Raw genomic sequence first — 57,671 nt, forward strand, 5'->3', positions numbered from 1 at the left:
ATGATTGGTGTCAATCTCAAAGCAGCAGCTTAAATTATCATCAGTATTTATACTGATCGCATAACTGTTATGCTCCCGACGGCTGAACCATCCGCCTTTAGCATTCTGATACCTTCCGCTCTAATATTGATGGCTGCATTTCCATCTCGGTCATGGTGAGTACCGCAATTAGGACAAGTCCATTCCCTGATATCTAGCGGCATCTCATCCATCTCGTAAAAACAATTAGAGCAGAGTTTAGAACTAGGGAACCATCTATCAATCTCCACCAACTTTGCGCCTTTGCGTTCTAGCTTGTAGGCTAAAAAATTAGTGAACATTCCCCATCCACAATCAGATATTGATGCAGCCAAATTATGATTGCGAACCATGCCCTTGACATGAAGACTTTCTACTATGACAGCTTGGCTATCGCTGACCAACTTGTAACTAAGTTTATGTAGAAAATCTTGCCGTGAGTTGCTAACTCGTTCGTATACTTTGGCGACAACTTTACGATATTTATTTCTTGATTTACTCCCCTTTTGTTTGCGTGCTAATTTTTGTTGCTTGCGCTTGAGGTTTTTCTGATGCTTGGCAAGATGCTTCGGGTTGTCGTATTTGGAAACTTTCTCACCATCAGTGATAACTGCAAAGTGTTTTAGTCCCAAGTCAACACCATAAATCTTGCCTTCTGAAAAATTGGGCTTTTCTCCATCTACCTCACTCAAGATGGATGCAAAGTATTTACCCGATGAAGTTTGGCTGATGGTGACGGTTTTGATTTTCCCCTCAATTGGTCTGTGTATTTTGGCTGTGACTTCACCGATCTTGCCAGGAAGCCTGACATTACCGTTTACGATTTTGACCTTTTGAGGGTATTGAATCGACTGTCTACCGTGCTTGGATTTGAACCGAGGAAATCTCGCTCTACCTTCAAAAAAGTTTTTATAAGCTGCGGTTAAGTTGAGCGTTGTAGCTTGCAAAACTTGGCTGTAACAATCTGCTAACCACTGGGTATCTTCCGCTTTTTTGAGTTTAGGTAATAAGGAATTGAGTGCTACTTGTCCAAGCCCTTTGCCTGTCTCTTTGTACGTCTCAATAGATATATTCAAGGCATAATTCCACCACCAACGTGAGCAACCAAATGCTTGAGTTAGTAGTGTTTGCTGTTGTTGAGATGGGTATAAGCGGACTTGCACAGCTTTATGTAGCACTTAATATCACCTCCCTGTTATGTTTATCTTACTATAATTTACACATAACAGTAAAGCTAAGCCGGAAATATTTAGGGATTGCTCGGAGATCCATAAAGGATGTACCTCACAATCCCTCGGCTTATATCCCCACCTCACATTCGTATAGGTGGGGATATAAGCCATTTTAGTTAACAACTGAACCGCAGAGGCGATATAGCAGAATTTTGGCAAATCCCCCATTTTCTACGCCCCACATCAAAGGAGTTGATTTAGATATCATACAACGTGCCTATAACCTTTTTCTAGCCAATTATGGACGCCTGGTAAGTGTTGTTAGCAATTCCATGAATGTCCGAGCCGATCCGCGATCGCAAGCATTCCGAGCCTTTCTTAAGCGCACGTCAGCCAAGTTAATCGAACTTCCCTTAGAAATCTTTTGGGGGAGCGATCGCCCGGTCACTGTTGAGAGCTACCTAGTTGTAATAGACAAAAGGTAGATGATTGCTTCCCCACTATACCGTTTGGTTAGTGGGGACAGCACAACTTACCTTTCAACAAATTACTATTAGTATATTTCAAAATAAATATTAAGAATGTAACTTAGACTTCAATACCGAATGTCTGCCCCAATATCTCTGCTAGTTCTATCAATCTTACGACTAAAACTATTACCTTAAAACCCCTCTACTCCCATGAATAATTCCCCACACTTCGCCCCAAATCCTATTGTGGAATACGAGCTGATTACAAACTTTTCCAGACTAAATGATGTTCTCTCGCCTTTAATAAAAGCTCGTGTTATAGCCATAGACACAGAAACCACCGGGCTAGATCCACTTACGGAACGCATCCGACTCATCCAAATAGCTGTTCCCCAACGCCCAGTGATAATTGTCGATCTAGCTGCTTTTGCCGAGCGCGAATTATCGCCTTTAAAAGCACTTCTAAACAGCAGTGCGCTCAAAATATTTCAAAATGGTAAGTTCGACTGGCAGGTACTAGAAATAGCTGGACTTAGACCGTCTGGCCCATTTTTTGATGTCATGCTAGCGAGCCAGGTGTTGCGATCGGGACTCAAGAAAAACCACGATCTACAATCCCTCGCTCTTGAATTTTTAGGAATCAAACTTGACAAGAGCCTACAGTCGAGCAATTTCGGAGGTAAGCTATCAGCTTCTCAGTTAGAATACGCCGCTTTAGATGCTGCTGTCCTGCTGAAAATTAGAGCGCGACTCATCTCAAAACTTCGGAATGCTGGGTTACTAGAAACCGCCCAAATTGAATTTGAAGCGATGCCTGCTGTAGCCCAAATGGAACTAAATGGAATGTTACTGGATGCAGAACAATGGCATTTGGTGGGGGAGGAACTGAAAGCTCAAAAACAGACTACGCTGCTGGAATTAGTAAAAGCCGGTCTTAAACCAGCCCCTAGCGCACAACTTTCGCTATTTCCAGAGATGGTGGAAACCATAAACCCTCGCTCGTCTGTACAAGTTTTAAGTGCTCTTCAGGCTCTCAACATTCCAATCAAGTCAACAACCAAGAGCGAACTTATTCCTCTAGCTGGTCAATACCCGATTATCCAGTTGCTACTTAATTATCGGAAATTAGCATCTTTGTGTTCAAATTTTGCTGAGGCATTGCCCAAACACATTCACCCGATAACGGGGAGGATTCACCCCAGCTATCGGCAATGCGGTGCGCGTTCTGGACGCTTTAGTTGCAATAAGCCAAACTTGCAAAACGTTCCCAGGAATTGTACGGCAAAGGGGATGCGTGCGTGCTTCATTGCCGCTCCCGGATATCAAATTATTAAAGCGGATTACAGCCAAATCGAGCTAAGGATTGTCGCTGAAATATCTGGCGATTGCCGAATGTTAGATGCCTACGCTAAAGGTGAAGATTTGCATACTTTAACGGCTTCTTTGATTACGGGAAAGCCATTAGAGGAGGTAACGGCAGAGGATAGGCGCATAGCTAAATCAGTTAATTTCGGATTAATTTATGGCATGGGTGCTGCCAAACTTCAAGCTTATGCTGAGGAAAAATATGATGTTCTTTTAACCTTGGACGAAGCTAAAGAGTTCAGAAGACGATTTTTCCAAGCTTATTCTGGAATCAAAAGATGGCATGACAGCATCAGGAGAAGGGTGTACGTCAAAGATATCAAGCAAATTCGTACAATTGGCGGACGTAGAAGACGGTGGGCAAAGAAACCCCGGCTTTCTGAGTTGCTTAATCACCCGGTTCAAGGAACTTCGGCTGATATGTTGAAAGTGGCGATCGCTCGTTTGTTCAAAGTCCTACCCAAGACTGGAGCAAAATTAATCGGTGTGGTACATGACGAGATTCTGTTAGAGTGTCCGCAGACTACTTTAAAAAGAACCACTCGCATTCTCAAAAAAGTGATGGTAGAATCTGGAGAAGTATATTTGCAGCAAGTTCCTGTAGAATTGGAAGTAAAAATTGCTTCTTCTTGGGCTTGAATTTAATTAGAATTTAGAAGTTTTACTCGACTTCATCTTCAAGCAAGATAGTGTTGAGAAGATTCAGTTCACTAGATGCCATAAAATAGCGATCGGCGAAAACGGTTTCTAATTGTGCAAATACTCGCCTGCCTGCCACAGCCACCCAAGGGAATGATTCATATTGTGCTATTACAGGCATCACTAAACCTTGAGGTGTTAAGGAGCGTCCTAGTGCATTCCTCCAAATTTCCGCGTCTTCTAATACTTGTTCGCCAATCCCATCCTCTAACTGCTCGCTCCAAAAATGGGGATAATCCAGCGGTAGACCAATTACCATATTTTTGGTTTTGAAAGCCTGAATAGTTGAGTATTCAATGATGCTTTCCTGCTGTTCGCGAATCAATAACTTATGCAATTCTTTTGCCGGACGTTTGAGTTTTGGTGGAAACTTATTTCCTTCATAAATTTGTCGTAGCAATCCTAAAAGATGATTGCTATTTTCCTGAATATCCGTTCGCCATCCCTCAAAGCTGAAGCGTTCCTCGGTTTTGCGATCGCTCCAGTCTTCCATCCAAAACGGTCCGATACAAGTTAGGCTCTCTGGAATCACCAACGCATCGTTTTCCAACGATGGCAATAACCGACTTGAAGGACGAGAAACAGTCTTGATCATCGCTTCTAGGGTTTGATAATCTACATAAGACTTAGCATTTTTATCCGGTGCTAAACCTTGCAATTTGAAACGAGCGAAAATTTTTCTCGTTAGCTGCATTGCCTTACTGACAATTCCTTTAACATCTTTATGGGGACTATCGTACATAAAAACTGTAGCTTCGTGTAAGAAACTACAAACATCTTCCGACATCAAGCTCAATAATTCTGTGTCCCCAACCGAACCAACTGGGACAAAGGCAATTCGCTGCCGCTTCAGTCCGGCATCCCCTTTGATGCGCGTGTAAATTGTAGAACGCAGCATCACGAGCAAAGTCAATAAATCGCTGGCCTGACGCAACCAGACTCTTTGACGATCGATATCTTCTTCTACAACGATAACATCGTTGATGAGCATAACTAACCGTCGATTTTTGTCATCTCCAGAAACTTTCTCTCTAGTTTCGGGATTTGTATATTCTCCCCGACCTCGATAAATCAGTTGTGCAATTTCCATCAAAGCGGCTTCAATATTGAAGCGGGGAATTGCCGCAATAATCCAATCGGTTTTAGGGAAAGAAATTCCTCTCGCCCCTGAAGAAGTCATCAGAAAAACTCGGATCTGATCGCGTCGTGGTTCCTGTACCAGTTCCAAGCGTTGATGCGGTGGCACGCTTTGATCCAAAACTGCTACCTGTTCGTTCTCGCATAGAGCATCTGTTCCCATTGTCAATTTCTCACGCAACTGACGGAGAAATGTTTTATCTTGGGCAAAGAAGATTAGCTGCTCTGCTCCTTGTTTTAACCCGTTTTGGATTTCTTGATAAGCATTCATCAAAAATTTGTCTTGTAGTTGTTCTCTAATCGCTTGTCGGATTCCCTGCTTTCTGCCATCACTGATTAACTCTGGTGTGACAAGTGAAAGGCGAATACTATAGTCAATGTTCAGTTTTGAAGCTGGATAGCTATTTGTCATTACGTGCAGTGTCGGGTATTTTTTGGGACCGACTTTTGTATAAGTACCCGTTACCCGAAATGCAGCTTCACCCTGACTTGCACTAATTAGCACTTTGTCAGGAGCGCGATTCCCTGAATTGAGAAAGTTATTAAGAACAATTTCATTGCTCAACGAGGCATCGGCAACAATCAGAACAACCTTAAAAGGCGATTGAGTTCCTTCAAATGGTTCAATAAATTGTTCGTGTAACCATTCGGCTAACTTATGAACAAAGGGCGCTCCTGCACCATCGCCAGCTAGTTCATCTACCATTACAATAATTGTAGGAATTTGCTTCGCAAAGGTCTGACGTTCATTTTTTCCCAAAGTCGTATGCGCTTTTTTTCTAAACAAATTGCTGAGGGCATCGACTGTGGTTTTTTGATCGAGCAAACGATAGCCTTGAATCGCAGCAGTCATAACCAGACGATTCACCTGCGGATTAGCTTCTAGCAATCGTCGCGCCGCGCCTGCTAGGGTGCGTAAGACACCCGGAGGTTGAGATGATGCCATACTGTCCTCTCGTTCGGAAAGAGAATGTTTATAGCGGGTAGAGGCGACAATATTACAATCAATTTCGTGTTCCTCTTCGGGGGTCAGGAAGATGGTACTGCAATCGGGATAATTGAGTTTTTCAATCCCATCAACAACAACAGCACCATCAATACGGCGATATTCCAATCCATGTTTCTCGATTTGTTGCTTGTACCATTTAGAAGCTGAAGCAATTAAATTAGCATTACTTGTTAGGGTCAATATACCAGTAGCATTACCGTTTTTTCTAGCGAGTTTTGCTGTTACATCTCGATTAATCACCACTCGCGGACTGACGTAAAGAAATAGGAATCCTTCAGACTGTTGAGTGAGAAAGTCTATAACAGCCGTAGTTTTGCCAATTCCCGGATTTCCCTCTAAAGCAATTACATTTATTCTCCCCGATTGGGCAGCATTTAAACCTGCAACGACTGCGGCAGCATGAACTTTGCGTAATGGAATTTGTGCGTTTTGTTGACTCTGTATATCAAGGGCAAGTGCAAACTGGGACTGAGGATTTTCACCAAAAAACTCCTTCAGTTCTGCTGTTTCCTCAATGGCGGCGATCGCATCCTCCCGTAAAATCTCTTGCATCGGGCTATAAAATCCCTCTACGTTCTCCTGAAATAGGAAGTGAATATCTCCTCCCAATTCAGGTAGTTGAGCAATTTGCTTCGCTTGCTGCTTGAAATTAGGAGGTAGCGATCGCACCAACTTATTGAACACTACACGAATTTCTTGCTCTAGTTCGCCGGGGATATCATCGCTCAGTTTGCGAACATTTCGATAGGCTTCCCCCAATGATTTCATCAATCTAGCTCTAGGGTCTGGTTCTGGCTCTCGATCGATGAAATGAGCTGCGAGGCTTTCAAACCCATTAGATGTTACTGCGATCGCTCTGGCACTACAAGTTCCCTTTAAGCGAGCGCGCGATCGCAAAATGTGAATCAGGCGTTCAGTGTAAGATGAGGCCTGACAGAGCTTAAACAAAGGTTTATCAGAACTGCTAAATGCCGATAAATGACTCGCCAATTTGGACGAAAGCGAAAACTCCTCACCTTCTACCTCAGCACAAACCTTAGAAAAAACTCCCCGTGCATCCATATAACGGGCATAGCGATTAATTTCTTGTTGGTGAGACGTTTCAGTTCTAAAGTCTGCCAATTTTGCAGGTGCGTTATACGAGAACTCCAGACAAAGAATAAAGTTGTCAAATTTCTGACGTTTTTTTTCCTTTGAGGTCAGAAATCTTGCATATTTACTCGTTAAATTACCTTCTGTGTTCTCCTCAGTTGATAACCATAAGAGAAAATCGGCTCTAGCAGGTTCTCCTGTGTAAAGTAAACCCTGATCTGGTTTTCCAGGTAGATTGAAAGCCGTTTGGAATGCCTTAGCCGTCTTTTCTTTCTCTTCATCTCTGCCAGATAGTTGCCCTGGAAGTGCCAGAGGACACCAAATTGCTTCCAGCTTTGCTTTACGAACAGGATTGTGCTTGAGGCATTCCCGCATCGCCGTCCAGCCTAAACCATAGCCCATTACTAGCAGATGACGCACCATCGTCCCTGCCCATTCTTTGGCATTTGTATCTGTCAGTTGGAATGTTCTAACCAGTTGATTATAAATATCTGCATTCTTGACCACTTGCCAAGGTTGGAGAACCGGATGATTATCCTGAAGCAATCCTTGATGAATCAGATGCAGTAGCACCCCACGTTTGACGGCAATTTCAAACACCTGACCCCAAATAGATGCCTGACGAAGAAACGATAATTGCATTACTTCCTCCGGTGTAAAACTTGAGAAACATGACTGAGCAAAGCGGGGTAGCTGAGTAAGACTCGTCCTTTTCGACGAGTGTGCAAAACTTCCACTTCTCCAGCCGCTTCAGTAGTGGTAGGTGATATCCAGCTAAATGGGTCTAGTACCGGGATCAGTTGTCCATTTTGCACCCCTCGTTCGGCTTCAATAAAATGCAATCCTCGCAGCACTGAAATTAAACAGGGATGAACGCTAGACTGCTGTTCTGGATTAACTAAATGCTGACGGCTACGTTCAGTCCAGTCAATATTGCTAACCCGTTGGTCAGATACTAGGAAATAAACGCAGAAACCCGACTGAGGACGCTGCGCTTCTTGAATTGCAAAAAGTGTGGCAAATGTATAAACCGGAATCACATCGCGCACGCGAACTTTTTCAACAGACATCAAGAAACTCGTATGGTCTCCAGCCCGTAAAATTTCAAAGGCGGCTTCATTAGAGTTTCGCTTCCGCAATCTCGTAGCTGGAAATACATCCCGCTGCATTGTATAAATCGTCAAATCGGGGAAAGTTTGAAAGACTTCTTCCAGGAATTCTTTATGAGTTAAGGGAGAATTGTAATCTGCTGCCCGATTTGTTCGACGACCGCCATAGGCATGAGACAATAAAATAATATGCTGGCATCCTTTGGCTTTTAGATAACCAATCTCTTCTTGCACCAGTCGTTGTTTTCTCAACCGTTCTGGAGAATCAACTACGTCTGACTGCATTCTATCCATCTTGAGTTCGTAACCTGAAAACGGTTGATTAATAGCTGTAGCAATGTAACTTTGAGTTAGAAAAAGATAGCCCTTTTCATCTTCACTCAAACAATTTATCTCATCGCAGGGACGGGTTGCATAGGAAATTAAACCAATTTTCGGAACTGTTGGGGGAGTCGGTGTACTGATGGCAATGGGAAATGCACTCAACAAAGCGTTAAAAATGCCCAATTTAATATATTTGGAATTTTTACTCTCAAGATTTTGAAGAACAACCCCTTGCATTCGGATAGGAGTGTTTTCACTCAAAATTGCTTCAAGAGCTTGAGCTGCTGCATAAACATAGGAATCACCATTCCCTTCATCACTCTGTTTACCTATTTCTTGTAATCGCAGCATCAAAGTTGTAAACTCAACTGGCTCTAAATCACCAGATTGTTTCAAGCGTTGGATAATCCGCCATAAGCAGCAGTAAACTAGCACTATAAATGCAGTAACTGCTGCTGCATGATACTGTTTACTTTCTTCAGATCCTTTTCGATCTGCTCGTCGCTTCAAAGTTTGAATATCGTATTCAACTTGGATGGCGGCTGGTAATACCCATCCTTTGATTGATTTTGCCGATTCCACAAATTTGTAAACCCATTTACCATCTTCTTGTTGAGAAGAACATGGAACCCAACAAATTTGAAGAATTTTCTTTGGCAATAACCGCTGTACCTGAATTGAATGTGGATTTCCTTTGATTGCTAAATTGTATTCAGAAAGTTGAGCATTCACCTTAACTGAGAATAGAAGCCCCTGCATTTCTGGTCGATCGCGAATTTCAATATATTTAAACCATTCCACCTGTTCGCGAGAACGTTGCTGGGGTCCCACAAGTAAATCTCGAACACCAGATTCTGCCCCTTCTAATCGCGACCACTCGATGATATCTCGGTTCACGCAGATGAATTGTTGGGAGGAACGATGCTGAACTTGAGAAATAATCTTTTGGCTTTTTGTGCGGAGTATGGAAATCAAAGCTGTTGCAATTAATTCCATTGATGAGGCGCGTTTCTCTAAATCCTGTAGCACCTGACTAACAGAAGCCACGCCGCCAGTTTTTAGCGTTTTAAGGAGTTGCTGTACTGAATCAGATAGTGATTCTTTACTTAGCGATGCTTCATCCTCTTTGGGAACAACGACTGCTAAAAATATAAGTTCAGCTAACCGACGACAAGGATGAGGTGAAACTTCATTATCGCCAATTAATTCTGCTCTGATTTGATCGAGTCGCCCTTCAAAAGCAGGTTTGCCCAATTCAGGATTTTGTCCGTTGACTCGAAAGCGATAGCTGACCTCCCGAATCACGCCATAACTGGAACTGGTTGCTGCTTGATTTCTAACTTTTTCCTCAAAAATTTGGGTTTTCCATTCAGCCCAAACCGGAAGACAGGAATAGAAGATTGCTTTGCTCAAGTAATCTAGCAAGTCGAATTCAGCAGCATTACCGAAATGAGCGGTTAGATCGACGGTGTAACTGGTTTCTTTGGCCGATTCAAACAGAGTAAGTACCCGATTGATGTATTCTGCTAATAGTTGATATTCCTGTTTATTAAGCATCTGGGCATTTTCTGCGATCGCTTCCATAATCTGGAAGGTAATTGTTAGGCGAACGCGGGCTAATGCTTCATCATCTAAAAAGTTCAAAAAACGATTGATTTGGCTATCCTCTCTTTCCTGTTCCGCAGCTAGACTATCAAGAGCTGATTCAATGTCATCTTCATCACAGTCACGCTGAACAAGATGCTGGCTGACTGCCTTGCACATTTGTTCAAAATAATCAATAGCCTCAACTCGTTCAATTGCTGATATTACTTTGGCTACAGTTGTGGAAGAATTATCCGGCTTAACATCTGCGGATTGAAATTCTAGGGGGATAAGATTAGCTGTGTTGGCTTGATTTTTGAAAGCAGTACCCGCTGCTTGTGCCAGTCGATCAATTTGCTGAATGGGTTGCTCTAACAGCAGTGAAGATAAAGAGGCTTCTTGGGGTAAAGCAGTATCGATTGCCTGGTCTATCGCAGCGATTAATCGGTCAAGGGCAGCAGGCAACTTCGCTGCATTGCCTTCAGTCAAACAGCCTCCAATGCGAGAGCGAGTGCCGTATGCTGGCATTGGCAAGTTCTGAATAAACCCATCACCTTTAGTTGGATTGAAAGCTTTTTTGAATTCCGGCTGTGAAAATAACCGGTGAAGAACGGCTGAAGTACAAAGTCTCAGGCGGTTGTCTTCTGGCTGGAAAATCAATGCTGGCTTGTATTTGGGGTCTTTCTTGTCAGCATTTTCCGTCAGGTTGTTTGGTGAAAGTGCTTTAGCAATTAGATCTACGAGCGTAGCCAGATCAATAGAAGACTTGGGCGATCGTGCCTGAATTTCGGCACCGCTTTCTTTTGAGTGCATATTAGTTTTGTCTTTTATACCAGTCTTTTGACTGCTTCACCTATTCGAGCTTTACAGTCCGAACCGATGGAACCTATTCACTTAATAACTTAAGAGTAGGCAATCTGTCAACCCAATTCACTCTCACGGTTGTAATGCTTCTCTGAAAAGGCTTTCGCCAGCATGGATGAAAGCGATTGCGGACACATTGTGGCTATCATAGGAAAGTCTTGCTTGCAGTAAATGAGTTAGTTAAGAACTCTATTCCTCGTGGATACTACCCAAACAATTCCTGTAACGGAATAGAAAATCGCGATCGATCCGGCCCACTAGCCGATCTAGCATAACTCGCTTGATTGCGAATCGCTAGAATCTGCTCCTCATCGCGAAGCATCGACGGCGTAAACTGATAGCGCTGATGTCGCAAGTCCTGCAAAGTCACCTTCAATTCATCAGGCTGTTTCCCTTGTAGCCGATCGCGATAGTAAATTTCCTCAGCACATTTTCTCACAGCATTGCCGACTTCAGCGGGCGTACAAAGCCTGTAATCCCTCAACAGAATTCGCCACTCATCATCTGTCCAAGGCGACTCAGAAGCATTACGAAACTCAGGAAAATATTTTTTCAGATGAAGATTGAAAATCTCATACATCGCCCCTTCGTGAGGCAAATCCACAAAGAAAATATCATCAAAGCGACGAATTAATTCCGGTGGCAACATCCCCAAACGGTTAACCGTCGCCACGATATAAATTGGGTATTGATGTTCTTGCATCCAGGTTAAAAGCTTCCCCGATAAGCGCCTGGAAACGCCGCCATCTGCATTGGAATCCCACCCTGCAAAACCTTTATCAAAATCGTCCCAATATAGAATTGTCGGACTTAAAGCCTGAGTCAGTTCCAGCAGTTCGCGCAAAGCTAAATCAGGCCTAGAAGAACCGACGATCGAACCCCAATCAGCCGCCAACAGCGGTACTCCCATCTTCTTAGCCGCAAGTTTAGCACTCAGACTTTTGCCCGTACCCGGCGGCCCCCAGAGAATCATTCCCTTGGGAAATTTGAGTCCGTATTTCTCTGCTTCTGGACTCAACAGAGAAGCCACCTTTGACAGCGACTCGTCTAGCAAGTCTAAACCACCTGCATCCGGCACATCTGCCTCGGCAATAAACTCTAAGCCTCGCCCCCGCAGCTTGTTAACCTTGTGGTCGAGCACCAACCGCGCCATTTCCTCTACAGTCGAAGCAAAAGCTAGCGATCGCTCTAAAATTAACTCGATCTCACCTTGGGGCAACCCCTGGCAAGCTCGAACCACTTCTGCTTGCAATATCTCGTTACTTTTGTCACTAAGCCCAGGATGGCGATCGCAAAATAACTCCACTACCTTTTGCGCTGCAACTCGGGACGGTAATGGAGTCGTCAGTACGGGAATCAAAGGCTGCAAGTTCACCGGCAGTTGTATGTAGTTTTCCAACATCACCCAAAACTGAGGAGCCGCAGACCAAGATGAGTGATAGTAAGCATTTGCCAGTTGAAACCCCAGACGCGAACTCACCTGACCGGATTCGTCAAAATCTAACACTCCCTCAAGAATGTAAATTCCCTCTCTCCTACTCTCTAATAGAAACTGAAGCACGTCAGAATCTGGGTGCAAGTCAGTATTTTGTAAGATGCACTGACCGTCCCAACTCACAATTTCCTGCAAGCAACTGTACCCAGAGTTCCAAAAGAAAACAGGCAAATGCAGTTCCTGCCCCCAATTGTGAAACTGTGCTAAAACTCTGATTCGGTCAGGCGTGTAATACTCCAGCCCGACAATCTTAATGCCTCTTTGGGCCAAAGCGAGCCAGTCATTAATGGTACGCATAAATTCCACGGTAAGAAATATTCAAAGGTACTTTTCTCATTGATAGGCTACGGTCGAGCGTTGCCATCAGCCAATAGTTCTACAGCAGCCAAACCTCCTCTTAATTCTTAGGAATTATTTACCTAATTTCCTCAATATACATAATTATGTATTTCTGCTACTCAAAAAAAGATACACCGAAATATTACAGAAATTTATTTCACAGGAAAAACTATTAATTATTATTAATGATAATAAAAAAAACTAATTATAAATTTGATGAAATTTGAGAGCGCCTAACGGCGCTGTTAGCCGTGAAGTAGTTTAATTAAATCAAACTTTATGGCTACAACAACAGCTAAAAACCATAACTCTCGCCCATCCAATGGAGCGGTGACTTTGAATGGCAAAAGCTATGGTGCTGCTAAGTCAAAGAGCCCAGCGACAGCTACCCAATCGCAGGTCAGTCGCCGTTCGACACTCACTGTAGAAGAGCAAGCAGACGCACTTCTAGACCGCGTGCGAACTACCATCCTGAAAAAATTTGGAGTCAAAATTCAACTGCGCGAAAAACGCCTCCAAACTAAGGTAGGTCACGCTACCAAAGAAAAACTTGGTTTGGATATTGCTGCTCAGTTGAAAAAACGCGGCAAAACGATGAACTGGCAGCGTTGGAATAATGAAGTGTTTCCAGCTTTATTCGGTCAACCTGATGCACTGCGCCACGATATTGAAGTCATTGCTCTTGTGATGGCCAAACTGTACGACGTTTTCGAGGTTGACGCGCAAGAAGCAATTAAAGGTCTTGTCAAATTCAATCAAGAATCGCTTGCTAAACGCAATAGCTATAACAAGCAGGATGAATCCGATGATGAAGATGATGATGACTTAGAAGATGAACTTGATGCTGATGAAGATGAGGAAACAGATGAATCCGAAGAAGACTTGGACGAAGACAGCGAAGATGATTTCGATACCGAGGAAGAAGATGAGGAAGATGATGCTGATGAAGATGAGGACGAAGACGAAGATTTAGAATAATTTTTCACCCTCGCTCAAATTTTACAGCTTCCTTCACCGTCGCTCGTGTTGAATATGTAAAACTCTGCTCTACCTAAAAACGGTAGAGTAGAGTTTTTTATTTTATTCATATTATGAGTATTTTAATCAAACTTAAGCTTTCAGGGAAATATTTAAAGTATTAATTACTTTCAACTTAATTAATCTTAAACACACTTATTAATATTTTATGTGAAAGTTAAGCCCAATAATTAAACTTAAAGAGGCAGCGATTGCTGCTGTGTATATGAACAAACTTGAATTCAGGAAAATTGAGAAATGAGAGTCACTGAAAAAGTTCAAAAGACTAATGCAACCCATACCGCTAAAGCTCATAAGACTCAGATAAAAGCCCTCGACAAGTGCATTAGTTACAACGATAAACTTCGCCTAATGGTACTAGAAGTTTTGAGAGAAGAATCAGGTCGAGAACTGGCAAGCGTTGCTCGCTTTAACGGCGGCCAATTTGATTGGGAGACACATAATGCCCAATTTCGCGCTGACTACAGCGAGACACCTTTAAAGGAATTGATGCGTGCTGGTCGCATCCTATACGGATTGACCGATATGGATGCAATCCGCGATCGCCGCGCCAAGCATCGGGGCATTCGCAATCAACGGCTCGCCCGTCAGAGCAGCGGAGTCGCTTCAAGCTCGCAAAGTGTGCATGAAGAAGTGGATGTTGCTGACGACGACATCGATGATTTGGATTGAGCCACTTGAGCAACTAAGAATGTCAAAAATAGCCTGTTAATGGCTGCTTCCCCACTCCTCATTTATTCTAGGAGTGGGGAAGCTTATAACACAGCCCAAGCGGAAAACTCAGAGTCTTTAGAACTGAGATGAAAGCGGGACGCGGTTTTAACCGCCGTGAATCTTTCTTAGTTCTTAATGTATATTCCCTGAGATGGATGCTATAGTATTAGCCGGGAGGTAAGGAAACCGAGTGCTAACAAACTACGTCTATAAACTACGCCCAAATCAAACCCAAGACATAAAAATGTCCGCTTGGCTTGATATGCTGCGAAGTCAGTACAACTGGAGCTTAAATGACCGAATAAATCAGTACAATCAGCAGTTTATTCAAGGGGATTACTGCGATCTTAGAACTCAATCCAAAGCTTGTGCCTTAACCTGCTTTGTGAGCAAAAATGGTGCAACAGGCAACCCATGGAAAGACTCAAAAGTAGATAAGGAAGGTAAGATAAGAAACCCGCGTAGAAGTGCCGGAGATATTCAGATAACTGCGTTACCTGAATTGAAGGTTTCTCGCCCTTGGTACGCGGGTATAGATTCGACGGTTCTGCAACAGAACGTTAAACGCCTCGACACAGCCTATAAGAATTTCTTTGACGGTCGAGGCTTTCCCAGTTTCAAAAACCGCAGTAATTTTAAGTCCTTTACTTACACAATGGGTGTGAAAATCCAAGGCAATAAAATTTACTTACCTAAGCTGGGATGGATGCGCTTTCATAATTCGCGTTCCATTCCCAACGGTTTTACCATCAAAGCTTGTACGGTAAGAAAGCGTCAGAATGGTTGGTATATTTCTGTCAGAATCGAAGACTCAACTATTCCTGAGCACACACCCAAAACTATCGGGGACAAACCCAAAGTTTTAGGTATTGATTTAGGGCTTACTAAACTGGTTCATCTCTCCGATGGCTACCAAATAGACAACCCTAAGTTTTCCACCAATAAGAAAGCTAAACGTACTCTGAAGATTAGACAGAGACGGGTTATCCGTAAAGTTAAAGGCGGTAAGAACCGCAAGAAAGCAGCCATTAGAGTCGGTAAGTTCCACCAAAAGATTAGCGACAAGCGCGAAGCCTATCAATGGAAGGTTGCCCACAAAATTGCATCTCGCAAAGTGGATATCATAGCTATTGAAGACTTGAATATTTCTGGGATAATGCGTCGCTGTAAAGCGAAAACCGATGAGAAAAATGGAAGATTTCTGAAAAATGGTCAATCCAGAAAGAAAGGTTTAAATAGAGCCATCTCTGATGCGAGTTGGGGTAATTTGGGGTTGAAAGTCGTGTATCTAGCTGCGAAGCAGGGCAAGACAGTAGTTAAAGTTAATCCTAAATATTCCAGCCAAGAATGCCGGAACTGTGGACACACTGAAAAAGCCAACAGAGAAAATGAAAAATTCATTTGTAATCAGTGCGGCTATCACGAACACGCCGATATCGGTGCGGCAAAAACCATCAGGGATAGAGCTTTGTCAATAGTACGCGGGGACTCCGCGAAACTTGGCGCATCGTCGCCTAAACGCCCAAAAGATATCAGTACGCTCAAATCGAGCAAACGTGCTGAGTTTGGGAACCCTAGCAATAGGGATATTAAGAACGCAATTTCTTAAGAATCTCAGCGGCTTCAGCCCTGAGAGTGTCAATGCCACCCACCCACCCTTTGATTGAGAGCTATTTTACTTTGTAAAAACCGTATTTGACCTGGATGCGGATTTTAGAGGGCTAAAAAAGGAGGAAAAAAGAGGAAAAAACAGCACATTTATTACTCATTACACCTCCTATTTCCTACTTTTAGCCTCATTTTAAGTATAAATGCTTATCATTTTTTGTAAAGAATTGTTGTTTTTGGCGTGATTTTTTGTGTTTTAGACCCTTCTAAATCCTCCTCAATCCTCGTAATTAGTGCGCTAGTCGCATAGCAAGCCATGTCAAATAGACGTTATAGGGGGGTAAAATTGAGCACTCTTTACAAATTAAGGGTTTTTGCTAGACTGCGATGAGAACTGTGGGAAGTTGGAGTTAGCGATCGCACACGACAACAGCCAAGGCGAGAAAGTTGTGGGGCAGTTTGGACTTCGACAGAACTGTGCGATTGCCAGTTGCCCCTGAAGCTGGGAGTAAGCCAGTTGGTGCTCACGACGACATTGGGTACTCAAAGCGGAGCATTGCACTGCAAACCAGTTGGTGCAGTTCGGCCGGAAGCTAAAATCAAACCAAAGAGGAAGGGAAGATAAAGAGAGAGCAGAATAAAATCCCCTCTCCCTGTGTTCTCCCCTTCCGCGCCATTGCAGTGCAAACGAATTGATGTAGGTGAGGCAGACGAACATCGGCTAAAACAAAACCTTTTTGGAAGCCCTCATTCCTTCAAATGAATGAGCATAGATTCGCACTAAAACAAGATTTATCCCTGTTTGAGCGATGAAAAAAGTAAATCTTCTGGCTTACAATTACAGTAAAGAAACAATGGCAAGCTATACAAACTGGAATCGGGCGTTAGTATCTTACTTTACCAGTGGCGTGTCGCGCGGTACTAAAGTCTATCTGAGTGTTGACGACGATGTACTTGATCGCATTGGTCTAGAATTCGGAAAAGATGCGATCGCCAACAACAGTCGGGATGACTTTCTGATTGCCGTAAGAAAAGAAGTTATTGTTGAGGGACGAGTTGATTTGTGCCATTTACAAGGAGTCAGTTCTGACGGTTTACCCAAAAGTATTGCCTTTCTGAGTGCCACAGTCCTAGCGGCCTATCAGATGGCTGAGGAAGAAAAAATATCAGAACTAAACTACTTCCGGCGATTGCAAGAAATTTTTGGTCTGTCCGACGCTCGTCGTCCACCGGGCATGGAATCTGGTTCCGCTGCTGAAGAACCGCTATGGAAAGAATGGAATCTTTGGCTAAGGCAACAGGGATTCTTACCTTCAGCAGTTCGAGGTCGCGGTGGTCCAACTACCTATATAAATTATCCAATTTCGCAATCTCTTCTGCGCCACGCTGATAAAAACCGACTTCTAGATATATTTAACGAAAAGCAATGGACAGCCCAATGGGATGCCCAAACTTTATTTACTCATGTCCGCCGCGAGACACCAAGGCTTTGCCAACACTTAAAAGAGTTACTGACGGGCAACAGGCAGCGGTATGAAGCCGTTGCCGAAGCAATTCACGAAGTTTACGAACAATGGCAAAATGAGGGGAAACCAGTAACACTAAAACAAGGAGTACGCACCTGGAGCCGCTACCTTTTTGCTGGTTTATATCGCACTGAAGATCCATTCTTGGGCCAGATTGATTACTATCTCTACCCGAAACAGCTAAAAGGGCGACCAGTAGAATCGGTACAAGTTCAGTACAGAGATAACGTTCACCAGCTTCGGGACGAACGCGCTGGATGGTATTTCCCTCTAAAAGATCCAATAAATATGAATGAATTGGATCGCGGTGCAAGATACCAAATTAGTTGTTCTACAGACCTGGATTCCCTAATTTTGCCCGAGCGTAACTTTTGGATATTAATTCCCGATCCCGATAACCCAGATTCAGGAGCCTATGCTTCTTGGGGAACGCCATCCCTCGGTACGCCATTTATCCTACTCTACAAAAAAGAACTGCTCTCAGATATTCAACGGTTGCAAGATGAGCAGTTATTGAAATGGCAGGGTGGAGCACAACCAGTATTTAAAAATTCAACCTGGTTTGAAATTCACACGTGCATGGTTGTTTCCCAAGCTTGGGATGCAGTCTTTATCAAAAGTCAAGAACTTAAAGATGCTTTGCAACCCAGTGTCCGTTTATCTATCAGCTTTTCAGGTGGTTTGCGTGTACCCCAATTGGGTGCATGGCTAGAGGGACATAGCCCTCTAGTAACTATCTTTGGTTTCCATCCCACAGTTGAGTTACAAGTAACTCGATTATCGGATGATTCCCAAATTTGGGAAAAGTTACAGCAAAGTACAAATATTCCCATTGTAGTTAACTTTCCTAGTGTAGGTGACTATCTCATAAAAGCTACTTGTGGAGGTGAATCTAGCGAGCGCTTTGTCAGAATAGTTGATTGGAGTAGCCTGTCAATAGAAGAACCATCAAGTTGCGAAGTGATGCCGATCGGTTCAAGTCATAATATTTGTGGCAGCGTCCTTCAGTCATTGGCTCAATAAAGTTAAATAAATTCAAAAGTAAAATGACCAAAATTCAACGTTGGTACAGAGGGTTTTCATACAAAGGGAACCCAAAACAACTTATCCAGGAAGTTTCCCAACACATACAACACCAAAATATCAGTCAATATGTGCCACTTCTGCGACTGGAAAAAGGAGCGACTTCTAGAAAAAGCTTTTATTTTTTTCTGGCAATTGAAAGTAGTACACTAGGAGAAATACCTCAAGAAATTGAGAACTCAAATTTGCTCAAATTTCCCTGTTTTAAAATTTCTGCTGTTCCCGGCAATAAGAGCTTCACCTATGAACAAATAAAATCTATGGTTGGGGCAGCCCATGAAGTTTACGATTACACGAACCCCATTCCTTATCAGCCTGTAGAGAAAGTTACCTATGATAACCCATTTGACGCAAGCGCCTCATCGCCTATCAATCAATCGTCACCAGATATTGAAACACTTTCCCAGCGTTACGAACACCTTCTCTACTGGCTATCTACCCTTGGTAGCGGAACGTGGGAATCCTTCAAAAAAGCCTGCGATGCTCTGAGACTTGAGGAACCAAAACGCATTTTACGGAGGCTTAGGTTGCTTGGGCATATTGAGTGTTCTTCAGACGGTACACGATGGTCTATGGCTCCTACAGCCCTCGTTAAGATTAAATCACACTCTTCAGAATTTCTTCTTTGCGGTCAACGCAGCATCAAGTTGCTGAAGGAGTTGGAAAAACATACAGATATAATTTCCAGTCACCAATCAAGAAGAGACGCACCGCCTTGCATTCGTCTCAAATTGAGTGACTTTAATATAATTACAAGCCAGTTTTCTATCTTTTACGCTGGGGAAGTATCGAGCCGACTTGCTGAAATTATACCAAATCTTGGCATTTGGAAGCAAAATCTCAGAAGCTTGCAGGGAATTGTGCCGAGTATATATGACTGGAAGCGCTTTGATGGTAATGATTTTGTTAGCTGTATCTCTCCCAATCAAACAGGTATGTACCAGATGTGGAGGATAGAGGAGAGCGATCGTCTAGGCTATACACTCTTTTATGACCAAGAAAGCGCTAGTTGGCGACAGGGCGACTGGTATGGTCTACGATTTTTAGCGTTGCAGCACAGTGGCTTTGAATGTATTGCACGTTACGATCGCGCTAGCGGGCGTTTAGCAATACCTGTCTCCCAGCGTTGGCCTGAAATTTACGAACGTGCGCTAGTGCTAGCATCTGGACAACTCCCGACTTATCAAGACTCCTGGCTCCTGTACGAGAACGTGCCGATGGAAGTAATCTCTCTGCTAACTGATAAACTTAATGTAAAGTGCTCAGAGGTACCTGCCAGTGCATGACTTAGTTGGGGCGTATCAAAGACTCGATCGCATCTATCAGCTATATATCAAAAGTGCTTTCCCCCTGCGTTACCGAGCTTTGGCTGATGAACGGGATACACTCCTCCAGCAACCAGGCATCTTAAGTCAGCCTCCTTTAGTTGAGCCAGTCCCGATTTATCCATCATCGGGGATGAATTTGTCAGCCGCAGCTAATCAACTGCCCTCCGAATACCACAATTTGGCACAACTTGGGCAAATGATTTTCGATCCGGGAGTCCAGCTTTATCAACACCAATGGGAAAGCTTGCGGGAAGTGCTGGTTAACCACCGAGATTTAGTCGTGACTACTGGTACGGGTTCCGGTAAAACCGAATGTTTCCTCTTACCGCTTTTCGCGCAATTAGCAAGGGAATCTCAAACTTGGGAGGCTAATTCTCAAACCCCAAATAATCATCGCTGGTGGAATGGTAATGGAAACCGAGTATCTCAATGGGCGCACACCCCACGACCAAAAGCCCTCCGTGCCTTGATTCTCTATCCTCTTAACGCGCTAGTTGAAGACCAGTTGCGACGGCTGAGAAAAGCGCTAGAAGCGCCATCAGTACACCAGTGGTTAAATCAAAACAGAGGGGGAAATAGAATTACCTTTGGACGCTACACCGGACAAACACCAGTTTCAGGCATACAGAAAGACGATAGTATCAGACGACTGAAAAATGAATTAAGGGAACTAGAACAGCAGCGCCGACAGAGAGATACGGATATCCAAAACAATCCGTCTTGGCTTCACGATATGCCGGATTTGCCTTACTACAAACCGCTACTTGATGGCGGTGAAATGTGGTCTCGGTGGGATATGCAAGATAGTCCGCCGGATATTCTAATTACTAATTACTCGATGCTCAACATTATGATGATGCGGAGTATCGAGAACAATATCTTTGATGAAACTCGTAACTGGCTCTCAAGCGACCCAGACAATCAATTTTTCCTAATTATTGATGAACTTCATGCTTATCGCGGTACGCCAGGGACGGAAGTTGCTTATATTCTGCGATTGTTGTATTCGCGTTTGGGATTGACACCAGACTCGCCACAACTACGGATTTTGACAACAACGGCAAGTCTCGATCAAAATCAGCAAGGTAGAGACTTTTTGCGTGAGTTTTTTGGACGCGATAATTTTGCCTTCATTACAGGGCAACAAACCCCACCAACATCAGGGGCAAGATTCAATCTTTCGACCTATCAAAATGCTTTTGCCCAGTTTGCTCAGTCAGTACAAGCTGACCCATTGCAGGAAATGCAACCGCCCGATCCAGCATCAAATCAGGTGCGGAATGCTATGTCTAATTTGGCTATGCAGCTTGGACAACCAGCGGTATCTGGAATAAGTGCGGAACAACATCTTGGCGAAGCACTCGCTACTGTAGGCGCAGCAGATGTACTGAGGGATGCTTGCCGCGAAGTCGATCGTCTGCTTAATCCAAGTAATCCTAACCCTACAGTGAGGGCTACGAAAGTTATAGACCCAAAGAACTCAAATAATCCAACAGATTTAGACCGTCAAGTTTTCTCTGGTGCAGCGAGTAATGGGTTGGTATCTGATGCGATGCGGGGACTACTTGTAGCACTGGGAATGTCTCAACGAGTAAGTACAGGGCGATCACCCCAACCCGTGCGCGGTCATTTATTCTTCCACAATTTGCAAAATTTATGGGCTTGCTGTAACCCTAACTGTAACGATTCCGCAGTCGATCGCACTATTAGGAATAATGATTCAAATCCTCCGACTGTTGGGGCAATTCATGCCACTCATCGCCTTAGCTGCTCCTGTGGTTCTCGTGTTTTGGACTTAATTATTTGTGAAGTGTGTGGAGAAGTTTTTCTTGGCGGCTACAAAACTACTCAACGAATAGGAAACACAAATGTAGAAATTCTTACACCAGATCAACCCGATTTAGAGGGAATCCCTGACCGTATTACTCTTAATCAACGCTACGGAAATTATAGAGTTTTTTGGCCTTTGCCTGGAGAGACACCTGTTTGGGATACGCAGCCACAAGACCCAGAATGGACGCTTGACAAGATAAAACGAAAATGGGTTCGCGCCAAGCTGAACCGGAGTACAGGCGCGATCACACAGAATAACGCTCAACCACAAGCAGAGGAAATACCGGGGTGGCTGTATCAAGTGGTTGGCAATCATCCAGAAGAACGAGCATTGCCAAGTAAATGTCCTCGCTGTGATGCTGACTATGGAAAACGAGACAAATTTCCTACTCCCCTGCGTTTCCACCGCACCGGATTTCAAAAAGCTTGTCAGGTACTTGCTAGTGGACTCCTGAGAGAAATGCCATCACAACAAAGCCCTACAGGAGCTTCATCTCGCAAGTTAGTTATCTTCTCCGATAGCCGCCAGGATGCGGCGAAGTTGGCAGCGGGAATGGAGCGAGATCATTATCGCGATATGGCGCGGATGTTGCTGATTCAGTCTTTCCAAGATTACTGGAACGATCTTGTAGCCTTTCTCCGCATCACTTGTGCGAATAACCAAGCAGGATTGACTAGATTGCAGGCTTTAAATCCCAATCTTTACGCTGCGGTAACATCACCTAGTCGTCCAGACGATATGGAAAGGCGCAACCGATTTGGTAATGCCTATTCTACCCAGGTAAATGAAGCTGTTTCCTGGGTGAGGGATGAACCCCCATTCAACCCCCAAGCTCGCAACCAATGGCTTGATTTACTCCAGCGCTACCCACAGCGAATTCTTCTTTTAGATTTGCGACGAACAGTTAGAGATAAGCTACTAGAATACGGGATTTGTCCGGGGGGAACAGATTTTAAGGCTTTAAAATATTCACTTGGACAAGGAAGCGGTCAAAATTGGCAACCTTGGTTTGATTGTTATCACTGGGCAAGCAATTCAGTCACACCAATTGTCTCTCCCACACCGCAACAGAGCAATCACATTAATCGGTTAGAGGATTTGCTAACCGCTGAGTTGCTGTACGCTATTTTCCCACACATAGCTCGGACAATTGAAGGACTTGGACAGGGTTGGGTTAGCTATCAACCTCAAGGGAACCCAACGCCTACTCTTATTCAAGCAACTGAGGCAGTTATCCGACAATTAGGGACTCGGAAATTGCACCGCTATTTTCCTTATTTCCGCCTTGGAAATAACTCGGATTTATCAAATTTTGCTCAACGTTATATTGCGAGAACGGGTTTAGCACCAGCCGACATCCAGCAACAATTAATCCAGTCGCAAGTTGGCATACCCAGTAATGGAGGACTTGCACTCGATCCCGATCGCCTCTATCTCGTTCTACCACCCCCGGCAAATCCTGATGGTTCGCGTCCGGGTTTCCGCTGTCCGCAATGCAACGCTTTCTTTCTTCAACCTGCTGCTGGGGTTTGCCCCGAATGTAACAGCGATCGCCGCTTCGACAATCCCAACAATCCCACAATTCATCTGACACCCGGACAGACAACAAGCGATTTTGATTACTATACCTATCTCTCAGAGCAATCGGGCCAGCCCTTCCGCATGAATGCAGAGGAATTAACGGGTCAAACTGACAAAAAAGAGCGAACTAGGCGCCAGGGGTTATTTCAAGACATCCCTATCAACCAGGAAATTTTGCGGGTTCAGGGTATCGACTTACTGAGCGTCACAACGACAATGGAAGCGGGAGTAGATATTGGTGCATTGCTAGCAGTAATGATGGCAAATATGCCACCACGCCGATTTAATTATCAACAGCGAGTTGGTCGTGCTGGCAGACGTTCTGCGGGAGTCTCATTAGCTGTTACCTTCTGTCGAGGCAGAAGTCACGATGACTTTTACTTCCAGCGTCCTGAAAGTATCACAGGCGACCCACCGCCACCGCCTTATGTTGATATGAGGAGTCAAGAAATTTTCCAGCGTGTCCTGATCAAAGAGGTGTTAAGGCAAGCTTTCACAGACACGGGAATCACTGCGTCTTTAGGTGGTACTGACAACGTACACGGTGAGTTTGGTTCTAAAGATGATTGGGCTACTAACCAATTGGCGATCGCAGGTTGGTTAAACAATCCAGCCAATGAACCGAAGATTTTGTCAGTTTTAGATATTTTGCGGGTGCAAACAACATTACCGAATGCTAGTAATTCTCAAATGTTGAATTATCTCCGTCAAAACCTGATAAATGCTATTCAAAATGTTGTCAACGATCCCACACATACGCAAGATGCGCTAAGCGAACGTTTGGCAAATGCAGGGTTATTACCGATGTTTGGTTTTCCAACGCGGGTGCGTTTACTTTACACGCGCTGGCCGTCACCTGGCGCTCAATGGCCACCCGAAACAGGAGTAGTCGATCGCAACCTCGATGTAGCTATCAGTCAGTTTGCCCCTGGATCTGAGACTGTCAAAGATAAAGCGGTTCACACTGCCTGTGGTGTGGTTGAATTATATCCTCAAGGCAACACAATTGCTTCAGATTCAGGGTTTGCCCCTGCACTACCAAATGGCAACCAATCTCTCGGACTTTGTAGTAACTGTCAAGCGGTAATTTACCCGCACATAATCTTAAATCAACCACTACCGGGCCGTCAAACACCGCCAACAACTCAATGTCCAGTTTGCGGTGTAAATGATGCGCTGCGTTGCATCGATGCCAGGGAACCGAAGGCATTTTTTACAGACTTGCAACCAGAGGACTTTGATGGGCAATTTGAGTGGCAACCGCGATCGACACGACCTTCTTTGAGTATTCCTCCGAATGATGGCACGCCTGCAAATAATGGCACGCCTGCAAATAATGGCACGCCTGCATCTGTCCTTAATGCTTCTATATCTGCATTCAATGACAATATCATTTCTGTTAATGATAATGGTGGCGAGGGGGGATTCGACTTTCAGCAGGCAACTGTCTTTGGACGGCAGAAACCCGGAGCTTATGCTGTGTCTCCTGACCCCCAAAGCCTGGTTGGTACGTCTGGACTTGCCTACCGAGTAGCGTTATTGTCTCGCCGAAAAACGGACATTCTGCTAGTTAATCTCGTGCAATGGCCTAATGGCATATTTGCCAATCCAACGACCGTTGAAGGTCGTGCGGCTTGGTATTCTTTCGCGTTTTGGCTGCGAGTAGCGGCTGCTTCTCTTCTCGATGTGGATGCACAGGAGTTGCAGGCGGGTTTTCGTTCATTAGAGCAGAATGGAACGATTATAGGTCAAGCTTTTCTTTGCGATCAATTGGAGAATGGGGCGGGATATTGTCGGTTTCTCGCCCAACCAAATGAGTTTCAACGACTGATGGATCGGGGAAATCCAACGATTCCAGGAAGTATTGCCAATCAGTGGATGAATCCTCAAGCACATGGAAGTGATTGCGATACTTCCTGCAATTTGTGTTTGCGGGACTATCAAAATCTGGCTTATCACGGGTTATTGGATTGGCGACTGGCTTTAGAGATGGCACGATTGGTGTCTAATCCTGCGTCGGCAATCGATCTGAACTCTTGTTGGGGCAATTTTCAGAATCCTTGGCTCAACCTAGTTCAAGTTCCAATTCCCGCTGCACTTCAACGCTTGGGTTATGGTGCACCAGTGCAGTTTGAGACTCTCACTGGCTACGTATACCAGAATGGTCGACGGCGGACAATCAAAATGATTCGGCATCCTTTATGGAATGATGGCCATCCAGAGTGGATTGCAGCGGTGGCAGATGCGCGATCGCAGTATCCTGGTTATCAGGTGGAGGCTGCTAACCCGTTTATGGTACTGCGGAGACCGGGAGATTGTGCGTAGATTTTTGTCTAGCAAATCATTTTTGCTTATAGCGAGTGGCGCTTGGTGTTTGACTGTTTCTAAAAAGCGGTTCCCAATTTGTACTGGGTTTATGAAAAAAAGGTAATGTATTATTGGGACAACTATAATGATGGCAGGTTAAGGCTCCCGACTCACGATAGCCTACGGATGATTTTCCAGAAGCAAGCCGGCAATATTTTTCTATGAAATCACCATATTCTGATTCCGATATTTGGTGGTTAGCGAGAATATCCATAATTTCTTGGCTTTTATAGCCAAGCATGGGTTTATAATAGATAATCTCACTGTTCTCAGGAGCAAATTCTCTACTAGCTAAGTTGAATGATGTAGCCTGAACTACATACATAAAGATAAACGATGACTGTTGATATGCAGGATATTGTTCGAGTAACTTATTAATTTCCCGAATACATTTGGCTAGTTGATTACCAGAACCGTTAGTATAGTCCATAAACACAAAAACTGATGTTTCATGGTCTCCTTTACCTGCTTGAAAATACTCGCTCAGAGGTCTGATTTTTTTGCCATCAGGAACGCTAGTTGCCGTCAAAGCCGACCTTTCATAAATTCCCCAAAGGCCGTATTGACTTTCCACTGATGTATTCGGCGGTGAAGGTAATGCAGCATATCTAATAATTTTATTTCTCAACCATTTTTTAAATTCAGCTTCATTATCTTTCAAAGCAACTTTAGGATCGTCACGAAAAGCTTTCCAAAGATTCTCTTTTGTCAGAAGTAAGTCAAGTAATTTTTCCTGTAAATTTCGAGTAGCTGATTCAATATCAGTTTTCGAGAAAAACTGAAACTTACTCAAAAGTATATGTGCTATGTTTTTATCCCTAGTAGTTTCAAATTGATTCAGCCAGTCTCGGATTTTTTTCGTTGATATAGAACCTTCCCAGTTAGAAAACCTATCATAATAAGCTTCGCTGTCCGTTTTTTCATCAAATAATAAAGTATTTTCTACCTGTCTTTCTTCTGGCAAAATAGAAGATATAGGTCTTCTATAGGGGTTCATTATATCTGACAGTTTTCTTCGCAATAATTTAATTTCCTTCGTTATATTATCTCCCTTTAAGTTGAGGTACTGATTAGAATCTTTTTGGGTCATATATTCGACGCTTTTTCTTATTAAATTCTTTCACGAGAACGGAAGATATCTTGGAAAATTAAGCTAGTGAGGGTGTACCTATATGGTCTTTGCCCAAACACTTCTAAATACTCCCCTCCTAACTTATTTTTAAGTTCTACACGTGCTCTATTCAACCTATAATCAGCTTTTTCATCGGACAGTCCATAAAAATATGAAATTGAACAAGCATCTTTCAATTTCAAAAGCTCTGGAATAGACTGCCTTCTCCCACCGCTAAAAAAGAGAATATTCAAAAAAGCCTCAGATTCTTCTGAAAACTTGAAACTGTCCCGTAACTCTGAGAAATATGATAAGGCGTAAACTCGATAAGTATTACTGAAAATTCTTCTAGCAGTTTCAATACTAACCGAAGTGTGATGGGGTTCTGCTTCTGCCCAAAGCAATTGGCCAATAGTTTCTACATATCTTGGAACCCCTCCAGAGACTACTGCAATAAAATCAATTACCTCTTCTTCAAAAGGATAAATTTTATCAGTCGTTCTCAAAGTAACTGAACTGTTTTTTGTTTCTATATATTCTTTCACTTCTGAGAAAGGTAGAGGAGTGATAATTTTAAAATTAAACCTAGCCTCTTGTAACTGTTTAGCTTCTGAAATAATTTGACTATAGTATTCTTGAGTAACACTTATACACAATCCCCAACCCGGTCTGGTTGAAAATTTTTCGGACAAGCCGTGCAAAAAAGTCATAAAATATGAAAGTTTTAGTTCTAGGTTGGAAAAGAGGAGCTCTACTTCATCAAAAGCAATTAATATATTCTGTTTCTGCGTTCGATTCAGCATTTCAAAAAAAACTTCAAATAAATCGATAAACTCTATCTTCTCGAATAATACTTCATCTTGTTTAGTCAAACATCCTTCTCTAATCAAAACGTTATACATCTTGGTGAAAATGGCTCCCAGAAGACTCTCAAAGTGCTTATCTGGCTGGCTGGACGCTGCAATAGGCGTAACTATCTCAGAGAATTTAATGGGTATGCAGATGCCGTTTTTATCATGAAATTCTTTGGCTATAAGATTTAATAAAGTTGTCTTGCCATATCCATAATCTCCAACGAAAAATAGTTTTATTGGTCTCTTTATATTGAGTGATTGTCTAACCTCTTCCAGGAGATTGTTAATAAACTTTGTATGAACAATTGTAAAGTCATCTTTCTGCTCTAATACTGACATAGCAGAGCCAGAAGCGACGTAGGGATTTAGAGCAGGCGGTACAAGGTTTCCCTTAACATCTTGATAGGACATACTTAGACAGCAATAGCAGGTTCTAGAAGTTTGATAAATCCGTAATTGACTCCTCGAATGTCAATACACTCAATTCCCATATTACGGGCAAGCTGAGACTTGGTTGTCCTTAATTCGATGCGGTGAGTCAGTTGCAACTGAATCAGATGTTTTTTAAAGTGTTCTTCCGTATAATCTGATCCTTGCGTCATAATTCTATCACGAATCTGAGCAACTGGAACTAGACCCAGACTTTTCTGGGCAATATCGCGGTAATTTTTTAAAATAAAGTCTAAAAGGTTTAAGTAATTGTCAATTTGTATCTTATGTCTATAAAACAGATCGAGATAACCCACCCCTGGATTACCAACATAGCTATAGCCACAATGTTGTATTAATAATTCTTGAAGTTTAGCCAGTTCAGGGTTTTCTGATAATTGATACTTTTCAAAAAGTAAAAATCTATCGTTACTGTAAGTTTTAACAATTTGGGAATACTGAGAACAAATTTGAGTTAAATTTTCATTAAACACTTCAATAGAAGAAGACTTTTTAGCCAGAGTCTCTAAGGGTTTAATAACTTCTATTTGAGACTGAACAGAAATTGATGCTCTGGTTTTTTCAGGCTTAGTTTCTGAATATAACTGACCATCTAATTTATAAATATCGAGAACATAAAAACCAGCTAAATAGTTTTTTATAGTTGTAGCAGACATGGGCGTTCCTACTGGCTTTCCTTTATGTGCCTTATGAGTAACTAGCTTACCTTCCAACCAAGACAATGCAGCCTTTAATATCTGACCGTTATTAGCTACAAGCCCTTCCGCCAGTACCCTCATGTCCTCTTCATAATACTCTTTTGGTAAGTAAAAAACTGGAATTATCTTGGACATAGTACCTTTAAGCGTATAAGTAAAAGGTTGAGTCTATTGCAGTAAACACTAAGGTCACAATATTTTACTGCTCTCTGCTATACGGGTTAAGACCTTCTGAAGGCAACTTACCTTCTCAAGGTTATCACCAAATCTGGCGAATAGGCAATTGGTTAAAGCGTTATGGTCTCGCCTTGAGAGGAGAACTCATAGACCTCAGATCCTCGGTAAGCTTTGCTAACGCAACCTGGAGCGAACAGAAGTGGTAGAAACACCATCTGCCGGAAGAGACCGATCGCGAGCGGTCTGTTAACAAATGAGCTGGAGTCCTCACTCTTTAAAGATTAATCTCGACGGCGAAGCATAATCTCTAGATGCCCCTTTTTGTACAAAGTCTTTAAGAGTTCCCATACCTCCTGATTATGTGGCAAATTTTGAGGAAGTTGACTAATGGCGATCGCACTGTTGTCAGAGCTAATGGCATTTAAAAGCTGTCTTTCTTCCTCCTGAAGATTTTCATCTCTTTTAAAATGAATTTCTTTCAATTTATCCTGAAGAACCTGACCGCGTTCAAAAATAGATTTGAGTTCTTTTATGTGTTCTTCCAGGTTGGTTAAGTTGTCGAGCGCAGATGGCAACTTTTCTCTTTGTAATGATAGCTGTGTTTTTAAATCAGTAAGTTGACTCAAAAACTCTGTCACATCGTGGCCGAGTGCTTGGGAAATAAAGGAAAAATCACGTTCTAGTTGCTCCCATTCTGAAACCAAACCTTCGCAGAATTTTTGCAAATTTTCCCACAAAACTCCTTTCATAATGTGGTAAGACCCATCCCGGTCTTCATCATCAAATTTGCATCGATTTTTCAAAGGAGATTCATTAATTGAAATTAGAGCCAGTAACGCTTCGTAGCGATTTAGTATTTGCTCGAAAGCTTCTCGACGCGATCGCCGCTCACCATTAATTTCGTCTTCAAGTTCAACCAAAGGTTGTTGCAGTATATCGTACTGTCGAAAACTATCAAGCTGATTATTGCTGAAATGCGTAACAACCCGGTCAACAAAGTCATCATCATAACGCATCAAGCGAACTGGGTCGTTATTCAAATTCTCTCGTAACATCTGTGCCCGATTTAGAATAATCCGCCATTTCTCTAAACCGTCTACCAACTCCTCAAGTCTTAATTTAGTGCTTTCGCAAGTTGGCAAAAACTGCTGAGAATGCTTTAGCTGACGATGCAATGTCAGTATATCAGTTTCATTTGTTTTAAGCGAACTAGCTAGACTTTGGCAATCTTTATCTAGCTGATTCACTTGCCTTTCTAAAGTCTTTCTGTGTTCATTGAGACAAACTTCCAGATTGCTATGACTCTCAATTATGTGACTAACTTTAGAAGCATTTAAGTCTCTGGTAAAGTTTTCTAGCTTGAGTTTAATTGCACGCAGTTCTTTTTGCAGAGTTGACCGTTTCTCATTGCAAAATTTTTCCAGACGCTCATGTGCGGATTGTATATTTCTATGAACTTGGTCGAGAGCAATCTCAGACTCGTGGTTAGCATCAAGAATTTTTTCCTCCTCATTTATCTTTTCGTTGATTTCATGTAAGAGTGTCTCATCAAAAGTTTCAAGTAAGGAAGAAACCAGAACTCGAAGTTCTTTTAATTGACCATTTAGCTCATCTGGCTCTAATTCCAAACTAGCTTGGCGAACAACCTCCGTCGAACGCTCCCACTCTATATAGCGTCGCCGTTGCAACCATTCGAGAGCTTCTTGAAACTCTTCTTGAAGATAGCCAAGTAGTTTAACTGCTTTCCATAACTGTGAATACTCTAATGCTTTAACATCTTGCTGCCCCCACCCCGTTTTTACTGTTTGTATTCTCCCTTGGAATTGCAGTTTCTCTTGAATAAACGATTCCAAAGGATGTTCTGTAAATTTAATTTTGGAATTTCCTTCTTTGCGTTTGGCAATTTTCTCCCCACTCATCAGACCGTGTTGTTTGAAAATTGCTAAAACACTGGGTAGGCTAGAACTCGCCATTTCAAACAAATTTTCAAATTCTTCTTTGGAAACTTGATAGAACTGACGACCTTTGCGAACAGATAAAGGTATCTTTTCCAACAGTAACTTATATTTTCGTAACGTCGGATTCAGACTATTGTAGAAAGACTTATAATCGGCAAATAAGGCTTTACATTTCTGATAAAACACTGATTCGATCAGTTTACTCTCTGAGCCATTTACACCCTTTAGACCCACAATTTCCCAAGTTTGAGGCGAAATCGCCGGAAACAGCAATCGCATGGCATACTGGTGACACTCTTGACGATGGTGTTCTAATCTAGAGCGATCGGCTTTACTGACTTCAGGATTTTTTGAGAGCCAGTCTTGAATATAATGAGACAAACTCAGCAGCATACAAACCGAACATTGTTCAGCAGATATGACTTTGCGAAGTAAGCCGAAGGCTGTCGGATATTCCCCTGCAAAACTTCGACTTAACTGAAGATGGAAGTCTACTTGGTTAGTTCCCGCGATCGCAGTTAAAACTTGTGGGACGATAGTTGCTTTTTGGTCAAAACTCAAGTAGAATCGCCAATCTAAATGAGTTTCTTCTGGGGGTTTAAATTTCATTAAACCGGAATTTTTACTCCCAACACTGATAACAATAGAACGCTTGGGGAAATCAGCATTATATCTCTCAGGAGCGCCTGTTAATAAGTTAAAAAATCCAAATCTGTCTTCCTTCCACTCCCCTTTATAACGCCAAGAAAAATTAGCTTTTTGACCCCCTCTCGAAACTGGAAAAAGTAAAGGTATAATTTCATATTTGATAATCGTTGTTGCCATCTCTTCTTTTTTAGCATCGTTCCACTCTCCAAACCATTGCTGACGAAATCGATTAAGGATTTTATCTACAACTGTGGGGATGGTTGTCTGAAGAAGAGCGACTAAAGCAAAGCTACGCTCTGTAGGCTGTATAATATGCAGACCGTAAAAATTGTCATCTTCTGCTAGTTTTTTCAACTCCTTTAAGAGGTTAAATTCTTTAGCTACGGTTTCAGAAACACCTGAGGGAAAACCAGCGAGTAGCTTGATTACCTCTTGTCCTTTTGGGTGTTTTGGAAAGGATATCAACGGCTCCAAGGTTTTGATAGTATTGTTAATTTTGTGTTGTTCCGTGCCATATAACTGCACTTTTCCTTCTAGATAATCCTGAATCAAATCTAAAGGAGTGTAGGGAGGCTGATTATTTTGGGCAAAATGGACAATGCGTTTGAATACTTCAATGACCGTGCGAGGACCATTGCTGATATCTTTTCGAGCGCACAATTGTCCCAAACTTTCAATTGTTGCTGGATGTGCCAACTGGTTTTGCTGCGCCTTATCTTCCAGAAAATTGGCACACAAAAAATTCCAAAGCTCGCCTGCAAACTCAGAGTTGTACGCATCAGCTAATCTAATGGAGACTTTTTGCTCCTTCATACGGTGAATAATATCACCAGCTTGTTCTTCAATAGCTGATTCAGTTGGAGTAGTCGGCATACTTAGGATTAATGCAACAGGCACAGAACCCAAAGCTCGCATTCCCTTAACTAAATTGCTCAAAATCTGGATGCGAACGCTAGCACCTTCTTCTGTTCGCAGGAATTCTTGGCTTTCATCGGCAAATATTGCTAAACCTGCAAAACCTGCTTGTCGCAGGATAGAAACTGTCTCCTGCCAAAAATTCAAAACATTATCCGTATTTGTAGTGTCATTTTTTAAGTGTTGAACAATTTTTAAAGCTTTGTCTTCGGATAACTTGTACTCAATCGCTATTTCTGCTGCTATATTTTGCTGAGACTTCAAGCCATATTTGCGATATAGCGTCTCAATTTGAGGAATAAGTTCTGGTTGGACGCACGTTTTTATCCAGCCATAAGTGGCAACCATCAAGTCTCCCAGTTCTTTAAACTTAAACGGCGGCACTGCTACTATCTTATGCTTCTGACACTGCTGCCATAAATAAATTAGTGTTGCTGTCTTGCCATAACCGTAGTCAGCACTTATGTAGCCGTTGACAGGTTTACCCTTACAAATTTCCTCAATCAAATGGTCTTTTAGAGTTTTTACTAACTCAATTGAATCATAGGTGCTTGCATATAAATCATAAATTCTGGCTACTTCTTGAGGATCGTTTTCTATCTGGAAGGGATTGACTGTATCGACAATTGCTTGGATTGAATCTAGTTGTTCTAATAATCTTTTCATGGATTGTAAATATAAAATTGGTCTCGGAGAATGTCAATTTTTACCTAAAGTAACTGAGTCCAATCAGGGGATTTAGTCAGCATTACCCATTGTCCGTACCCCCCTTCATAGCCAGAGTCAAATAAGCCACCTTGGTCATAATCATAGGTACATTTAGCATTATCTATGCTACCATCTAATCCACTGGGATCTAGCAACAACATTTGACAGATAGCGTCTTGAACTTCTTCCCGTAAGAAAATCTTGACTCCATAGGTTCGTTGTCGCTGTTTGTAGATTGTGTCTACTGCCTGAAGTAAAATAGGAGCGGCACTGAAGTAGCGGCGACTGAAGTTTTGGTATTTGCCTTCTGGTTCTATGACACTGGGCGATAGCGATCGCAACCAATTGAGGACACCCGCCACACTCGTATCACTAAATGCTATTTCACTGGTAGGTAGTTCAAACTTCACAGCAGCCTTTTCAATTACTTCTCCAACTAGGGACTTTTTTTCGGGCGGTGATAAAACAACTTCTTTTCGCAACCAGAGTTGTTGTACAACTGTAGCATAAGTCCAAGAAAACCTTTTTTCAGCTTCTTCTTGGTGTAGATTATAAATTACTAAATGTAAAAAATCTCCTAGCAATTCGGGGTTAGACTCTTGAATTTTAGCTGCAACTTGACCAAGAGGTGTCAGTGAGGGTGGATTTTTTTTTGAAATAATTGAAAGATTCCGCAAGAATGGAAATACCACTTTTTGGAGAACGGAAAGCCCTAAATTACAACTAGCTCCAAGTTGTTCAAAATTTGTTTCTTTATTCCTCAAAAAATCAAGAATTATAGCTACTCTTTCTAGCGTAGTATTTTGCTGAATATGTAAAGTTAATTTATTGCTCATAAAGCGCGTTCTAAAGTATCTAACCAAGCAGTCAAATTGTGCATAATCCGATATTCTCGGCTGGTTCTCAATTTATCAATACTTTGACAAAAGTAACATGAATGTTGCGTAGATTTTTTGAGTTCCTCTAGACCAGTTTTAGTAGTTTCAAAACCGCGTCTAACGGTAATTTGAATTTGAGAAGTACCCGGAAAAAAAATGCTGCCGAAGGCTCCTGCTTTTGACCAGGTTGAGCTATCTAAGCTATGGGGTACAAGGGAGTTGTTGCGGAGGCGATAAAAGCTGTTTGGGCCGCCAATGCCAAAGCAGTGAACTTTCATGTTTTTTTCGCGGGCGATACTGCCAACAATCTTAAACAATGCCAAACTAGATTCAGAAATCATATTAACGCTGCCGTTGGGCCCTGACGTTCCCCAAGAGCCAAAGCCGATACGGGTAATACCCATTTTTGCATAGGTTTCAATGCAGCGATTGATTTGGTTGATAGTGCGTCCGTGTACGGGGGCGATCGCGCGTTCTTGTACATAAACAGGCATTTTACCGAAAAATTTTTCGCAATGGTAAAGCGTTTCGCGAACTTTGTACTCCACTATTTCCTCTGAATCAGTTGAGATGGGTACGATATCGGGCAATACATACCCATCTGCCCAGGTATTATTGCGATAAAAATTATCTAAAAATTCCAGCAGTTGATCGTAAGTAAATTTCCCCTGTTGCACCTGATATGCACCGCAATCTAGCCAGACTTCCGAAATGTTTCCCACATCTTTTTGTTGACGAAAGTATTCTGTCGTAGAAGCTGGGCACGTTATCGGTGAGTAAAGAACGTTTTCAAAGGGATTACGCCGATCGCCGCTAGAATTCCACAACTGCCGACTGCGTTCAATCTCAGGACCCCCAGCACTTACTGCAGCCACAAACTTGGGAATTGTCAGGAGAATATTAGAGCATAATATCTTTTCCCAAACAACCAAAGAGCGGCGTTTACCAGGCTCAATTTGTACCCGATCAAATCCCATCTTGTTGTAAAACCCGTTAGCTTCTATGTCCAACGGGCATTTTAGGCGCAGTTTTGTAATGCCACACTTCCTGCCGTGTTCTTCCCATGCAGAAATAAGCTGACGACCCATGCCTTGCCTGCGGTGGTTGGGAGAAACGCAAAGATGGTAAAGGGTAGATATTTTGTCTCGACGGTGATGAAAGTGGAGAAAGCCGAAGGGGAGATAAAGAATTTCACTCTTTGCGATCGCTTCTACCAAAACAGCCTGATTCACAAAGCCTATCTCTTGCCGATGGGCATCGGCAAGCGCTTTAATCTGAAATAGCTCCTCGCTCGAAGCAAATACTATCCTTGACTCCAGACACGCAGTCGGCACGCTTACCTCACTCTGATAGGGAAACTGTTAAAAAATGTACCGTAATCTGTAGGTCTTATCTTGTCTGATTACAGGTTGCGATCGTAATGTAGACCAGGCGGGTATCTGTATAGATGGCGTTAAGGTCTATATCCAACGAGCGGGATAACAATTGCAGGCACTTCTGGTATTGGCTGCTGTGTAGACTGTAACGGGCGATCTATTACAGCTTATTACCTTTAACTAAGATGGAAGGGTAAAAGGGTCAATCCTTGCTGGATTCATTCTTTTTTACCCCTCTACCAAGTTCTTTGTCCTTATGTTCGCGGACTACTCTCTCCAGTAAAAACGCTGACAAGTTACTTACAGGGCGCTGTTCTTCCATCGCCCACTCTTCAAGCCAAGCGTAAATCGGATCTGGCAGATAAACAGTTACTCGTTTCGTCACAGGAATTTTGAGCGCATTTCTTCCTATCATGTCACGCCTGCGTTACTTTCACACTACTTTTTCAAGTCTAACAGCTTACACGCTGTGTTTAAGTGTTGCAGACGAGGTGCATAGGTGCTATGCTAAGGTCGTAACTCAACAGCTAAACCCCTACCGCAACAGCCTGCAAGTTTTGCAGCAAAAAAGCCGCGCTGAAGCTACTATTTTCCCTGTTCCTGAAAAATTATATTTCCAGCGATTCAGCGCCCTAAACCACTTGCACTATCTGGTTCCGATCGCTCCCAATCCCTATTCCTCGCCTCTATCCGATCTAGCTCTTCTGCCACCACTGCCCAAAAATCAATATCTTCAGAGGAAATACCCTGAGCTAAAACCAAATCTTCTCCACGAACTTTGATTAACTCCCCTCGGACAGAAACAGTCAGAGAAGACACCGAAACCCCTTCAGACTCTCCCACGATCAGATCGTACAAATCTCCTACCCGAACGCGGGTGTACTCATCAGTTTCTTCCACGCGATCGCGTGCATAATTGAGAAAATACTCAAAAGCTCTTTGAGCCGTTGGCAGAATAGACTCAGCCATTTTTACCTGCTGAATATCCATTGTGGCTGCTGGCTGTACTGAATCAGCATTCAAATCGCCCGCTGACGGATTCGGAATTATCGGCTCTAACCATTTAGAAAATATAGCCAAATCCTCAGAGTTTTCTTTTACAATTGTACCCAAAACCTCTGCATCGCCATAAGATAAAGCGCTTTGCACTTCACCCTCTAAAGTAATCCGCAGCACAATGTGGCTGTCTCGATCTGAAATCACCCTGATTGCGTCACCCTCCTCTAAAAATACTGTCCAATCTTCTATAATCTTGGATTTCCCCAGCTTCAACTGTTGATAGCCATCTAATAAAGCCCCAGATAGCAAATTCTCTAGCTCTAAGCGCTCTTCTTCTTCCAGCTTTACTACCTCTTCTGTAAACTGTTCTCGGACTCCCTCTTGACTTTCATTCTGGTCTTTCAAAATAGCCGAATTGCTAGAAGCAAGAGGTATGGTTAGTTCGCTGGAATTAGAGCGATCGCTCTTTAAATCTTGCTCCTGTATTTCAGCTAAAGCCCCCGCTTCTGTCGAGAGCGAATCAGCTTCATCGCCCTCTGCTTCACTACCCAGCGTCCCAACTTGATTGTCACCATCTGCTTGCGAAAGCCAAACCAGCAAATTTTGTTTTGGTTGCCCATCTTGCCTCTTTGAAGAAGATAATCCTTTAAGCTCGAGAACTCGGCGCTCCCAATCTTTGTTTAATTCGATGAAATTGGCTGCGTTAGTTTTTACCAGACTGATTTGAGCATAGGCATATTTCTCACCTGCCAAGGACAGGGCAAAATCAATAGCAGCAAGGCAGCCGTGATAGAAATCTTGAGTCTCGGCGAGGCAGATGCAATCTTCTAGAGCCGGTTCGCAATGGGTTCCTGTTCCAATTTGTCTGAGTTGAGAAATGGAACTAGCAGGCAACCTACAAATTGATAGCTTACAGTCGCCTCCTCCTGAATTTGAACTTGGATGTTGTTGGGGCGAATCATCTCCTCCATCATTGATAAAAGTTGCTATTTTAGCTTCTAAAAGACTAAGCGTTTGTACTCCGCTTTCTTCGTCTATTAATTTAACTGCCCGATCCAATCCTGCAAGTAATCCCTGGTAAAAATCTTGGGTTTCTCCAGCTATTGCTCGATCAGTTGCTATCTTCTCAAAAAAAGCCAGCCCTATTTGTTTTAGCCTCAAAATATACTCAGGGGAAAATCTCTGTATGGTGTCTAAAAACATAAGCGTACCGCCACCTAAAAGCGCGTCGATATTTTAGCAATCAACCTATCATGTGCTCTTGTCGCTCTCGATACGTCTGGAGTTGTAACTAACTTTAGTTCTCAAGGCATAGAACATTGAACCAGTAATTGTTTTATCAAAAAGTATTGTCCCGAAAAAAAGGCGTCTAACAAACGCTTTTTGCCTATTGCCATAACTAGCTGGAATTACAAAAAACAACAGCCACTCGGATGATAGTTTTTACATTTGGATCGCATTTTAATAGTCCGCAAGATTAATATTGCCGATGACTTTTGAAGTGGGAAATTAGGAGGGACGGCGGATTTAGTTTACAGCCTTTAGCTTTTAGCTTAAATCAGTAACTTTTACTGTCAACAGGAGAACGGCGTTCCCATGCAGTTTGACCATCAACACAGCTCTCGACAGCCTGTACCGGCCGATCCGCTGCGGCACAGCAGGAGGCACATACTAGCATCCGTCCTATTGCTACTGGACAGCGATCGCACTTTTGCCGACTGGTCTCTCCCCCAACTGCCCCACGTATTAGGGTTTACCTACAAAGGAAATCGCTTTTTGGTAGCAACTCACAAAGAGGCTGAGCAGATAGTTTGGGGGTGGCTCGAGGATAATTTATGGGCAGTAACCAATACTGATGAAGATATGGACTTGCTGCTCCAGCACTTGCAAATTTCCCCATCTCTAGTTGAAGCATTTAATGGACAAGCTGCTATCAATTACCTTCGGACAGTTCATCCTAGAAAATTTTGCAAGCTTCTGTCCCCTGCCATAGCCAATCCCACCCAGTTCGTGCAAGCTCTGTTTGAGAACCGCAGCAGACCGGGACTGGTTAAACGCGCCATTTGTGAGTCAGCCCAGTTCTCGCCTCTGGCTTGGACAGAAGTAGAACGGGCTGGATATCTCATTTACTGCATTATTAATCAACCAGAGGTACTTCCTGGCTCGCTCAAACTAACAATCAACTATCCTTATCCCTACAAGTCAATGAAAGAGCGAGCTTAGAAGTATTTAGCGTCACCTGCCTACATTTATACCCGACCGCATTGCCGTTGTCTTTTACAGCAACGGCATGGTCACTGTTGCCAATTGCCTTTCCGAGTGGGAAAAAATAAAAAAATTCCTAATGCGCCTTCAGAGATATCACTTTTATATGAGAGTATAACTATAGTTTTTTTACAAAACTGTCGGGGGATAGTGACGGTTCATACCTAAAGTACAGACATCCCCAAACTTCAACAAGAGTGCAAATATGCTTACAGTTTTAACCGCCTCCTCCTTTTGCACGCAGGATTGGAACTATGGTGGCACGCTACAGGAGGGCAACTCATGACAAAGATAATCTCGCTGTTCAACCAAGCCGGCGGTGTGGGGAAAACCACGATCGCGCTCAATCTCGGCTACCACCTCTCTAAGCGAGGCCACAAGGTTCTTCTTATCGATATCGATCCTCAAGGTTCCCTGACGCTCTTCATGGGGGTTGACTCTCAGAATTTGGATAAAACTGTGTTTGATGCCATTGTCAATGAGGAGCCTATGTCCATCCACACGGGCATTCACGGTATGGATTTGGCTCCTACCAACATCAACCTCAGTGCGGCTGAAATTCAACTGGTTAACATGGATTTTCGGGAAGTTCGCCTCAAGGATGCGATCGCCCCCATTCAAGACAACTACGACTTCATTCTCATAGATTGCCCTCCCAGTTTAGGGTTGCTCAGCTACATCAGCCTGGTAGCCGCTACTCATGTCTTAGTCCCCGTTGAGACTCACTACAAAGCCTTTGAGGGCACCAACCTCCTGTTGCAAACAGTAGCGAGAATCAGAAAGAAAGGAAACCGCTCTTTGCAGATAGCTGGTTTTGTTCCCTCCCGCTATGCTGCTGCCAACTCTCAGGATAAGCGGACTCTCAAGGCTATGAGCGAGCAGTTTACGACCTTCGGCCCCGTTTACACTCCCATCCCGCGCATAACTGCTTTCGCGGATGCTTCCGAGAAACAAGTCCCGCTTGCTGTTTACGAACCTAAAAATCCCGTCGTCAAAATATTAGACCAGCTAGCAGCCAAGATGGAGAAACTCAATGTCAAGTAAGAATGACCAGCCCTATAAAGGTAAGGCAAATTTGAGCGTTTTGTTTGGAGATGAAGAAGTGGCAGAACCAACAGCAGAAAAACTGCTCTCGATTGAGTCGATAAAGCTTCCATCCTCTCAACCTCGCCGATACTTCGACTCCCAAGCTATGCAGGCTTTGGTTGAGTCAGTAAAAACTGATGGAATTCTCCAACCTCTATTAGTCCGTCCTTTGGGAAATGAAAAATACGAGCTAGTAGCTGGCGAAAGGCGGTATAGAGCTGCTAGAGAAGTGGGATTGACAGAAGTTCCTGTTATCGTTCGGGACTTGACCCAACAGCAAGCTCTGCGCGTCGCATTAGTTGAGAACCTCCAGCGGGAAGACCTCAACCCAGTCGAAGAAACGGAGGGTATCTTGCAACTGCTCTCCCATTACCTTGAATACGATCTAGAAGAGGTGGTGCGGCTGCTCTACCGGATGCAAAATGACGTACAGAGGATGAATGATAACGTTATCATTCATCATGAAATGCAAATAGTCGTCAAGGTTTTTAGCGAATTGGGGCGGATGTCATGGGAGTCTTTCGTCAGCAACAGACTGGGACTGCTGAAGCTGCCGTCCGACATCCAAGAAGCCCTGCGCCGGGGTCAGATCGAGTACACCAAGGCGCTAGCGATCGCCAAAGTTAAAGACGAGCAGGCAAGAAAGTCGCTTCTAGAAGCCGCGATCGCTGAAGGTCTATCTTTAACTCAGATTAAAGAACGCATCGCGGATTTAAAGGCAGGTACTTCGGGAGAAGAACCGGAAGAAAATCTCAAAAGCCAAATAAAGGGAGCTTTAACAAAAGCGAACAAGTCCAAAGCTTGGAGCGATCCAAAGAAGCAGAAGCGCCTCCAAAAAATCCTAACAGAGCTAGAATCCGTCTTAGCAGATTAGAAAAAAGCTTAGCAATACTGGAGCGAACAACTTAGGACTTACGCATTGACAAAATGATTGTATTGTGAGTACCTCTGATAGCTCTGCGATCGCCTAATTTTAATCAATCCTTGGACTGGAGTTAGCAACCGTGATTATTTTTTGAACTTCTCAATTCACAATAGTCCGGACAGTTTTTATATGGCCCAATGGCTTATGCTCGCTTGACTTTGAGCCACTGTGGATAATTAAATCAATGTCAGCTCCACCCCTGACTTACATTTAATTCGACTTTTTTATGCTCCTTGCCCCGCGTAAGCTTGTAGTATCGTTCCAAAAACTGTCCGGAGTATTGATCACTAACTCCATTTTCCCATCGAACCCATTTGACATCTATATAATCATTTTGTCAATGTGTAAGTCCTACAACTATTCCTCTAAAAACAAAAGTCGCGCTAACAAGCATCTTAATCAACATTATTGAATGAAAAATCAGCTTTTAGGTAGAACTCGCTTAACCTTGGCAGTTGATAGGTTGGAGACAGGAGATGAAATCGAAAAAAGCCAACTAAAACCAAGTTTTGCTTATGTTGACAGTTATGCCACAAACTCACACTCTTTCAAACTGCAGCCGACTTTCACCATCGTCAAAGTATCAAACCCTGTTAGACTGTTTTTTGGCAGATTTTCAAAATTCGCTAAATGCTTTTGCTCGCGCCTGGAATAAGTATCAGCCAAACGATTCACTCTCGAACGACAGAAAACAAGACTTAGATTGGCTTGAATCGACGCTCCAAGAGTACAAGATTTCCATCCAAACTTCAACTAGCAGCAAAGAGTTTTGGAAAGGCTGTAAGGATGGAAAACAAAGCAGGAGAACAATTTCTGACTTCGACTCGCCAAGCGTCGCACAAACCTTACTCAACGCGACCGCGAACCCAAAAGCAACTCAAATATACGAGCTGGGGTTTCAAGTTGGTTGGCGGTACGTTCGCCTCAAAGACTACTTGCTGCGAATCAGAAAGCAGCGAAAGTTGGAAGAATCCAAGCAGCTTCAAGATTATCAACAGTTTTTAAGTTTTATCCGCCAAAAGGCTGAGTCAGAAGATATGGACTCGTTCGTAAGCTTTGGATGGAGGCGGGAGAAAAATTCAGGGCAATGAGAGATAAACCCAGTAAAATCTTGGCGGTTGACGATACAACTGACAACTTATTTATTATGCAGGCTATTCTCTCAGAAGAAGGCTACTGCGTCAGCACGAGCTCCAGCGGCCTTGATGCTTTAGCTAAGGTTGAGGAGTCGCCACCAGATTTACTCCTGTTGGATGTAATGATGCCAGAAGTAGACGGTTACGAAGTGACTTACAGAATTCGCTCAAATCCTCAACTTCCCTTTATCCCCATCCTGTTAATTGCGGCTGACAACTCAATGACCATAGCAGATGGACTCGACTTGGGCGCTGACGATTTTGTTTGCAAGCCCATCCAGGTAAATGATTTGCTGGCTCGCGTCCGCAGCCTCCTCCGGCTCAAACACAGCATAGATGCGATGCTGGAAATGACAAAGGCACGAGAGGATTTTGTGGCTCGTCTTACCCACGACTTGCGGATTCCCCTAGTTGCCGCTGATAGAATGCTGATCCTGCTCAAACGAGGGAAATTCGGTGAACTGCCCATTCAAGCGGTAGAGGCGATCGCCACCATCGGCAACAGTAACCAAAATTTGCTTTCGTTAGTCAATACTTTACTAGAGGTTCACCGATTTGAATCAGGTTCCAAGAGCCTCGCGATTGCCCCCTTCGACCTTAAAAAACTGGTCAAAGAAGTTGTCAAGGAACTGGAGGCTGTGGCTATCGATAAAGGACTTGTCCTAACTTTCGACGAGCCTGACCCACAACCACTGCGGATTGAGGGCGATCGCCTCGAACTCCGCCGAGTCATCACCAACTTAGTGGGAAATGCCATTAAATTCACCGATTTTGGTTGTGTGAAAATCGTTGTCCGTTCAGATATCAAGTCGGTAAGCATTAGCGTAGAAGACACCGGCCCCGGCATCAGAGCCTCAGAACAAGCCTCGCTGTTTGAACGATTTCGCACCGGAAACCATGCTAGAGCAGGTTGCGGCTTGGGGCTGCATTTGTCCCACCGGATTGTAGAAGCCCACTCTGGCAGCATTGACGTGACATCAACGGTGGGTCAAGGCAGCACATTTACTGTACGGCTCCCTATCTCGCTCTAAAAGTCTTGTTTGGATACAAAAAAGCGCATAGGTTATAAGCTGTTCAGCATTTAAATAGGGTGTGAGGATTTAGTGAAAGGGAACAGGGAACGGAAAACGGGGAACAGACCATATGTAATTTAAATGCACGACAGCTTACCTTGGACACACTCGTGTCGCTGAAGTACAATTGTCCTTTTTTTAAACAAACCATGAATAAAATTAGCGTTGCCTTAATTGAAGACCACCACCTGACAAGGGCCGGAATCAAAGCAGCTTTAGAAGACTGCGAAGAACTCGAATTTATCGGAGAGGCAGCTAACGGCCTGCAAGGGATAACTTTACTGGAGAAAACCCGGCCTGACGTAGCGATCGTTGATATCGGACTACCGGGGTTAGTAGATGGGATTGAACTGACAAAAAGGTTCAAAGAATACATACAAACTGCCCAAACTCCAAGCGTGGAGAACCAACCGAAAGTATTGATTTTAACGATGCAGGATAATGAGGAATCCGTGCTGGCAGCTTTTGCAGCGGGAGCCGACTCTTACTGCATGAAAGATGTCAGTTTTGAAAAGTTAGTGGAAGCTGTTGTTGAGACAAATGCTGGTGAAAACTGGATCGATTCTTCAATTGCCAGAATCGTTTTGGCTCGCATGAATAACCCTTTCAAGGAAGCTGTTAACTCAGCAACTATTTCCACTGTGTCAATCAATGGAGTCGAGCCAGAATACAGTCATTTGTTAATGGCGAACCCTTTAACAGAACGAGAAAAAGAGGTTATAGAGTTGATTGTTGAAGGGTGCAGCAATGAGGAAATTTGCAAGCAGCTATACATTTCTCTCGGTACTGTGAAAACTCATGTGCGTAATATCCTCAATAAGCTGTCTTGCGACGATCGCACTCAAGCTGCTGTCAGAGCCCTTCGCGCGGGTTTAGTTGACTAAATCCGCTTCAAGAGCAACCGCTTGGTGGATAATACAACAGAGACGTTCCAGTAATCTAAGCTATTTAGGCGAGGGTCGCGATTAGAGGAGGTGCAGTGCCAGTTAATGCCGACAAACCACACTTGTGGAAACCCGATATTGCCCTGTCGGTAGACTTCTATAACAATTGGTTCATGCAGTTCGCTCCAAAAGCCTACCGCGACACTCGCATTGCTACCACTCAACAAGTTGAATCCGCCTTAGCAGAAACAGCCAATCTAACCAACATCACGTCCGCCCTGCTGCAACAGCATCCAGAGGTTTTGCCCATTTTACGCATGGCGGCAGCGCCGCCAATTGCGCGAGATCGCCTGATCGGTTTAGCAGGAGTGTCGCCCAACCTGGTCAAAAATATGGAAGAGAAACAGCGAATTCCGCCCCGGGCAGACATTGCAACTCTGGATGCTGAACTCACAAAAATTAGTCAAATTATTGCACGACTGCTCGACAAAGATATTTTTCCTTGGCTAGAAAGCGGACAGCAGCCAACGGAGACTGAAGTTCAAAGAGCAGCGACAATTGTTGCCGATCGCCTTTGCGGTGCTATTTCTGACCCGATCGTTCGCAACGCTCAAGAACGAAGACAGCTTGCTATGATCAGACAATGGCTGGAACAGCGTGGTTATTCCTATGTTAGAGGAGGAGCCGGATTAAGTTTTGAGACAATGCAACCGGGGACTTTCTCGTTTCGGCTCAATATCCCGGTACTTTTACAGTCCGGCACCAAACAAATTAATATCCCTATTGATGTTGCGATCGCGCCAATTAATTCTAGCCCCGGTGAATTTCCGTTACTGATTGAAGCGAAATCAGCCGGTGACTATACCAATCCCAATAAGCGACGCAAGGAAGAAGCTATTAAAATGACTCAATTGAGGAGTAACTACGGCAATAACGTGCGTTTTATTTTGTTTCTTTGCGGTTACTTTGACAGTGGCTATTTGGGTTATGAAGCGGCAGAAGGGATTGACTGGGTTTGGGAACATCGGATTGAGGATTTGGGGCTGTTTGGGATATGAATGTAACTGCAACAATTGAATTGACACGAATGTTGCGGCAATCGCAACTGGATGGAGCTAGAACTCAAGCTCAGCGAAATAAGCTAGGTCAGTTTGCTACGCCTCCAACACTGGCAGCAGATATTCTCAAATATGCTTCAATGCTGTTGCCGTCGGATATTAAGATTCGTTTTCTCGACCCGGCTTTTGGTACAGGTTCTTTTTACTCGGCATTATTGCAGCAATTTGGGCGATCGCAAATTGTTAAAGCAGTCGGCTATGAAATTGACCCCCACTACGGGAACGAAGCGATTAAGCTTTGGAGTGACACTTCGCTACATCTGAATATCGCTGACTTTACCCAAGCGATACCCCCTGACTCTGACGAGGCAAAAGCTAACTTAGTCATTTGCAATCCCCCCTATGTGCGACACCATCATTTAAACCGAGTTGAAAAGCTGCGGCTGCAACAGCTAGCACAGCAAACAGCGGGAGTTAAACTTAGTCAGTTGGCTAGTCTTTACTGCCATTTTTTGTGCATTGCGGATGCGAGTATGGCTGTTGGCGGCTTAGCGGGGTGGCTGATTCCCAGTGGATTTATGGATGTGAATTACGGGCAGCAAATTAAAGATTACTTGCTAAATCGCGTTACTCTGCTGCGAATTCACTGTTTCGATCCTGCTGACGTGCAGTTTGAAGATGCACTCTGTACATCAGCAGTGGTTTGGTTTAAGAAAGCTTTGCCACCTGCTAATCATGCTGTTGAGTTCACCTATGGAGGGAGTCTGACAGCATCTAAAATGTCGCTGATCGTGTCGGTGGAGTCGCTACGCAGTGCAGCTAAGTGGACTAAGTTTGGACTGATGTCTGGTAGTGTGAATTCTCAAGAGCAGCCGTTGAAACTTAAGGACTTATTTACTATTAAACGGGGGCTGGCGACGGGAGCGAACAATTTTTTTGTGCTGACACCCGAGCAAGTTTCTGCATACCAATTGCCCTTTGAGTTTCTCAAGCCAGTTTTGCCTAGTCCCCGGTTGTTATCAGTTGATGAGATTGAGGGCGATCGCTTGGGAAATCCGATTCTCGATCGCCTGTTATTCCTGCTTTCTTGTGATTTGCCTCCTTTGGAGGTGAAAGCTAAGTATCCATCGCTTTGGGAATATTTGCAGATGGGAGTAAGGCAGGGAATTTGCGATCGCTACCTGTGCAAGCATCGCTCTCCCTGGTATTCTCAGGAAAAACGTCCTCCTTCGCCTTTACTCTGTACCTATATGGGCCGTCAGGATACTGGTAGAGGTAGACCTTTTCGATTTATTCTGAATCATTCAATGGCTACGGCTACGAATGTCTATTTGATGTTGTATCCTAAACCTGCCCTTGCCAAAGTGCTTTTAGAGAAGCCAGAATTGCTTAAGGAGGTGTGGCAGGCGCTCGATCGCATTTCTGATGAGGCGTTGATGGGTGAAGGGCGCGTTTACGGGGGTGGATTGCATAAGCTGGAGCCGAGGGAATTGGGTAATGCGCTCGCAGGAAAGATTCTTGAAGTTTTACCTAAATTGGTTAAAAACTCACCTCGTAATCTAACAACCCCGTTCACCTGCCGTGAACAACCTCTCGAACTCAACCAGCCATCTCGATAGGGTCGATGTGCAACGGGATTGTTAGCTAGCTTGTGCTACTAATCGATTCCAAGTACACTCTCCATTACTATTAGCTATGCGGACAAAAGGGAATTACCCTATTTATCCAAGCAATAATCTGTAGTTTAGGCTGAGATAATAACTGAACATTAGCACCGTTTATATTAGCTGTAACGCTGAGATTACGAGCAATAATGAACCCTGTTGGTAGTAATGGAAAAATTCCCTTATTGTTTATCAGGATGCCTGTAGAATAGCTGCCCTTCTGTCTTCCAGCTACACTCCATTGCTCAAAAGAAAACAAGTCAGGGTTTAACCAAGGACGACGAATTTCAACACGAGCAAACTCCAGAGAAAAGAATTCAGTGGCGATGGGCGTAAAATTGATCGAATCAACATCAAACCATTTTGTTGGAAATGCAGAAGTAAGATGCCATGTTAGTAGCGGATTGATTAAACTGGCACGCTTAGTAGTTTCATAAATCCGTTTTGCATTGCTAAACATAGTTGCAATAGTTGAGGAACCAGCACTTCGTAAAATGTCTAAGGCTGCTTCAATTTTCAAAGATTGTGGAGTTTGAAGATTAGACCAGGCTAGACTAACTTTTTTATCAAGTTCTGGCACTAAAAGTGCCCATTTCACGGGATCTAATTCGCTATATTGTGAGGATGAGCTAGCATACTCCAACAAAGCATTTCTATAAGTTGCTCTTTTATCTAAGTAGTCCCGGTATTCCAACGATTCAATTTTCATCGTTATGGGATTCCCTAAAGTATCAACACTATGAGAATCAACGTATAAAAGGTTATATGCAGCTTCGTAAGTAGCAACTTCACTTGGATTAGGAGAAACGGTTTGAACGTTAGCGTTAGCTACTATTTCTCCATAAACAAAGTCAACAAAACTTCCACTTGGTATATGCTTATACGAAACTAGAGGAATAGAGTTTACTAGCAAAGCGAAATTTTCAAGCGCTACAGTTGAGCCGCTAGTGTTATCGGGAAGCCATGGATTTGCAAATTGATCGGTATCAACAATTTCTCCAGGAATATTGATTGTCAAGAAAATATTTTTTTGTTCTATAGGGTTTCGTCCTGATGAATTTCCTGTTAAAGATTCATATAAAAATTGATATATTTGCTCTATTGTGTCATTCAAAGCTGTTTGGGGATTTCCAACTTTGACCTTGTCTGGCCATGTTTGAAAAATGTGCTTCCCATCAAAAAGGTTCCAATCTGAGACTAAACCAACAATTCTTATAGGTGAGTCATTGACTTGAATTCCCCAGTCCATACCTATTGGATCAGTTAGGTAGATGTTTTGATCAGGGTCAATTTGATGAGTACTGTGTATCCGATTAGGAGCGTCAGGATCATACAGTTTAACAAAAACAGTCTTTTGAGTGGTATTGACAAAAGCAAGTTTACCAATCTGTCCTGTCCAACCAGGCATACCAGGACGATAGTTGCTTGGATCGTACAAGGGAATCTCACTAAAGAATCTAACTCTATCTGGCCATGTTTGAAAAATGTGCTCTCCCTCAAAAAGGTTCCAATCAGAGACTAAACCAACAATTCGTATAGGTGAGTCATTAACCTGTATTCCCCAGTCCATACCCACTGAGTCAGCTAGATAGATGTTTTGATCAGGGTCAATTTGATGAGTACTGTATACTCGATCTGGCGCGTCGGGATGATACAGCTTGACAAAGACAGTCTTTTCAGTAGTATTTACAAAAGCAAGTTTACCAATCTGTCCTGTCCACCCAGGCATACCAGGACGATAGTTGCTTGGATCGTATAAAGGTTTATTCATCTATTCAGCTTCCTCAACAGGTGATTCTAGAGAATTTTTGCAGTGAAAGGGAATGACTGTATCAAAGTAGCCGAGAATTTATAAACTTGTTACTGTGAACATTCCATCGTGCTCTATTGATCATTATTTTGATCTTTTCAATTAGCTAATGAGTCAAATAGTGGGAGTATTTAACTACCCCCACTGCCGAGTTATACATCTAATTAGCAATTGTTCAGATCGCGAAACTTAATCACTGCGGAGGGCAAGCTGGCACTACATTGCAAATCCAACCCATAATCTGCACACCGGGAATTTTCAATGTAGAATCAGCAAATGTTGCCTTAGCTGTATCATCACTAGAACTATGGCTGTAGGAACCACCAACAGAAAATGGTCCCCAACCAACGCTACCCGAACCGCTAACAGCTTTATTGATAATATCCCGATCAGTCTTTCCCCACTTTGCAGTAATTTCTACACCCTGAACTACAATGAAAGCCTGGGGCAGTAACGGGATCAGGCTATCCTTTTGGTTTTGCTTAGTCCCGTTAGAGAAAAATTTAGGATTAATACCTGAGACACTCCAACCAGGAAGCTTGAAAAGCGTGTAATTCAACCAAGGGCGATCAATGGTCACAATTGAATACTTAAAGCGTACCTTTATATTTTCACTTTCAGATTGAAAATGTTCTTCCTTTTCTGTACTATTAAAACCACCTCCGACACTCCACAGTCCTAACCCAACAAAGCCACCACCACCGTAACTAGTGAACTCAGAGCTCGTCTCGTTAAAATAACTACTAGAGGATGCTTGCATTTCTGGCCAATCAACTGCTGTACTTGGATCATGCCAGTCCGATGGTACGGCACGAGAACGCCAATAAAAAGTACCATCTAAAAGTTGTTTGTAGGAATCGAATAACTTCTTTGAGTCCAAAAAAGCACGACCAATTGCATTGTTAGAAGTCAGGTCTTTTGCGGCTAAAGCATCCTCGACTTTTGTTGCATCTGTGGCACGCCAAGCATCCCAAGCATCGTCTACATCACTTTGATACCTTCGTCCCAATATAGGCCAGTTATTTCGCCCTTCTTCCGTTCGATTTGCATCTACAAACTCTTTCCCAAATATTGCTACAGCATCTTCATACTTCCCCTTCTTCTCCTTATATTCCTTGTAGCTGGAAGTCTCAAACGTTGAGGTTATCGTTTCTCCTGTATCATCATCTTTTTTTGTAACCTCTCTGTAGAGTACTTTATAAGCATCTTCATATGATTTCTCTGCCTGAGGATTAGGAGCAGGAGGAATAACTTGAGCATTCAACGTCAGTTGATAAATTTCTGTAACCCTTGATTTATTATCAGCATAGATCGCTGCCACCTGCGGAATCTCGTTGGCTAAGACCGCTAAATTCACGGCAGCTTGCTGGTTTCCCGATGTATTACCTGGAGTCCAAGGGTTTACAAAATCTTTAGAACGAATTAAACGACCTTTCTTCTCCATAATTACAAAAATATTATCTTTCGAGCCTACTGCTGGTTTGCCCGATGGTGCTTCAGTCAATGAGGCAAAAAACTGGTCGTAAATTGATTGAACTACCTTCATCTGTTCTTGAGCGCTCATTGAAATACTCCTTTGGGAACTAATTGTCTACATCGATTCAAATCGGATTTTTCAGCCAGAGGACAAAGACACTGCATAAAACCGCAAGCACTTAATCCCTAAACTTACGCTTCTTTACAGGTTCCACCCAAATAGTGCAAAATCCGGACGTAGATGCACGCCCCGCCACTTCCAGAGTCACCCCCAAACGCCTGACATCCTTTTTACACTCTAAATTAGTCAGACTATCCGAATTCCACCTCATCAAATTCCGAGCCAACTTCCCCTCAGCGCTAGTCGCCCACCGCAAAGCCTCCGCCTGCTCCTGAGTCAAATGAACCGCTTTCCCCGGCGCAAACCCTCCTTGCGACCCAAGTAAACCCATCCATCCCATCAAAGCACCAATACCCAACGTCGTCAACAGGATACCCGCCGCCACCACCAAAGAACCCGCAGAAGTCGCCACCCTCCTCAATTCCGTCTGACGCACCAGAGAATTCACAGCCTCAGCAATTTGCCCCTCTTGCTTCTCAACCGCCACCCGTTCGTAACTCGCCAAAGTCTTATTAATCCGCCCCACCCACCGATCGAACGCTAACTCAAAATCCTCCGGTTTCGGACTCTCTTGAATCAGCACTTCCAAGCGGCCAGTCGCCAACAAAATCAGAAAAATCGGGTCAGTTGGCTCAATTTTCCCCTTAAAAGCCAACTCCAAAACCTTGCGCCGATACTCCTCAGATTGCCCCTCTAAAGCAATATCAAGCAAAGATTTAGTATCAACAGCACCATAACTCACGGCAACATCCCCGTAGTTTCAAAGGCCTCATAAGCTGACAACATAAATGACTTAATCCGCTGCCGGCCCAACACACCTAGTTCCTGACTATTCCTTGCCAAATCAAAAGTTATCCCCCGTGCATCGATCGCATTCCTTTCCCGCGAATAAAACTTAGGGAAATCAATCACCTTCACCTCATATTTTTTAATCGCATTCTGCACCTCCTCCATCTCTTCCACAGAACTCCAATCATCCTCCAATCCTAAATTGCGGACGAGGACATGAGCAATCTTATTGTCAAAATGCTTAACTGACTTCAAAAAGAGCTGCACGCTATCGTAGCCCCCCGTGCAAATAAACCACTTGCAAAAACTAATACGAGATTGCTTCCCCAACTCAATTAAATTGTTCCTTCCCATCCACTTAGTCACCAAAGGATAAACCTGAGCCGGTAAATTGACAATTACGCTCTTCTCAAACGCCAATTCAAAAATCCGATCCGCTTCGTAAAACTTCTTCTCGTCCTCGCTAAATAGAGCTTCACGGCATACACTCTCATAGATTCGAGACACATCAGGATTAGAGCGATCCGTATCTACGGCAAAAAACGGAAAATTCTTATCCAAGAAATACTGAATTAAAAGCCTAGCAAATAAGCTCTTGCCAACCCCACCTTTCTCTCCATCAATCAGATGAATTTTAGTTGCAGACTTCTCAACCTTTTCTAAGTCGCACTCTTTGAAACTATTCGAGTTTTCTGTCGCTGTACCCATACCTGAATCTCCTCCTTCATCTACCTGTTTAACCACAGAATCTGTTAGCTGAACTTGATACTTGGAGTTCCTACTTCTACTTGCCATATCTCAATCCTCTATTTCACGTTTACTTTCTAACAAATCAACAATTGAATCCTAATCACGCGAATCCTGAATCATCAAAATCCTCTAACTCAAACAAGTCATCCGCAGTCAATTTGCTAGGGTCATGGTGAGAACCCATCAAACTAGCACCGCCCAGCATAGACCTGTCTGCCTCCTCAATATCAGCAGGTAATTCTCGCGAAGAGGGTATTGAAGAAATAGGCATTCCCCCTATATGAATAGGAGGATATTCAAGCCCGCCTCGATCGCGCAAATAGAGAGCGTGCTTTTCCAGAGCATAGACAGCATTTCTAAATAACCGCTCTAAAATAACTGGATCGATATTCCCTTTTTCCAGATATGCTAGCGGCAGCCAGTAAGGTCGCAGAGATTGGAGAATCATTTCTCTCGAAGGCAGCAATAAATTGCCTTTAATATAAGACATCAAAACTCCATCTTCAGTAGATTTTAAAGGCTGATAGCGCCACAAAAAATCAACCCTTTCTTTTTCCTTAGCCACGAGCAACTATCTCCTGTAAAACGGAACCTTTTGACCCACAAACAGCGGATTCTGTGACCTGAGAATTGAACTGCTTTTTCAAATTACCCTTGAAATACGAAAACATCCCATAGACATCATTGAGCCGATTTTCCAACCCTTTCTTTTCCAAAATAGGTGGCATAGCAATTTCGGCATTCCAAATAATCGGGAAGCGATCGTAATGTTCGTTTAACTCCTTTTTGAGATAATCAGCCGTCCCACCACAGAACACCAATTCATCGCAGTCTGGTGGCAAATTCTCATCCAACCAACTGGTGAGACTCCGCACATATCCAGGCCGCGCCTCTTTGATTGCTGCTATCATCTGCTGCACTTCTTCAGCCCGCCCTTGCTTAGTCGTGCTGCGAGCCAACCGCATCAAAGAAGCTGCCTTAAACTCAGAGCCCGCTGCGGCGATCGCCGGAGTCAATCGCTCAGCAGTTTGCCCTGAAGTCCTAGCTACCACCCTCTCCACCATGCGGATGAAGCCCAAATCGCTCGTTTTTCCCGGCCTGACATCCCCCCGTTGCACCACCAGCAGACTGGCATTACGATAGCCAATCATGGCGATCGCGCACACCCGCTCTTTCAAAACAGAACCGACTTTCTTGTTGTGCATCAGGTAAATGCCACCCCCCTCTGGCTTGCAGTTAAACGCCAATAATTCCACGCTCATCTGACCTGTAGGAGTTTGGTAATCGGCTAAAGCCTCCCGCAGCACCCGCTCGAACCTCCCCCGGTCTTCATATTCCCCTGGGGGTAGCAGCGCAGCGATCGCCGCCGTAAAATTAGGAGGCAAATTCAGCTTTTCCTTAATCGCCCACATCGCCGCCAGAGTTTTGTGCAGCGCCCTCTCGTATTTGAGCTCCGAAAGGCCGGCATTGGCATGAAACCTCTCTTTTGCCAAATACCCCACTGCCCTGTAATCGTTTCTAAAGGCAACCCAAGCCGTATTCTCAGGCTCGGCTGACCCCAATTGGTCTCTGCCGTAAGCCAAAATTGATTCGTGCGGTACAGATACGACCTCCGGTTCCATGCACAGCAGTCGAATTTGATTCTTTGGCCCTGCGTAGAGAATTTTGGTAGCTGACCCCCCGTAATCGTAGGCCGCGATCGCTTGAGGCCAGATGGTTTCGATAGTAGTTTCGCTCATATCGCAGCTCTTCCTAATTGAAGTTTCAAGAGTGGTAAAAAAACAGCCCTGTACGCTTGGGCGTGCAGAAATAACCCTTACGCTTCAGCCAAGTGCACCTCAAAAGAAGGCTGCAAAACAACAGCTATTGAGGTTTAAAACGCACTTACTACTTATTAACCCTCGTAAAACCTCGCCTCCCTCAGCCAGTTGTCTGAATCCCAGCACCCGCAAAAATCGGACTCACGGCTTAGGCTTTGACACAGCTTTTGGTAGCAAACTGTGTCAGAGGTGCGTGCAAACTGCTTTCTATAACGGGGTAGCACCCCTATGAGGAGAGCGCTGCTGCCAGCCTGTCGCTGTTCAATGGAAAATTTTCCATTAGACAGACATCTCGAAAAAATATCTAGAGACAAGGGCGATCGCGTATGCAAGCAAAAGTGGAAGAGCACGCATCATTGATTTTCGGAGATGTCTATTGGAAATTCCCACGCCTGTTAAGTTCAGCCAAATCTGGATCTCGGCCGCAGTGACAATGGAAAATTTTCCATTAGAAATTCCTACGCGAGTCGAACCCAGCCAAACCAGAGTCTGAGCCCTAGTGGCAATGGAAAATTTTCCATTGGAAAGACTGACATCGAGTTTCCATGCGTTAAAGCCACTCCTGGCAACAAGCGATCGGCAGGTGGCTGAGGCCCGATCGCCGAAGGATAAAGTTCGTTACCCCAACACCAAATAGCGATCAAACTAGCCATGTCGATATCTAAACGAATCAAAAGAATAGAGATACGCCTAACGCCAGAAGAACTTCAGCTTGCTGAGACAATGGCTAAAAATCTTCAGGTGAGCATCAGTGGCCTATTTCGATACCACACTTTTAAACAACAACATCAACCAGCCCTATGCCAAAAATTAGCCGAACTTAACCTCCGGCTTAAACCGATTGCCATTGCTACAGAACAATCATTATGGATGGGGGGAAAAATTACACAGCCAGCCAACTTTGAGGAACTGATTGAGCAAACTTTGGCGCTGCTCAAGCAAGTACAGCAACAGCAAATGAACGTCCCATTTCTAATGAATTTAAGCGATATTGAGGAAAATTTAGAAGCTCCTAGTGAAAAGTTTTAATAAAAACATCCACAAATCATCACTTTTTTACTACACAACTTTTAAGTTTAGTAAATAATGATTGGCAAGCAGAAAATCGGTAAAACTTTTACTCCATTGCTCAATTACCTCTTCTCCAAAGAAGGAGCTTCACTAATTGGAGGAAATATGGTAGGAGAAAATGCCCAGGAATTAGCTGCGGAGTTTCTCTTTTCCAAACAACTCAACCCTAGAGTTGAAAAACCAGTTTACCATGTGACTTTGAGCGTGCCTTCTGGCGAGTATATCCCTGATGCCAAATGGCGGGCGATCGCTCTAGATTATCTAGAAGGAATGGGGCTGGATAAAAACCTGTTTGCTATCATCCGCCATACCGACCGCGACCACGACCACATTCACATTGCAGCCAGCCGTATCAAATTAGATGAAAAAGGAACTTGCGTATCCGATAGCTGGAACTACCTACGCAGCGAAAAGTTAATTGAAGAATTAGAAGAAAAGTACGACTTGACACCAGCTTCTCGCAGTTTTGATAAAGAACGTCGTTCTCCCACAACTGGCGAACACCGATGGTTAGCAAGAACGGGGGAAATCAGCACGCGGGAACAACTGCAAACAGCACTAGATCGTACAACCACTGACAGTCCCGCGCTTGCTCTTTTGATTGACCGACTCAGCGAACAAGGTATTAGTGTCAAAATAAAACCTACCCCCGCAGGTGAATTAGGCATTAGCTACAAATTAGATAATATCGCTTTTAGCGGCACTCATTTAGGCAAAGCTTACACCTTCAAAGGACTTCAAAAATATAAAGGAGTCAGTTATTCTCCTGACATAGATTCGGAAGTTGTGGCACAATTTCCAACTGGAACCTCTAACCAGATTTTACAAACAGGAAACTGTAAACCTGATGGGGACGGAAACACAGATAGTGACACCACAGGCAATACTGACATCAATAGCACCGGGAACAATAATTTACCCCCCAACAGGAATATTAACCCAGATATTTACACCATAGAAGAAGAAAACACCACCAATATTTCCGATGCTGAAGAGAGTGCCACTGATTCTTCAAATGTTAAGTCAGAAGATGTATCCCTGGATGAATCATTAAATCAACAGACAAACGAACCAGATTTAACTCTTCACTGGCAATCCGTGCGAGAAAGGCTGGTAGAAAATGCCTGCCTCCCCTCCGAATTGATAGATTTGTTACACGAGAAAGGGTGGATAGATACAGATGACCGTGCCTGTGCTGTGTTTACTCTCCGCACGCTTACGGGAGATTATATGGGAACCTCCACTTGGGAGTCAAATGGAACATTTTCCATTGGTAGTAACGCAGGAATATTACTTGGAAAAGACAGCGAACAAGGTATTTTCTGGATAGCGACTAAAAACGATATTGAAAGAGCCGTTATTGCCAGCAATCCGGTGGAAATGCTGTCTGCGATCGCTCTCGACCCCGATTTCAATCGCAGACCGACTTTGTACTTAAGCATTGATGCCATATCTTCCTTGCCCACAGAGTTTCTCAGAAGCATTCCCGCTATAGTAGTCGGTTTGAAAGGAGACGAAATTGGAGAGAAATTGTCCCTAGAAATTATCTCGATATTACCTCAAGCCAAACGAATAAACCCTGGTATTAGTGGGTGGAATGAGATACTGATAACCGAGGTTCAAGAAATGGAAAGCCAATCAGATGAACTTGATCTGGGGGGGTGACAAAGAGAACTAGGATATAGACCCAATAAGGCTGACGGGGTGACAAGCAAGTTGAAAGACACAGTATACAAGGGTTTGAGTTGATCTGCCTCAAAAAAGATATGTGCGTGCGGTGCCTGCGGCTGGCTACCCCTACGCGACTTTTTCGGGCTTCAACGTCATTTTACCGTTGGCGATCACGACGAGCTTGGAGTCCAAAACCCGCATTTTACCATTGCCCATTAAAAAGTGTCCCAAGTATTGAATCTGTGATATTGTTAGTTTATACACAACCTTGTACCGCAACTGCGATACAATGATAAGTTAGACGTTCCTCAAATTCACGTTTGTGTGGTTTAACGATTAACTATTATCCACGAAGATAGAGTACAGAAAAGCTAGGTTCACTAAGTAGGTTCAGCAGAATGCAGCAGGAAAAAAAGTATGTCAGTCTCTTTAATCTAGTAATTGCCAATCAAGATGAGCAAATTCCCCGCTATTTCCCTGAAGATGTGATCTCTAAGTTTGCTTCATTGGTGTCAGAAGCTGAAGACATATGGAGTTCTTCATTGAGCTTCGTATATCGAGCTGAAGAGATAACTGGATTTCCGTTTCATCTGAACGAAAAACCCAGATTATATGCTCTTGATGGCATAGTAGTTGCGGATGCATTGGGTATCCCTCCTGCAATGAGAGCTTCTCCTATCCAGGCATTCTGCCTTTACTACTTGTCGGTTCATCTCATTGATGACTTTATTGAAGATATCAGTAAGTTTACCTCTGCATTTACTTACTCAGGGGCTGATAAACATATACCCACATCAATCGAGGTAAATGCATCAATTGTCGGTTTTATACTTCATGTCAACATGGCAATTACAAGTATTCTTCAAGGCGCTTCTGGAATATTTTCACCAGACACCATCATTAAATTGCAAGAATTAGTTGCTCGCAGTCTAGCCAGCCAAACAAAGTACTTTCTACTTGAAAAAGATTTAAGTTTAACGCCTAAAGATGTATTAGAAATAAAGCAAAGGCGCGTTTCTGGAGAAGCAACAAGTCTAATTGCTGATTTTCTTCAGGTTGAAAAAATTTTGGGTCATTCGGGGTCGGTACATATTAAAGAGGCACTTCGCTCTTTAGGCTCCCTCACTCAATTCACGGATGACGTGAGAGACTACGAAGAGGATAAGACAAATGGCAATAGTAACCTTTTGTTGTCTATGGAAAAATCCTACAATAGATGTGCTGTTCAGAAACTGGTGGAGTGGTACATTGAGGAAGAGAATAAGATGATAAAAATGTTGCAATCGTGTGAACTTTCGATCAACGAAGAACAATTTTTAACTATTCCCTGGTATCCTTTTTTCTTAAAACCAGCGGATGAATGGTGACTACACCACAAAGTCGTATGTTGGGATGCAGCTTATTTGGTCTCATTAGGGAATGCGTTTATAATTCGGTTTCGATTATGCCTTTTGATCTTTTCTCACCAGACTGCCTTTCAATTAAATTAAATCTTCGTGTTGAAGAAAACTACTTAAAAATGAGTCAAGTAGCAGCAGAACTGC

39 protein-coding genes (1 of these 39 running past the window's edge) are annotated in these 57,671 nt (G+C 43.4%); 20 read left to right on the forward strand and 19 right to left on the reverse strand.

Annotation, left to right across the window (positions count from 1 at the left end):
- Positions 1 to 47: 47 nt before the first annotated feature.
- Complete coding sequence (locus tag QT992_RS14980; protein ID WP_333377170.1) at positions 48 to 1,196, reverse strand: RNA-guided endonuclease TnpB family protein; 1,149 nt, start codon at positions 1,194 to 1,196, stop codon at positions 48 to 50.
- A gap of 206 nt (positions 1,197 to 1,402) precedes the next feature.
- Here QT992_RS14980 and QT992_RS14985 point away from each other — a divergent pair, with 206 nt between their 5' ends.
- Both QT992_RS14985 and QT992_RS14990 read left to right on the forward strand, forming a co-directional pair.
- Complete coding sequence (locus QT992_RS14985; protein WP_333377172.1) at positions 1,403 to 1,675, forward strand: hypothetical protein; 273 nt, start codon at positions 1,403 to 1,405, stop codon at positions 1,673 to 1,675.
- Positions 1,676 to 1,870: 195 nt separating this feature from the next.
- Entirely contained in the window at positions 1,871 to 3,664 is a 1,794-nt protein-coding gene (locus QT992_RS14990) for a bifunctional 3'-5' exonuclease/DNA polymerase (RefSeq protein WP_333377174.1), read from the forward strand.
- Between the two features lie 22 nt (positions 3,665 to 3,686).
- Here the strand turns inward: QT992_RS14990 and QT992_RS14995 are convergent, their stop codons facing one another.
- The 3 genes from QT992_RS14995 to QT992_RS15005 form a co-directional block, all read right to left on the reverse strand.
- The gene (locus QT992_RS14995; RefSeq protein WP_333377176.1) at positions 3,687 to 7,604 is read right to left on the reverse strand and encodes a helicase-related protein; all 3,918 of its coding nucleotides are present in this window, start codon (positions 7,602 to 7,604) and stop codon (positions 3,687 to 3,689) included.
- Positions 7,604 to 10,792 (reverse strand): hypothetical protein, encoded by a 3,189-nt coding sequence (locus tag QT992_RS15000; RefSeq protein ID WP_333377178.1) that lies wholly within the window; start codon positions 10,790 to 10,792, stop codon positions 7,604 to 7,606. Before QT992_RS15000 ends, QT992_RS14995 begins: the two co-directional genes overlap by 1 nt.
- 256 nt (positions 10,793 to 11,048) lie before the next feature.
- Positions 11,049 to 12,635: an AAA family ATPase gene (locus QT992_RS15005; RefSeq protein ID WP_333377180.1), complete on the reverse strand. Its 1,587-nt coding sequence runs from the start codon at positions 12,633 to 12,635 to the stop codon at positions 11,049 to 11,051.
- A gap of 321 nt (positions 12,636 to 12,956) precedes the next feature.
- On the opposite strand from QT992_RS15005, the gene QT992_RS15010 reads away from it, so the two are divergent.
- From QT992_RS15010 to QT992_RS15035, 6 genes are all read left to right on the forward strand, one after another.
- Complete coding sequence (locus tag QT992_RS15010) at positions 12,957 to 13,655, forward strand: hypothetical protein (protein ID WP_333377182.1); 699 nt, start codon at positions 12,957 to 12,959, stop codon at positions 13,653 to 13,655.
- Positions 13,656 to 13,952: 297 nt separating this feature from the next.
- On the forward strand, positions 13,953 to 14,387 hold the full coding sequence (locus tag QT992_RS15015; RefSeq protein WP_333294207.1) for an aminoacyl-histidine dipeptidase: 435 nt from the start codon (positions 13,953 to 13,955) through the stop codon (positions 14,385 to 14,387).
- A gap of 232 nt (positions 14,388 to 14,619) precedes the next feature.
- Positions 14,620 to 16,038 carry a transposase gene (locus QT992_RS15020; protein ID WP_333377184.1) on the forward strand — a complete coding sequence of 473 codons (1,419 nt, stop codon included), beginning with the start codon at positions 14,620 to 14,622 and terminating at the stop codon, positions 16,036 to 16,038.
- A gap of 808 nt (positions 16,039 to 16,846) precedes the next feature.
- Complete coding sequence (locus QT992_RS15025) at positions 16,847 to 18,586, forward strand: hypothetical protein (RefSeq protein WP_333377185.1); 1,740 nt, start codon at positions 16,847 to 16,849, stop codon at positions 18,584 to 18,586.
- Between the two features lie 23 nt (positions 18,587 to 18,609).
- On the forward strand, positions 18,610 to 19,932 hold the full coding sequence (locus QT992_RS15030) for a hypothetical protein (protein ID WP_333377186.1): 1,323 nt from the start codon (positions 18,610 to 18,612) through the stop codon (positions 19,930 to 19,932).
- The gene (locus QT992_RS15035; RefSeq protein WP_333377188.1) at positions 19,925 to 25,714 is read left to right on the forward strand and encodes a DEAD/DEAH box helicase; all 5,790 of its coding nucleotides are present in this window, start codon (positions 19,925 to 19,927) and stop codon (positions 25,712 to 25,714) included. The genes QT992_RS15030 and QT992_RS15035 overlap by 8 nt, the downstream gene beginning before the upstream one ends.
- A gap of 16 nt (positions 25,715 to 25,730) precedes the next feature.
- Here the strand turns inward: QT992_RS15035 and QT992_RS15040 are convergent, their stop codons facing one another.
- The 8 genes from QT992_RS15040 to QT992_RS15075 form a co-directional block, all read right to left on the reverse strand.
- Complete coding sequence (locus tag QT992_RS15040) at positions 25,731 to 26,846, reverse strand: phosphoribosyltransferase-like protein (RefSeq protein ID WP_333377190.1); 1,116 nt, start codon at positions 26,844 to 26,846, stop codon at positions 25,731 to 25,733.
- Between the two features lie 20 nt (positions 26,847 to 26,866).
- A complete protein-coding gene (locus QT992_RS15045; RefSeq protein ID WP_333377192.1) occupies positions 26,867 to 28,132 on the reverse strand; it encodes a hypothetical protein in 1,266 nt (421 codons plus the stop codon).
- A 2-nt stretch (positions 28,133 to 28,134) separates the two neighbouring features.
- Positions 28,135 to 29,004 (reverse strand): hypothetical protein, encoded by an 870-nt coding sequence (locus tag QT992_RS15050; protein WP_333377194.1) that lies wholly within the window; start codon positions 29,002 to 29,004, stop codon positions 28,135 to 28,137.
- A gap of 323 nt (positions 29,005 to 29,327) precedes the next feature.
- The gene (locus QT992_RS15055; RefSeq protein ID WP_333377197.1) at positions 29,328 to 33,233 is read right to left on the reverse strand and encodes a hypothetical protein; all 3,906 of its coding nucleotides are present in this window, start codon (positions 33,231 to 33,233) and stop codon (positions 29,328 to 29,330) included.
- A gap of 44 nt (positions 33,234 to 33,277) precedes the next feature.
- Entirely contained in the window at positions 33,278 to 34,111 is an 834-nt protein-coding gene (locus QT992_RS15060; RefSeq protein ID WP_333377199.1) for a hypothetical protein, read from the reverse strand.
- Entirely contained in the window at positions 34,108 to 35,385 is a 1,278-nt protein-coding gene (locus QT992_RS15065) for a GNAT family N-acetyltransferase (protein ID WP_333377201.1), read from the reverse strand. The genes QT992_RS15060 and QT992_RS15065 overlap by 4 nt, the downstream gene beginning before the upstream one ends.
- A gap of 346 nt (positions 35,386 to 35,731) precedes the next feature.
- Positions 35,732 to 35,944, reverse strand: a complete 213-nt coding sequence (locus QT992_RS15070; RefSeq protein WP_333224280.1) for a ribbon-helix-helix domain-containing protein — start codon at positions 35,942 to 35,944, stop codon at positions 35,732 to 35,734.
- A gap of 209 nt (positions 35,945 to 36,153) precedes the next feature.
- Positions 36,154 to 37,731: a hypothetical protein gene (locus tag QT992_RS15075; protein ID WP_333377203.1), complete on the reverse strand. Its 1,578-nt coding sequence runs from the start codon at positions 37,729 to 37,731 to the stop codon at positions 36,154 to 36,156.
- A 393-nt stretch (positions 37,732 to 38,124) separates the two neighbouring features.
- On the opposite strand from QT992_RS15075, the gene QT992_RS15080 reads away from it, so the two are divergent.
- The 8 genes from QT992_RS15080 (at position 38,125) to QT992_RS15115 (ending at position 46,574) form a co-directional block, all read left to right on the forward strand.
- Positions 38,125 to 38,751 (forward strand): hypothetical protein, encoded by a 627-nt coding sequence (locus QT992_RS15080; protein ID WP_333377205.1) that lies wholly within the window; start codon positions 38,125 to 38,127, stop codon positions 38,749 to 38,751.
- Between the two features lie 324 nt (positions 38,752 to 39,075).
- A complete protein-coding gene (locus QT992_RS15085; protein WP_333377207.1) occupies positions 39,076 to 39,837 on the forward strand; it encodes a ParA family protein in 762 nt (253 codons plus the stop codon).
- Entirely contained in the window at positions 39,827 to 40,753 is a 927-nt protein-coding gene (locus tag QT992_RS15090) for a ParB/RepB/Spo0J family partition protein (RefSeq protein ID WP_333377209.1), read from the forward strand. Before QT992_RS15085 ends, QT992_RS15090 begins: the two co-directional genes overlap by 11 nt.
- A gap of 656 nt (positions 40,754 to 41,409) precedes the next feature.
- Positions 41,410 to 41,895: a hypothetical protein gene (locus tag QT992_RS15095; protein WP_333377211.1), complete on the forward strand. Its 486-nt coding sequence runs from the start codon at positions 41,410 to 41,412 to the stop codon at positions 41,893 to 41,895.
- Positions 41,892 to 42,971 carry a hybrid sensor histidine kinase/response regulator gene (locus QT992_RS15100; protein ID WP_333377212.1) on the forward strand — a complete coding sequence of 360 codons (1,080 nt, stop codon included), beginning with the start codon at positions 41,892 to 41,894 and terminating at the stop codon, positions 42,969 to 42,971. The genes QT992_RS15095 and QT992_RS15100 overlap by 4 nt, the downstream gene beginning before the upstream one ends.
- 191 nt (positions 42,972 to 43,162) lie before the next feature.
- Positions 43,163 to 43,897, forward strand: coding sequence for a response regulator transcription factor (locus QT992_RS15105; protein WP_333048843.1), 735 nt, complete (start codon positions 43,163 to 43,165; stop codon positions 43,895 to 43,897).
- A gap of 95 nt (positions 43,898 to 43,992) precedes the next feature.
- Positions 43,993 to 44,955: a XamI family restriction endonuclease gene (locus QT992_RS15110; RefSeq protein ID WP_333377214.1), complete on the forward strand. Its 963-nt coding sequence runs from the start codon at positions 43,993 to 43,995 to the stop codon at positions 44,953 to 44,955.
- Positions 44,952 to 46,574, forward strand: a complete 1,623-nt coding sequence (locus tag QT992_RS15115) for an Eco57I restriction-modification methylase domain-containing protein (protein WP_333377216.1) — start codon at positions 44,952 to 44,954, stop codon at positions 46,572 to 46,574. Before QT992_RS15110 ends, QT992_RS15115 begins: the two co-directional genes overlap by 4 nt.
- Positions 46,575 to 46,644: 70 nt before the next feature.
- Here QT992_RS15115 and QT992_RS15120 read toward each other — a convergent pair whose 3' ends face one another.
- The 7 genes from QT992_RS15120 to QT992_RS15150 all read right to left on the reverse strand — a co-directional run bounded on the left by QT992_RS15120 (position 46,645) and on the right by QT992_RS15150 (position 54,038).
- Positions 46,645 to 48,390 carry a hypothetical protein gene (locus QT992_RS15120; RefSeq protein ID WP_333377218.1) on the reverse strand — a complete coding sequence of 582 codons (1,746 nt, stop codon included), beginning with the start codon at positions 48,388 to 48,390 and terminating at the stop codon, positions 46,645 to 46,647.
- 232 nt (positions 48,391 to 48,622) lie between these two features.
- Positions 48,623 to 49,993, reverse strand: coding sequence for a hypothetical protein (locus QT992_RS15125; RefSeq protein WP_333377220.1), 1,371 nt, complete (start codon positions 49,991 to 49,993; stop codon positions 48,623 to 48,625).
- A gap of 91 nt (positions 49,994 to 50,084) precedes the next feature.
- On the reverse strand, positions 50,085 to 50,768 hold the full coding sequence (locus tag QT992_RS15130; protein WP_333377222.1) for a DUF6753 family protein: 684 nt from the start codon (positions 50,766 to 50,768) through the stop codon (positions 50,085 to 50,087).
- Positions 50,765 to 51,610 carry a mobilization protein gene (locus QT992_RS15135; protein WP_333377224.1) on the reverse strand — a complete coding sequence of 282 codons (846 nt, stop codon included), beginning with the start codon at positions 51,608 to 51,610 and terminating at the stop codon, positions 50,765 to 50,767. Before QT992_RS15135 ends, QT992_RS15130 begins: the two co-directional genes overlap by 4 nt.
- A gap of 55 nt (positions 51,611 to 51,665) precedes the next feature.
- Positions 51,666 to 52,130, reverse strand: a complete 465-nt coding sequence (locus tag QT992_RS15140) for a hypothetical protein (RefSeq protein WP_333377226.1) — start codon at positions 52,128 to 52,130, stop codon at positions 51,666 to 51,668.
- Positions 52,123 to 53,304 (reverse strand): ParM/StbA family protein, encoded by a 1,182-nt coding sequence (locus QT992_RS15145; RefSeq protein WP_333377228.1) that lies wholly within the window; start codon positions 53,302 to 53,304, stop codon positions 52,123 to 52,125. The genes QT992_RS15140 and QT992_RS15145 overlap by 8 nt, the downstream gene beginning before the upstream one ends.
- A gap of 539 nt (positions 53,305 to 53,843) precedes the next feature.
- A complete protein-coding gene (locus tag QT992_RS15150) occupies positions 53,844 to 54,038 on the reverse strand; it encodes a hypothetical protein (protein WP_333377230.1) in 195 nt (64 codons plus the stop codon).
- Here QT992_RS15150 and QT992_RS15155 point away from each other — a divergent pair.
- From QT992_RS15155 to QT992_RS15170, 4 genes are all read left to right on the forward strand, one after another.
- Entirely contained in the window at positions 54,037 to 54,414 is a 378-nt protein-coding gene (locus tag QT992_RS15155) for a hypothetical protein (protein ID WP_333377232.1), read from the forward strand. The two genes, QT992_RS15150 and QT992_RS15155, sit on opposite strands and share 2 nt — an antisense overlap.
- A gap of 57 nt (positions 54,415 to 54,471) precedes the next feature.
- A complete protein-coding gene (locus QT992_RS15160) occupies positions 54,472 to 56,121 on the forward strand; it encodes a relaxase/mobilization nuclease domain-containing protein (RefSeq protein WP_333377234.1) in 1,650 nt (549 codons plus the stop codon).
- A gap of 404 nt (positions 56,122 to 56,525) precedes the next feature.
- Positions 56,526 to 57,494 (forward strand): class 1 isoprenoid biosynthesis enzyme, encoded by a 969-nt coding sequence (locus QT992_RS15165; protein ID WP_333377236.1) that lies wholly within the window; start codon positions 56,526 to 56,528, stop codon positions 57,492 to 57,494.
- Between the two features lie 77 nt (positions 57,495 to 57,571).
- Positions 57,572 to 57,671, forward strand: partial view of a glucosamine-6-phosphate deaminase gene (locus tag QT992_RS15170; RefSeq protein WP_333377238.1) — the 5' end (the start) only. Its footprint extends 686 nt past the window's final position; 100 of the gene's 786 nt are visible here — the first part of the coding sequence; the start codon lies at positions 57,572 to 57,574; the stop codon falls past the right edge of the window.

The sequence above is a fragment of the Microcoleus sp. T3_D1 genome, from assembly GCF_036700405.1.
In the GTDB taxonomy this organism is placed as follows: domain Bacteria; phylum Cyanobacteriota; class Cyanobacteriia; order Cyanobacteriales; family Microcoleaceae; genus Microcoleus.

Coding starts and splice junctions, on each gene's coding strand:
- QT992_RS14990 (WP_333377174.1), top strand. CDS start 1,871: ATGAATAATTCCCCACACTTCGCCCCAAATCCTATTGTGGAATACGAG.
- QT992_RS14995 (WP_333377176.1), bottom strand. CDS start 7,604: ATGCAATTATCGTTTCTTCGTCAGGCATCTATTTGGGGTCAGGTGTTT.
- QT992_RS15000 (WP_333377178.1), bottom strand. CDS start 10,792: ATGCACTCAAAAGAAAGCGGTGCCGAAATTCAGGCACGATCGCCCAAG.
- QT992_RS15005 (WP_333377180.1), bottom strand. CDS start 12,635: ATGCGTACCATTAATGACTGGCTCGCTTTGGCCCAAAGAGGCATTAAG.
- QT992_RS15010 (WP_333377182.1), top strand. CDS start 12,957: ATGGCTACAACAACAGCTAAAAACCATAACTCTCGCCCATCCAATGGA.
- QT992_RS15015 (WP_333294207.1), top strand. CDS start 13,953: ATGAGAGTCACTGAAAAAGTTCAAAAGACTAATGCAACCCATACCGCT.
- QT992_RS15025 (WP_333377185.1), top strand. CDS start 16,847: ATGAAAAAAGTAAATCTTCTGGCTTACAATTACAGTAAAGAAACAATG.
- QT992_RS15030 (WP_333377186.1), top strand. CDS start 18,610: ATGACCAAAATTCAACGTTGGTACAGAGGGTTTTCATACAAAGGGAAC.
- QT992_RS15040 (WP_333377190.1), bottom strand. CDS start 26,846: ATGACCCAAAAAGATTCTAATCAGTACCTCAACTTAAAGGGAGATAAT.
- QT992_RS15045 (WP_333377192.1), bottom strand. CDS start 28,132: ATGTCCTATCAAGATGTTAAGGGAAACCTTGTACCGCCTGCTCTAAAT.
- QT992_RS15050 (WP_333377194.1), bottom strand. CDS start 29,004: ATGTCCAAGATAATTCCAGTTTTTTACTTACCAAAAGAGTATTATGAA.
- QT992_RS15055 (WP_333377197.1), bottom strand. CDS start 33,233: ATGAAAAGATTATTAGAACAACTAGATTCAATCCAAGCAATTGTCGAT.
- QT992_RS15060 (WP_333377199.1), bottom strand. CDS start 34,111: ATGAGCAATAAATTAACTTTACATATTCAGCAAAATACTACGCTAGAA.
- QT992_RS15070 (WP_333224280.1), bottom strand. CDS start 35,944: ATGATAGGAAGAAATGCGCTCAAAATTCCTGTGACGAAACGAGTAACT.
- QT992_RS15075 (WP_333377203.1), bottom strand. CDS start 37,731: ATGTTTTTAGACACCATACAGAGATTTTCCCCTGAGTATATTTTGAGG.
- QT992_RS15080 (WP_333377205.1), top strand. CDS start 38,125: ATGCAGTTTGACCATCAACACAGCTCTCGACAGCCTGTACCGGCCGAT.
- QT992_RS15085 (WP_333377207.1), top strand. CDS start 39,076: ATGACAAAGATAATCTCGCTGTTCAACCAAGCCGGCGGTGTGGGGAAA.
- QT992_RS15090 (WP_333377209.1), top strand. CDS start 39,827: ATGTCAAGTAAGAATGACCAGCCCTATAAAGGTAAGGCAAATTTGAGC.
- QT992_RS15100 (WP_333377212.1), top strand. CDS start 41,892: ATGAGAGATAAACCCAGTAAAATCTTGGCGGTTGACGATACAACTGAC.
- QT992_RS15105 (WP_333048843.1), top strand. CDS start 43,163: ATGAATAAAATTAGCGTTGCCTTAATTGAAGACCACCACCTGACAAGG.
- QT992_RS15115 (WP_333377216.1), top strand. CDS start 44,952: ATGAATGTAACTGCAACAATTGAATTGACACGAATGTTGCGGCAATCG.
- QT992_RS15120 (WP_333377218.1), bottom strand. CDS start 48,390: ATGAATAAACCTTTATACGATCCAAGCAACTATCGTCCTGGTATGCCT.
- QT992_RS15125 (WP_333377220.1), bottom strand. CDS start 49,993: ATGAGCGCTCAAGAACAGATGAAGGTAGTTCAATCAATTTACGACCAG.
- QT992_RS15135 (WP_333377224.1), bottom strand. CDS start 51,610: ATGGCAAGTAGAAGTAGGAACTCCAAGTATCAAGTTCAGCTAACAGAT.
- QT992_RS15145 (WP_333377228.1), bottom strand. CDS start 53,304: ATGAGCGAAACTACTATCGAAACCATCTGGCCTCAAGCGATCGCGGCC.
- QT992_RS15155 (WP_333377232.1), top strand. CDS start 54,037: ATGTCGATATCTAAACGAATCAAAAGAATAGAGATACGCCTAACGCCA.
- QT992_RS15150 (WP_333377230.1), bottom strand. CDS start 54,038: ATGGCTAGTTTGATCGCTATTTGGTGTTGGGGTAACGAACTTTATCCT.
- QT992_RS15160 (WP_333377234.1), top strand. CDS start 54,472: ATGATTGGCAAGCAGAAAATCGGTAAAACTTTTACTCCATTGCTCAAT.
- QT992_RS15165 (WP_333377236.1), top strand. CDS start 56,526: ATGCAGCAGGAAAAAAAGTATGTCAGTCTCTTTAATCTAGTAATTGCC.